Origin of the sequence: Bosea sp. 124, from assembly GCF_003046175.1 — a bacterium.
Lineage (GTDB): Bacteria > Pseudomonadota > Alphaproteobacteria > Rhizobiales > Beijerinckiaceae > Allobosea.
The window spans coordinates 220,387-277,073 of record NZ_PZZM01000001.1; the positions used below are offsets into that span (position 1 = coordinate 220,387).

At 67.3% G+C, this 56,687-nt stretch carries 51 protein-coding genes (2 of these 51 only partly in view); 32 read left to right on the forward strand and 19 right to left on the reverse strand.

The window, feature by feature from the left end; all coding sequences use genetic code 11:
• A protein-coding gene (gene scpA / locus C8D03_RS01110; RefSeq protein ID WP_108044615.1) for a methylmalonyl-CoA mutase crosses the window boundary here: on the forward strand, window positions 1–241 show its end. 1,925 nt of this gene lie to the left of the window's left edge; the window shows 241 of its 2,166 coding nt (coding positions 1,926–2,166); its start codon lies off the left edge, out of view; its stop codon occupies window positions 239–241.
• A 60-nt stretch (window positions 242–301) separates the two neighbouring features.
• On the opposite strand, the gene C8D03_RS01115 is transcribed toward scpA, so the two are convergent.
• The 5 genes from C8D03_RS01115 to C8D03_RS01135 all read right to left on the reverse strand — a co-directional run bounded on the left by C8D03_RS01115 (window position 302) and on the right by C8D03_RS01135 (window position 4,921).
• Window positions 302–568, reverse strand: a complete 267-nt coding sequence (locus tag C8D03_RS01115) for a hypothetical protein (protein WP_108044616.1) — start codon at window positions 566–568, stop codon at window positions 302–304.
• Between the two features lie 117 nt (window positions 569–685).
• On the reverse strand, window positions 686–1,474 hold the full coding sequence (locus tag C8D03_RS01120) for an ABC transporter permease (RefSeq protein ID WP_108044617.1): 789 nt from the start codon (window positions 1,472–1,474) through the stop codon (window positions 686–688).
• Window positions 1,471–2,376, reverse strand: a complete 906-nt coding sequence (locus C8D03_RS01125; RefSeq protein ID WP_108044618.1) for an ABC transporter permease — start codon at window positions 2,374–2,376, stop codon at window positions 1,471–1,473. The genes C8D03_RS01120 and C8D03_RS01125 overlap by 4 nt, the downstream gene beginning before the upstream one ends.
• Before the next feature lie 196 nt (window positions 2,377–2,572).
• Window positions 2,573–3,748 (reverse strand): ABC transporter ATP-binding protein, encoded by a 1,176-nt coding sequence (locus tag C8D03_RS01130; RefSeq protein WP_108044619.1) that lies wholly within the window; start codon window positions 3,746–3,748, stop codon window positions 2,573–2,575.
• A gap of 60 nt (window positions 3,749–3,808) precedes the next feature.
• The gene (locus C8D03_RS01135; RefSeq protein ID WP_108044620.1) at window positions 3,809–4,921 is read right to left on the reverse strand and encodes a polyamine ABC transporter substrate-binding protein; all 1,113 of its coding nucleotides are present in this window, start codon (window positions 4,919–4,921) and stop codon (window positions 3,809–3,811) included.
• 131 nt (window positions 4,922–5,052) lie between these two features.
• Between C8D03_RS01135 and C8D03_RS01140 the strand changes: the two genes are divergently transcribed.
• Window positions 5,053–5,814: a DUF3750 domain-containing protein gene (locus C8D03_RS01140; protein ID WP_108044621.1), complete on the forward strand. Its 762-nt coding sequence runs from the start codon at window positions 5,053–5,055 to the stop codon at window positions 5,812–5,814.
• 3 nt (window positions 5,815–5,817) lie between these two features.
• On the opposite strand, the gene C8D03_RS01145 is transcribed toward C8D03_RS01140, so the two are convergent.
• A complete protein-coding gene (locus C8D03_RS01145; protein WP_248308307.1) occupies window positions 5,818–6,609 on the reverse strand; it encodes a lytic transglycosylase domain-containing protein in 792 nt (263 codons plus the stop codon).
• Window positions 6,610–6,653: 44 nt separating this feature from the next.
• Window positions 6,654–7,937 (reverse strand): cystathionine gamma-synthase family protein, encoded by a 1,284-nt coding sequence (locus C8D03_RS01150; RefSeq protein ID WP_108044623.1) that lies wholly within the window; start codon window positions 7,935–7,937, stop codon window positions 6,654–6,656.
• A 141-nt stretch (window positions 7,938–8,078) separates the two neighbouring features.
• Between C8D03_RS01150 and C8D03_RS01155 the strand changes: the two genes are divergently transcribed.
• The gene (locus C8D03_RS01155) at window positions 8,079–8,552 is read left to right on the forward strand and encodes an Lrp/AsnC family transcriptional regulator (protein ID WP_108044624.1); all 474 of its coding nucleotides are present in this window, start codon (window positions 8,079–8,081) and stop codon (window positions 8,550–8,552) included.
• Window positions 8,553–8,571: 19 nt separating this feature from the next.
• On the opposite strand, the gene C8D03_RS01160 is transcribed toward C8D03_RS01155, so the two are convergent.
• Together C8D03_RS01160 and C8D03_RS01165 are read right to left on the reverse strand one after the other, a co-directional pair.
• A complete protein-coding gene (locus tag C8D03_RS01160) occupies window positions 8,572–9,549 on the reverse strand; it encodes an alpha/beta hydrolase (RefSeq protein WP_248308308.1) in 978 nt (325 codons plus the stop codon).
• A gap of 165 nt (window positions 9,550–9,714) precedes the next feature.
• Window positions 9,715–10,881, reverse strand: a complete 1,167-nt coding sequence (locus tag C8D03_RS01165) for an alpha/beta hydrolase (protein ID WP_108044625.1) — start codon at window positions 10,879–10,881, stop codon at window positions 9,715–9,717.
• A 119-nt stretch (window positions 10,882–11,000) separates the two neighbouring features.
• On the opposite strand from C8D03_RS01165, the gene meaB reads away from it, so the two are divergent.
• The 3 genes from meaB (at window position 11,001) to C8D03_RS01180 (ending at window position 14,123) form a co-directional block, all read left to right on the forward strand.
• On the forward strand, window positions 11,001–12,005 hold the full coding sequence (gene meaB, locus C8D03_RS01170; RefSeq protein ID WP_108044626.1) for a methylmalonyl Co-A mutase-associated GTPase MeaB: 1,005 nt from the start codon (window positions 11,001–11,003) through the stop codon (window positions 12,003–12,005).
• 19 nt (window positions 12,006–12,024) lie between these two features.
• Window positions 12,025–12,645, forward strand: coding sequence for a pyroglutamyl-peptidase I family protein (locus tag C8D03_RS01175; RefSeq protein WP_210203876.1), 621 nt, complete (start codon window positions 12,025–12,027; stop codon window positions 12,643–12,645).
• Between the two features lie 101 nt (window positions 12,646–12,746).
• The gene (locus C8D03_RS01180; protein ID WP_181300575.1) at window positions 12,747–14,123 is read left to right on the forward strand and encodes a TIGR03808 family TAT-translocated repetitive protein; all 1,377 of its coding nucleotides are present in this window, start codon (window positions 12,747–12,749) and stop codon (window positions 14,121–14,123) included.
• A gap of 16 nt (window positions 14,124–14,139) precedes the next feature.
• Here the strand turns inward: C8D03_RS01180 and C8D03_RS01185 are convergent, their stop codons facing one another.
• Window positions 14,140–15,138: an asparaginase gene (locus tag C8D03_RS01185; protein WP_108051043.1), complete on the reverse strand. Its 999-nt coding sequence runs from the start codon at window positions 15,136–15,138 to the stop codon at window positions 14,140–14,142.
• A 156-nt stretch (window positions 15,139–15,294) separates the two neighbouring features.
• On the opposite strand from C8D03_RS01185, the gene C8D03_RS01190 reads away from it, so the two are divergent.
• The 5 genes from C8D03_RS01190 (at window position 15,295) to C8D03_RS01210 (ending at window position 21,731) form a co-directional block, all read left to right on the forward strand.
• Entirely contained in the window at window positions 15,295–16,119 is an 825-nt protein-coding gene (locus C8D03_RS01190) for an alpha/beta hydrolase (RefSeq protein WP_108044629.1), read from the forward strand.
• Between the two features lie 115 nt (window positions 16,120–16,234).
• Window positions 16,235–16,471, forward strand: a complete 237-nt coding sequence (locus C8D03_RS01195) for an Lrp/AsnC ligand binding domain-containing protein (RefSeq protein ID WP_038361355.1) — start codon at window positions 16,235–16,237, stop codon at window positions 16,469–16,471.
• A gap of 268 nt (window positions 16,472–16,739) precedes the next feature.
• Entirely contained in the window at window positions 16,740–19,037 is a 2,298-nt protein-coding gene (locus C8D03_RS01200; protein ID WP_108044630.1) for an NADP-dependent malic enzyme, read from the forward strand.
• A gap of 129 nt (window positions 19,038–19,166) precedes the next feature.
• Complete coding sequence (locus tag C8D03_RS01205) at window positions 19,167–20,768, forward strand: peptide ABC transporter substrate-binding protein (protein ID WP_108044631.1); 1,602 nt, start codon at window positions 19,167–19,169, stop codon at window positions 20,766–20,768.
• 105 nt (window positions 20,769–20,873) lie between these two features.
• Window positions 20,874–21,731 carry a D-amino-acid transaminase gene (locus C8D03_RS01210; RefSeq protein WP_108044632.1) on the forward strand — a complete coding sequence of 286 codons (858 nt, stop codon included), beginning with the start codon at window positions 20,874–20,876 and terminating at the stop codon, window positions 21,729–21,731.
• A gap of 24 nt (window positions 21,732–21,755) precedes the next feature.
• On the opposite strand, the gene guaD is transcribed toward C8D03_RS01210, so the two are convergent.
• Entirely contained in the window at window positions 21,756–23,078 is a 1,323-nt protein-coding gene (gene guaD / locus C8D03_RS01215; RefSeq protein WP_108044633.1) for a guanine deaminase, read from the reverse strand.
• Window positions 23,079–23,197: 119 nt separating this feature from the next.
• Between guaD and xdhA the strand changes: the two genes are divergently transcribed.
• The 15 genes from xdhA to C8D03_RS01290 all read left to right on the forward strand — a co-directional run bounded on the left by xdhA (window position 23,198) and on the right by C8D03_RS01290 (window position 39,172).
• Window positions 23,198–24,685: a xanthine dehydrogenase small subunit gene (gene xdhA, locus C8D03_RS01220; RefSeq protein WP_108044634.1), complete on the forward strand. Its 1,488-nt coding sequence runs from the start codon at window positions 23,198–23,200 to the stop codon at window positions 24,683–24,685.
• On the forward strand, window positions 24,678–27,020 hold the full coding sequence (xdhB, locus tag C8D03_RS01225; protein ID WP_108044635.1) for a xanthine dehydrogenase molybdopterin binding subunit: 2,343 nt from the start codon (window positions 24,678–24,680) through the stop codon (window positions 27,018–27,020). Before xdhA ends, xdhB begins: the two co-directional genes overlap by 8 nt.
• Before the next feature lie 232 nt (window positions 27,021–27,252).
• Window positions 27,253–28,107 (forward strand): xanthine dehydrogenase accessory protein XdhC, encoded by an 855-nt coding sequence (xdhC, locus tag C8D03_RS01230; RefSeq protein WP_108044636.1) that lies wholly within the window; start codon window positions 27,253–27,255, stop codon window positions 28,105–28,107.
• Window positions 28,091–29,650, forward strand: coding sequence for an ABC transporter ATP-binding protein (locus C8D03_RS01235; protein WP_108044637.1), 1,560 nt, complete (start codon window positions 28,091–28,093; stop codon window positions 29,648–29,650). The genes xdhC and C8D03_RS01235 overlap by 17 nt, the downstream gene beginning before the upstream one ends.
• The gene (locus C8D03_RS01240) at window positions 29,643–30,710 is read left to right on the forward strand and encodes an ABC transporter permease (protein ID WP_108051045.1); all 1,068 of its coding nucleotides are present in this window, start codon (window positions 29,643–29,645) and stop codon (window positions 30,708–30,710) included. The genes C8D03_RS01235 and C8D03_RS01240 overlap by 8 nt, the downstream gene beginning before the upstream one ends.
• Window positions 30,707–31,630, forward strand: a complete 924-nt coding sequence (locus C8D03_RS01245; protein ID WP_108044638.1) for an ABC transporter permease — start codon at window positions 30,707–30,709, stop codon at window positions 31,628–31,630. The genes C8D03_RS01240 and C8D03_RS01245 overlap by 4 nt, the downstream gene beginning before the upstream one ends.
• Before the next feature lie 33 nt (window positions 31,631–31,663).
• Window positions 31,664–32,746 (forward strand): BMP family ABC transporter substrate-binding protein, encoded by a 1,083-nt coding sequence (locus C8D03_RS01250; protein ID WP_108044639.1) that lies wholly within the window; start codon window positions 31,664–31,666, stop codon window positions 32,744–32,746.
• A gap of 283 nt (window positions 32,747–33,029) precedes the next feature.
• A complete protein-coding gene (locus C8D03_RS01255) occupies window positions 33,030–34,199 on the forward strand; it encodes an ABC transporter substrate-binding protein (RefSeq protein WP_108044640.1) in 1,170 nt (389 codons plus the stop codon).
• A gap of 95 nt (window positions 34,200–34,294) precedes the next feature.
• Window positions 34,295–35,221, forward strand: coding sequence for a branched-chain amino acid ABC transporter permease (locus C8D03_RS01260; protein WP_108044641.1), 927 nt, complete (start codon window positions 34,295–34,297; stop codon window positions 35,219–35,221).
• Window positions 35,218–36,207, forward strand: a complete 990-nt coding sequence (locus tag C8D03_RS01265; protein WP_108044642.1) for a branched-chain amino acid ABC transporter permease — start codon at window positions 35,218–35,220, stop codon at window positions 36,205–36,207. The genes C8D03_RS01260 and C8D03_RS01265 overlap by 4 nt, the downstream gene beginning before the upstream one ends.
• 22 nt (window positions 36,208–36,229) lie before the next feature.
• Complete coding sequence (locus C8D03_RS01270; protein ID WP_108044643.1) at window positions 36,230–36,979, forward strand: ABC transporter ATP-binding protein; 750 nt, start codon at window positions 36,230–36,232, stop codon at window positions 36,977–36,979.
• 2 nt (window positions 36,980–36,981) lie between these two features.
• Window positions 36,982–37,680 carry an ABC transporter ATP-binding protein gene (locus tag C8D03_RS01275; protein WP_108044644.1) on the forward strand — a complete coding sequence of 233 codons (699 nt, stop codon included), beginning with the start codon at window positions 36,982–36,984 and terminating at the stop codon, window positions 37,678–37,680.
• 63 nt (window positions 37,681–37,743) lie between these two features.
• Entirely contained in the window at window positions 37,744–38,202 is a 459-nt protein-coding gene (locus C8D03_RS01280) for a cupin domain-containing protein (protein ID WP_108044645.1), read from the forward strand.
• A gap of 118 nt (window positions 38,203–38,320) precedes the next feature.
• A complete protein-coding gene (locus tag C8D03_RS01285; RefSeq protein ID WP_108044646.1) occupies window positions 38,321–38,656 on the forward strand; it encodes a PilZ domain-containing protein in 336 nt (111 codons plus the stop codon).
• Between the two features lie 150 nt (window positions 38,657–38,806).
• The gene (locus tag C8D03_RS01290) at window positions 38,807–39,172 is read left to right on the forward strand and encodes a PilZ domain-containing protein (protein ID WP_181300578.1); all 366 of its coding nucleotides are present in this window, start codon (window positions 38,807–38,809) and stop codon (window positions 39,170–39,172) included.
• 31 nt (window positions 39,173–39,203) lie between these two features.
• Here the strand turns inward: C8D03_RS01290 and C8D03_RS01295 are convergent, their stop codons facing one another.
• Window positions 39,204–40,448, reverse strand: coding sequence for a flavin-dependent oxidoreductase (locus C8D03_RS01295; protein WP_108044648.1), 1,245 nt, complete (start codon window positions 40,446–40,448; stop codon window positions 39,204–39,206).
• 288 nt (window positions 40,449–40,736) lie between these two features.
• Between C8D03_RS01295 and C8D03_RS01300 the strand changes: the two genes are divergently transcribed.
• The 3 genes from C8D03_RS01300 (at window position 40,737) to C8D03_RS01310 (ending at window position 42,921) form a co-directional block, all read left to right on the forward strand.
• A complete protein-coding gene (locus C8D03_RS01300; RefSeq protein WP_108044649.1) occupies window positions 40,737–41,009 on the forward strand; it encodes an HU family DNA-binding protein in 273 nt (90 codons plus the stop codon).
• Window positions 41,010–41,110: 101 nt separating this feature from the next.
• Window positions 41,111–42,286, forward strand: coding sequence for a vWA domain-containing protein (locus C8D03_RS01305; RefSeq protein ID WP_108044650.1), 1,176 nt, complete (start codon window positions 41,111–41,113; stop codon window positions 42,284–42,286).
• Window positions 42,287–42,318: 32 nt separating this feature from the next.
• Complete coding sequence (locus C8D03_RS01310; protein WP_146170030.1) at window positions 42,319–42,921, forward strand: hypothetical protein; 603 nt, start codon at window positions 42,319–42,321, stop codon at window positions 42,919–42,921.
• 70 nt (window positions 42,922–42,991) lie between these two features.
• On the opposite strand, the gene C8D03_RS01315 is transcribed toward C8D03_RS01310, so the two are convergent.
• The gene (locus C8D03_RS01315; RefSeq protein WP_248308309.1) at window positions 42,992–43,510 is read right to left on the reverse strand and encodes a universal stress protein; all 519 of its coding nucleotides are present in this window, start codon (window positions 43,508–43,510) and stop codon (window positions 42,992–42,994) included.
• 116 nt (window positions 43,511–43,626) lie between these two features.
• Between C8D03_RS01315 and C8D03_RS01320 the strand changes: the two genes are divergently transcribed.
• Window positions 43,627–44,865, forward strand: a complete 1,239-nt coding sequence (locus C8D03_RS01320; protein WP_108044652.1) for an MFS transporter — start codon at window positions 43,627–43,629, stop codon at window positions 44,863–44,865.
• 8 nt (window positions 44,866–44,873) lie between these two features.
• On the opposite strand, the gene C8D03_RS01325 is transcribed toward C8D03_RS01320, so the two are convergent.
• Window positions 44,874–45,194, reverse strand: a complete 321-nt coding sequence (locus tag C8D03_RS01325) for a 2Fe-2S iron-sulfur cluster-binding protein (RefSeq protein WP_108051049.1) — start codon at window positions 45,192–45,194, stop codon at window positions 44,874–44,876.
• Window positions 45,195–45,303: 109 nt separating this feature from the next.
• Entirely contained in the window at window positions 45,304–45,642 is a 339-nt protein-coding gene (locus C8D03_RS01330; RefSeq protein ID WP_108044653.1) for an Hpt domain-containing protein, read from the reverse strand.
• A 265-nt stretch (window positions 45,643–45,907) separates the two neighbouring features.
• On the opposite strand from C8D03_RS01330, the gene C8D03_RS01335 reads away from it, so the two are divergent.
• Complete coding sequence (locus C8D03_RS01335) at window positions 45,908–51,739, forward strand: apolipoprotein A-IV repeat region-like domain-containing protein (protein WP_108044654.1); 5,832 nt, start codon at window positions 45,908–45,910, stop codon at window positions 51,737–51,739.
• 200 nt (window positions 51,740–51,939) lie between these two features.
• Here C8D03_RS01335 and C8D03_RS01340 read toward each other — a convergent pair whose 3' ends face one another.
• The 4 genes from C8D03_RS01340 to C8D03_RS01355 all read right to left on the reverse strand — a co-directional run bounded on the left by C8D03_RS01340 (window position 51,940) and on the right by C8D03_RS01355 (window position 55,697).
• Window positions 51,940–52,545, reverse strand: a complete 606-nt coding sequence (locus tag C8D03_RS01340; RefSeq protein WP_108044655.1) for an ABC-type transport auxiliary lipoprotein family protein — start codon at window positions 52,543–52,545, stop codon at window positions 51,940–51,942.
• Between the two features lie 4 nt (window positions 52,546–52,549).
• Entirely contained in the window at window positions 52,550–53,692 is a 1,143-nt protein-coding gene (locus tag C8D03_RS01345) for an MlaD family protein (protein ID WP_108044656.1), read from the reverse strand.
• Between the two features lie 3 nt (window positions 53,693–53,695).
• Complete coding sequence (locus tag C8D03_RS01350) at window positions 53,696–54,463, reverse strand: ABC transporter ATP-binding protein (protein ID WP_248308636.1); 768 nt, start codon at window positions 54,461–54,463, stop codon at window positions 53,696–53,698.
• A gap of 88 nt (window positions 54,464–54,551) precedes the next feature.
• On the reverse strand, window positions 54,552–55,697 hold the full coding sequence (locus C8D03_RS01355; RefSeq protein ID WP_108044658.1) for an MlaE family ABC transporter permease: 1,146 nt from the start codon (window positions 55,695–55,697) through the stop codon (window positions 54,552–54,554).
• Window positions 55,698–56,013: 316 nt separating this feature from the next.
• Between C8D03_RS01355 and C8D03_RS01360 the strand changes: the two genes are divergently transcribed.
• A protein-coding gene (locus C8D03_RS01360) for a hypothetical protein (protein WP_146170032.1) crosses the window boundary here: on the forward strand, window positions 56,014–56,687 show its 5' portion. It continues 268 nt past the right edge of the window; only the first 674 of its 942 coding nucleotides appear in the window; it begins with the start codon at window positions 56,014–56,016; its stop codon lies off the right edge, out of view.

Sequence of the window (56,687 nt, forward strand, 5' to 3'; positions counted from 1 at the left end):
GCTGGCAGCAGGACATCTGACGCTGGTGCCGGAACTGAAGGCCGCGCTCGCCAAGGCCGGCCGGCCCGACATCATGATCGTCGTCGGCGGCGTCATCCCGCCGCAGGATTTCGATGCGCTGATCGAAGCCGGAGCCTCCGCGATCTTCCCGCCCGGCACGGTCATCGCGGATGCCGCCGAGAAGCTGCTGGAAGACCTCAACGGCCGGCTGGGCTATGTCCAGCGCAGCGCCGCCGAATAACAGACAGGCGCGGCCGGCGGGCCGCGCCTGTCCCATGGTCACGGACGTCGCTGCGCGACACTAGCGCCAGCCATGACCATAGCCGTAACCGTAGCGCGGCGGGGGCGGCCGGAAGCCGTAACCGTCATTGTAATGCTGCCAGCGGCGGCGCCCCCAGTAGCCATGAACGGCCGGCGGCGGCGGGCGCCAGCCATAGGCCGGTGCCTCGCTCTCGTAGCGCGGGCCAAAGGCTTCGGCAGGGCCGACAGTGACGACGCTGGCAGCGGCCAGGGCCGCGGCGCCGATGGCAAGGCTGGCTAGGCTGGTCGCGGCGAACTTGCGGAACATGGTCCTCGTCCTGTGTGGTGGCCAGGGAACATCCCCTCGCCTGACACGGACATTGGCTTCTCGCGCCTGAACGGCGCTTGAGGCTGGCATTCACCCGCCGTTTAGCTGCGCCGCCGCTTAGCCGCCCGCCGCCTGCCGGCGCTTGAGCAGCAGCGAGGCGGCGATCAACACCAGCGCGACGATACCGATCAGAAGCGTGCAGGCGGCATTGATCTCGGGCGAGACCCCGAGCCGGATCGCCGAATAGAGCCGCATCGGCAGGGTGGTCGCACCGGGCCCGGTGGTGAAGCTCGCGATCACGAGGTCGTCGAGCGAAAGCGTGAAGGCCAGCATCCAGGCGGCGGCGATGGCCGGCCAGATCAGTGGCAGGGTGACGGTGGTGAAGGTGACCAGCGGCGTCGCGCCGAGATCGCGAGCCGCTTCCTCCAGCGAACGGTCGAATGCAGCGAGACGCGCCTGCACGACAATGCAGGCGAAGCCGAGGCTGAAGGTCGCGTGGGCGATCGTCACCGTCCAGAAGCCGCGTTCGATATCGGCCGCGACGAAGAGCAGCAGCAGGGACAGCCCGGTGATGACCTCCGGCATGACCAGCGGCGCCAGCACCATGCCCGAGAAGAGCATGCGACCGCGGAAGCGGCCATGCCGGGCCAGAGCCAGCGCCGCGAGCGTGCCGAGGCCGGTCGCCAGCGTCGCCGAGACGAAGGCCAGCCTGAGGCTCAGCCAGGCTGCATCGAGCAAGGGCTGGTTCGACAGCAATGTGCCGTACCAGCGCGTCGAGAACCCGCCCCAGACCGTGACCAGCCGCGAGGCGTTGAAGGAGTAGGCGATCAGCGCCAGGATCGGCACATACAGGAAGGCGAAGCCGGCCACGAGTGCGAGGATGAGACCGGGGCCGAGGCGTCTCATCGCGCCCCTCCGCCCTCGCCTGCCCGCGCCAGCCGGGCGCGCTGGAGCAAGGCGAGCGGCAGGACCAGCGCGACCAGCAGGACGATCGCGACCGCCGAGGCCAGCGGCCAGTCGCGCGACGAGAAGGTGCTCCAGAGCAGATTGCCGATCATCACGGTGTCGGGCCCGCCGAGCAGGTCGGGGATCACGAATTCGCCGACCGACGGGATGAAGACGAGCGCCGCGCCCGCCAGGATGCCGGGCAACGACAGCGGCAGCGTCACCGTGGCGAAGGCCTTCACCGGGCTCGCACCGAGATCGGCCGCAGCCTCGAGCAGGCTGCGATCGAGCTTCTCCAGGGTTGCGAAGAGCGGCAGCACCATGAAGGGCAAGTAGGAATAGACCATGCCGACCAGCACGGCGGCCTCGGTGTTCAGGAGCCGCAAGGGTTCGGTCGTCAGGCCAAGCGCACCGAGCACCATGTCGAGCAGCCCGTCCGGCCGCAGGATGCCGATCCAAGCGTAGATCCGGATCAGGAAGGAGGTCCAGAACGGCAGGATGACCAGCACCAGCAGGACGGGGCGCCAGCCCGGGGGCGCGGCCGCCATGGCATAGGCCAGCGGGTAGCCGATCGTAAGCGCGATCAGCGTCGTCAGCGTCGCGATGCGCAAGGAGTAGAGATAGCTCTGCCAGTACAGCGAATCCTCGGCGAGCAGACGGAAATTCTCGAGGTCGAGCCCGGCCAGAAAATCACCCAGCTTCGCCAGTCCCTCGAAATGCGGCGCGTAGGGTGGCAGCGCCGTATCGGCATCTGACAGCGCGATGCGCAACACCATTGCGAAGGGCGCGAGGAAGAACAACAGCAGCCAGAGATAGGGCACGGCCACGACGAGGCGGGCGAACGCGCGAGACTTTCCCATCATGAACGGCAGCCGGACAGGCACGGCGCCGATGCAGGGCGCATCCCCTCCCCCCGCTTGCGGTGGGGAGGGATAGGGTGGGGGGCAGTGCCGCTCGGCGAAACGATTAAGGACAAAGTTCCGGCTTTCCGGCCCCCCATCCCTATCCCTTCCCCGCCGCAAGCGGGGGGAAGGGAACATGTCGAGCCCCATTGCTCCCTCATGGCGGCAGGACCAGCCCGCCCTCGACATCCCAGGACAGCCAGACCTTGTCCTCCCAGGCGAAGGGTCGCGCCGTCCGGCGCGTGCGGTTGGCGAGCGCGACCTTCATCAGCCGGCCGCCTTCGCCACCGACCATGACCTGCACCATGGTGACGTCACCGAGATAGCCGATGTCCCAGATCTCGCCCGCCACCTTGTTGAACGTTCCTGCCGGCTCGTCATGGCCTAGGTCGACCTTCTCCGGCCGCAGACCGACGAGAATGGACGCGCCCGGCGCAAAGGCCGGGGCCTCCTCATCGAGTTCAACATCGCCGGCAAGCTCCGTCGCGACCCTGACGAGATCGCCCTCGATGGCCGTGACGCGCCCCTCCAGAATATTGATGTCGCCGACGAACTCGGCGACGTAGCGATTGGCCGGCGCCTCGTAGATCAGGTCCGGCGGGCCGGTCTGGACGAGCCTGCCGTGGTCCATCACCGCCATCCGGTCGGCCATCGTCATGGCCTCGTCCTGATCGTGCGTGACGACCATGAAGGTCGTGCCGAGTTCGCTTTGCAGATCCATCAGCTCGAACTGCGTCGCCTCGCGCAGCTTGCGGTCGAGCGCCGCCATCGGCTCGTCCAGCAGCAGCAGCTTCGGGCGCTTGGCGAGGGCGCGGGCGAGTGCAACCCGCTGGCGCTGGCCGCCCGAGAGCTGGTCCGGCCGGCGTGCGCCCAGCCCCTCCAGCCTGACCAGCGCCAGCATCTCCGCGACGCGCCGCGCGATCTCGGCACGCGGCAGTCTCTCGCGCTTCAGCCCATAGGCGACATTGTCCGCGACGTTGAGATGAGGGAACAGCGCATAGGACTGGAACATCATGTTGACCGGCCGCAGATGCGGCGGCACGGCCGTGATGTCGACGCCGTCGATCAGGATTTCCCCGGCATCGGGCGTCTCGAACCCCGCCAGCATGCGCATCAGCGTGGTCTTGCCGCAGCCGGAGGGGCCGAGCAGCGCGAAGAACTCGCGCGGGTAGAGCGCGAGCGACAATTCGTCGACCGCAGTCACCGGGCCGAAGCGCTTGCTGACATTGCGGAATTGGACGAGCGGCGTCGCGGCCGGGTCGTTCCACGGCTGGAAGGACCGGCGCACACTGCCGGGTGATGCCTTGCGCCTGGCAGGCGTGCCGCCGCTCACCGGCCCGTCCCGCTCACATCAGTCCAGTTCACGTCAGTCCAGCCCATTTGCCGGCCCCGCTCACTTGCCGGTCTTCACCCGGGTCCAGATCCGGTTGACCAGACGCTGCGACTTCTGGTCGTAGGGCGTGATCGTGTAGAGACGGGCCATCACCGCCTCCGGTGGATAGATGCCCGGATTGTCGCGCACCGCGGCCGAGAGCAGCGGCTTGGAGGCCAGGTTGCCGTTGGCATACTGGATGAAATCCGAATTCTTGGCCGCCATCACCGGCCGGTTGACGAAATCGATGAAGGCCAGCGCCGCCTCCGGGTTGCCGGCATCCTTGGGGATGACGAAGGAATCGAACCACATCAGCGCGCCCTCCTTCGGAATCGCATAGGCGATCTCGACCTTGTTCTTGGCCTCTTCCGCACGTTTCTTCGCCTGCAGCACGTCGCCGGAATAGCCGACCGCGAGGCAGATATCCCCATTCGCCAGCGCGTTGATGTATTCCGAGGAATGGAATTTCTGGATATGCGGGCGGATCTTGCGCAGCAATTCGCCGGCCTTGTTCAGGTCGGCTTCCGCCTTCGAGTCCGGGTTGAGGCCGAGATAGCGCAAGGCGGCCGGGAACATCTCCTCGACCGCATCGAGCACATGGACGCCGCAGTTGGAGAGCTTCTTGAGCTGGTCGGGCTCGAACAGGATCTTCCAGCTGTCGATGACCGCGTCGGGGCCGAGCCGCTCCCTGATCTTGGCGACGTTGTAGCCGATGCCGGTAGTGCCCCACATGTAGTTCACGGCATATTTGTTGCCGGGATCGTATTTGGCGAGGCGCCCCTGGATTTCGGGCCAGGCATTCTTGAGGTTCGGCACTTTGGCGGCGTCGATCGGCGCGTAGAGGCCGAGCGGGATATGCCGCGGCAGGAAGGAGGCGGTGACGACGATCAGGTCGTAGCCCGTCTTGCCGGCCAGAAGCTTGGTCTCGACGGTCTCCATCTGGTCGAAGGTGTCGTAGACGACGGTGATCCCGGTTTCCTTCTTGAAGGCGTCCAGCACCTCCGGATCGACATAGTCCGACCAGTTGTAGATGCGCAGTTCCTTGTTCTGCGCGCCGGCAGAACCGGCCGCCAGAAGCGAAAGCCCCAGCGCCGCACCCGATACGATCCCCTTCAGCCAGCCACGCGCCGTCATGATCCGTCCGATTCCCCCTCTGGCAGACGGCGCCGAAGCTAGCAGCTTGGCCACGCGCCTCAAGCCGTTGTGATCCGGCGGCGCCGGCAAACCATCTTGCGATGCAACATGGCTGCCACATATCATCATCCATGCGCGCCGCCCGGCTTGTCCCTCTGCTTGTCCTGCTGTTGTTCCTCCTACCCTTGGTCACGCATGCGGCCTGGTGGTCGATGCGGGGTGGCGCGGATGACTGGCGGCGGGCCGACTGGTCGAGCGCGAAGCTTCTCCCCGCGGCCTCCATCGAACCCGAGGCGACGGTGCATGTCTTCGCCGCCCGGGTCGGCCGCTGGCGCGGCGTCTTTGCGCATCATTCCTGGGTGGTGGTGAAGGAGCGCGGCGCCAGCGCCTATACGCGTTTCGACGTGGTCGGCTGGGGCACGCCGGTGCGCGTCAACCATCGCGAGGCGGACGGGCGCTGGTATGGCAACCTTCCCGAACTCGTCACCGAGGTCCGGGGCGAGGCGGCGGAGCGGCTCATCCCGCGCATCCGAGAAGCCGTGAAAGCTTACGCCTATGCCACGCCCGGCACCTATCAGGCCTGGCCAGGGCCGAATTCGAACAGCTTTGTCCAGCACGTCATGGCCGAAGTGCCCGAGCTCGCGCAGGCTCTGCCGCCAACCGCGATCGGCAAGGATTTCCGCAATGATGGCCTCTTCGCCGGGTTCACCCCAAGCCGCACCGGCGTGCAGGCCTCGCTTTACGGATTGGCCGGTGTGACGATCGGCTGGGTCGAGGGCATCGAGGTCAACCTGCTCGGCCTCGTCGCGGGCTTCGACCTGCGCAGCCCGGCGCTGAAGCTGCCCGGCTGGGGGCGGATCAGCCCGCTTGGCTCGTCCAGCCCGTCTTCCTAGACGCTAGTTGCGCAGCACGACGCAGTTGCCCCCGGCATGCCTCAACCGGCCGCAGAAGGCGCTCGCCTCGCGCGCGGTCTGCATCGGCAGGCGGACGCGGTAGAACGGCGCGCGGCCCCTTCCTGCGATGCGAGAGCCGAGGATCAGCGTCGGCCGGTCGGCGAGCAGCGAGGCGAAACGCACGGCGAGCGCCTGGTAGGACCGGATCGCCCGCGCCTTGGAGACGTTACCGGCGAGCTGGACGCCGAACGGCGCGTAGACACCCTCGATCAGAGCGGGCGGCGCCGCGCGGCGGATCGACGCCACGGTCGGCAGGCAATCGGTCCTGTCGGTCGTCGGGTCGGGCGGCGTCTCGCCGGCGCCCGGGCGCCACTCCTCAATGCCGCGGCCGGTGATGAAGCGCACATAGGCTTGCGTCTCCAGCGGCAACCCGCCGCCCTGGCCGAGCCAGCGTGCAAGCCGCGTCGGCCCGGCATTATAGGCTGCGGCGGCAAGGCCGAGATTCCCGAACTGGGCCTTCAGCGCAGCCAGATAGGCGGCGGAGGCCGGGATCGCGGCTTCGGGATCGAACGGATCGGCAAGGCCGCGCTCATTGGCCGTGCCCGGCATGAACTGCGCCACGCCCTGCGCGCCCGCGCGGCTGGTGACGTTCGGCCGGAAGCTGCTTTCGCGCCAGATCAGCCGGGTGAAGAACGCGACCGGCAGCTTGCTCTCGCCTGCCGCCCGTTCGATGAGGCGGCAGATTGTTTCGGCAATGCTCTCCTGCGGCTCAGCCGCGAGGGCTCGGGGGGCCACGAACGATGTGGCCAGAGCGAGTGAGATCAGGAGAGCCGCCAGCCTCACACTGCGTCCAGCGCCTGCGCCAGATCCGAGATCAGGTCCTCGATGTTCTCGATCCCGACAGAGATGCGGATCAGCGCATCGGTGAGACCAATCTCCTCGCGCAGTTCGCGCGCTACGCCCGAATGCGTCATCGCGGCCGGATGCGAGACCAGCGTTTCCGTGCCGCCGAGCGAGACAGCGAGTTTCATGATCTGGAGGTTGTCAAGCAGCGCGAAGGCCTCCTTCTCGCCACCGACGACATCGAAAGCGAAGGTCGAGCCAGCCGCCGTGCATTGCCGGTCGAAGACGGCCTTGCGGGCATCGCCCTGCGCCAGCGCGCCAAGGTAATGCACCTTGGCCACTTTGGGATGGCGCGAGAGGTATTCGGCGACGAGCTTGGCGTTCTCGTTGGCGCGGCTCATGCGGATGTCGAGCGTCTCGAGCGAGCGCATCAGCATCCAGCAGGAGTTCGGGTCGAGCTGCGTACCGAGCGAACCGCGCCAGCCCTTGACCTGCCGTACCAGCTTGTCCGAGCCGCTGATCGAGCCGCCGACAAGGTCGGAGTGGCCGCCGACATATTTGGTCAGCGAGAGCAGCGAGAGATCGGCGCCGTGCTTCAGCGGCTTCTGGTATTTCGGCCCGAGCATGGTGTTGTCGACCACGACCGGCGGGCGATAGCCCTGCGATTTCTCCAGTTCGTCCGCGAGCGTCGCGCAGCCGGCGAGGTCGACCAGCCCGTTGGTCGGGTTCGCCGGCGTCTCGACCAGGATCATGCCGACGCGGCCCTTGGCGGCGGCGGCCTTCGCCGTCTCTCGCATCTGGACCACGTCGAGCCCGTCGGTGAAGCCGAAGGGCGTGACGCCGAAAGCACCCATCTGGTTCTTCAGCAGGGTTTCGGTGCCGCCATAGAGCGGGCGCGAGTGGATGACGGTGTCGCCCGGCCGCAAGAACGCGAAGCAGGTCGTGGCGATCGCGGCCATGCCGCTGGCGAAGACGGCACAGCGCTCCGCCTCGTCCCAGATCGCCAGGCGATCCTCCAGGATTTCCATGTTGGGGTGGTTGAAGCGGGAATAGACCAGGCCCGGCTTCTCGCCCGGCTTGGGCTGGCGGCGGCCGGAGGTGAAGTCGAAGAAGTCCTTGCCCTGCTGGGCATTCTGGAAAACGAAGGTCGAGGTCAGGAAGATCGGCGGCTTGAGCGAGCCCTCCGACATCGCGGGCGAATAGCCGAAGCCCATCATCAGGGTCTCGGGATGGAGCTTGCGGTTGGCGATCCGGTCCTTGTGATAGCTGTCGTCGCTCATGATGGCCTCGCTGGTTGAACTCTAGCCGAAACGCTCGCGGGTTCGCTCTGGATTTGAGGATAATCCTGCTATGGGACGATTGCTTGGATGCATTCAACTCCCTATGGATTCATTTCAGCAGCTTACTGCCAATGAAAAGCCATGCAGGAGCAGACCATGCTCGACAGCGTCGATCGTCGCATGCTCGCCGTCCTTCAGGAGGATGGCCGCATCACCAACCAGGACCTGTCGCAGAAGGTCGGCCTCTCGCCGACGCCCTGCCTGCGCCGGTTGAAGCGGCTCGAGGATACCGGCGTGATCCAGGGCTATTCGGCCACCGTCGACCCCAAGGCCTATGGCCTGCCGTTCAGCGTCTTCGTCTCGGTCAGGCTGTCGCAGCAGACGCAGGAGAACATCGCCGAATTCGAGAAGGCGGTCGAGGGCTGGGGCGAGGTGACCGAATGCTATCTGATGACCGGCTCGCAGGATTACCTGCTGCGCGTGCTGACCGACGGCATCGAAGGCTATGAGCGCTTCCTGAAGCAGAAGATGACGCGGCTCAAATGCATCCAGTCGGTCGAATCCAACTTCGCCCTCGCCACGGTCAAGAAGCGCATCGGCCTGCCGCCGATCTGAGCGGCCTGTCCCGTCGGGATCAGGCGCCCTTGCCGCGATCCATCGCGCGGCGCACCACCTGCGTGACCTCGCTGTCCGACAGGAACAGGTCATGCCGCAGCATGCTCCAGCCCCGGCCGGAGGTGTCGGCGACGCGAACGCCCAGCGCCTCGAGACGGGCGCGATCCGCCGCGCCGGCCCGGGCGACGCCACCGGCGATGCGGGCGGAAATTGCCAGCGCCCTGTCGCCCGGATCGATGATCAGCGTCATGCGGCGGGCGAGCGGGCCGAGCTTTCCGACCGTCTGCTCGAAGGCGTCGATGTCGATGTCGGGAGAGGCGAGGACGACCGAGCCGATGCGGGCATAGACATCGGCCGAATCGCGCAGCTCGCGCAGACCTTCCAGCGTCAGGAAGGTGCCCATCGAATGCGCGACGATGTGAATGCGGCCGACGGTCGGGTTCGCGACCAGCGCCTGCAGCGCCTTGACGAAGCCGTCGCGCGACCAGAGCGCGCTCTCGCGATCATAGGCGTAGTCGAAGAGCTTGCCGCCCGAGGGCCAGGAGAAGATCGCGGTACGGCCTTGGAATTCAAGCGAATGGGATAGCTGGCCGGCGCTGCGCGCGGCGGATTCGAAGGTCTCGTTGTAGCCATGCACGTAAAGCAGCACGTCGCGCCCGGTCGCGGCCTGGGCGAAGGCGCGGCCGGGCTCGGCCGAGGTCTGGCCGTCGATGCCAAGCACGGCCCAGTCGCCGCTGACGGCCGAGGAGACGCGGCCGGAGATGCCGTTGCCGGGCGGGGAGAGCCGTGCCTCGGCGAAAATCAGTGAGCCGCGATCGGAGCCGAAGAAGGGCTGGCGCGAGCCCAGGGGCTTGCGTGTGGTGACGACGAGGAGTTCCGGCTCCTTGCCCAGCGCCGAGGCATCGGCCCGCGTCGGCTCCGAGAACGGCGAGACAGCGGCTTCGGTCTGGGCGCAGGCCGAGAGCACCAGCGAGAGCAGCGCAGCGAGAGCCGCCATGCGACAGAAAGGAGCGTGCCGCGAAACAGGCATCGTGTCAGGCATCCGGTGGGTTGTGAGCGGCCGAGTTGGCCAGCACCATCTTAACGACAGGCTAACGCGGCCATAATGCGGCAAGACGACGGACGCGCCGACATTTGCCGTGGATTGCCTGCCTGATTTCGCTCAGCGGCCGCCGGAAATGATCGTTATCGGGGCCGCCACCACAAGACCGACCGTCGAGCCGACCGTGCCGACGACACCGCCGGCAATGTCGCCGAGCCGGTCGCCGAACTGCGGCCCGGCGGTGGCGATACCCTTGTCGGCCTGCAGGCGCTGGCCGATCATCTGCACGACCTTGGGCGACGAGGCGAACTTGCTATGGTTCAAGCTATCGCCCGATGCCACTTCCGAAAGATCGATGATCCGTGCGCCGAGCTTGTCCAGTTCGGCGATGATGTCCTTGTCCTTGGCAGAAACCGCACCGAGCCGGGTCTTGTCGCCGGCGAAGCGCCGCGAGAAGTCCAGCGCGCGGTCGTCGGCCGAGACGAAGACCGTCACCGGCCGCTTGATCTCGCGCATTTGCGTCCTGAACACGTCGAGATCAACATCCGGCGCCGCCAGCATAATGTCACGCAGCTTGCCTCCGAAGGTGCCGTCGCCGCGGATAGAGGCCTGCCGCACCGCTTCCAGCGTCAGCAATGTCCCCATCGAATGGGCGAGGATGTCCATGCGCGTCGTGCCGAGGTCGCGCGCGATCGCCCTCAGATTCAGCTCCAGGAAGTCGCGCGAATAATAGGCGCTCTCGCGATCATAGGGGTAGGCCAGCAATTGCCCGCGCGACGGCCAGGTGAACAGCACCGGCACGCCCTTGAAGCCGGAATCATGGACGATCTGCGCGAATCGAAAGGCGGCATCGGCAAAATTGGTATTGAAGCCGTGGACGAAGACCAGCACGTCGCGCTGCGCGGCCGGCCGGCTCATGATCTCGCGGCGGACATCGGCGACGATCGGGGCGAGATCGAGCCGCTGGACGCCGGTGACGGTGAAATGCTTGGCCGGGTCGCTCGGGCCGGAATCAGGCAGTTCCAATTCGCCCGGCTTGTGGGTGCGCGGCACGGTGAAGTCGAGCCGTGCGAAGGCGAGCTTCGGGCCACGCTCACCGCTGAAATAGACCGGCTCGGCCGAAGCCTCGCGCGTCGTAGCCACGAAAATCTCGACCTTGCCGGCGATTTCCGTCGAGGGCGTCTTGTTGACCTCGAGCACGCGCGCCGTGCCGCAGGCGCCGAGCGCCAGCGGCGCAAGCAAGGCCCATACAAGAACTCGAAGCCGCAACGCTGTGAACGCGATCATTCTCAACTGCTCTCACCGAACCGACGCATGATCAAGATGCAGGCATGACACAGCGATGACGCAATCGGCTGCGCGGCCGAGCCTTGTCGCACGCCGTCCAGCCTTGCTAGGTGGGCGTCATGGTCGATATCACCGCTCCTGCCGCCAATCGTGCCGATGTCGCCGGTCTTGCCGCAGCCCTGCTCGCGGGCGACCGGGCGGCGCTGGCGCGCGCCATCACGCTGGCGGAATCGCGACGTGCCGACCATCGCGAGCAGGCGCGCGCCTTGATCCAGCAGCTCCTGCCGAAGACCGGCGGGGCGATCCGTGTCGGCATCACCGGCGTTCCCGGAGTCGGCAAATCGACGACCATCGACGCGCTCGGCAGCTTTCTGACGGCCAAGGGCCACAAGGTCGCGGTACTCGCCGTCGATCCGTCCTCGACCCGTAGCGGCGGCTCGATCCTCGGCGACAAGACCCGGATGGCGCGCCTCGCAATCGATCCTCTCGCCTATATCCGGCCCTCACCCTCCTCGGGAACGCTCGGCGGCGTCGCGGCCCGGACGCGCGAGACCATGTTGCTCTGCGAGGCCGCCGGCTTCGACGTCATCCTGGTCGAGACGGTCGGCGTCGGCCAGTCGGAGACGGCGGTCGCGGATCTGACCGATTTCTTCCTGGTGCTGATGCTGCCCAATGCCGGTGACGAGTTACAGGGCATCAAGAAGGGCATCATCGAACTGGCCGACATGATCGCGGTCAACAAGGCCGACGGCACCGGAGCCACGGCGGCGCGGGCGGCAGCGGCCCAGTATCAGGCCGCGCTGCACATCCTTGCGCCAACCTCGGCACTCTGGTCGACGCCGGCCGTGACCATCTCCGGCCTGAATGGAGAAGGGCTTGAGGCGCTCTGGGCCAAGGTCGAGGAGCATCGCGCCCGCCATGAGGCAAAAGGGCTGATCGTCGAGAAGCGCCGTCGCCAGGACGTGAAATGGATGTGGGCCATGGTCGAGGACCGGCTTCAGGCCAGACTCCGCCACGACCCCGCGCTCAAGGCGCGCACGCCGGCCCTCGAAGCTGCAGTCGCCGCCGGCACGCTCGCGCCGACCCTTGCGGCCGAGGAAATCGCCCAGGCACTGGGGCTTTGAGATGAAGGACGCGCGGCCGATGGACATCCTCGTGACGGGTTTCGGCCCCTTCCCCCGCGTCCGTGTCAATCCGACCACCGGGCTGGCGCGGGCGGTCGCCGCCCGGCTGAAGCGCTCCGGCCTCGCCGCGCAGGCCCTCGTCGTCGAGACCAGCTACGGCACCGGCCTGCCGGCGCTGCGGGCGCATCTCGCGCAGCAGCGTCCCAAGGCCATCCTGATGCTGGGGCTGGCCGCCCGCTCCCGCTTCGTGCGTGTCGAGCTGTTCGGACGCGGCCATGCCAGCCCGCTCCATGCCGACGCGACCGGCGGCACGCCGAAGGCTGGCGCCGCGCGCCCGACCACGCTCCCCGCCCGCACGACCGCCAGTGCACAAGGCGCGCTCGCCGCGCTGCGACGCCGCGGTATCCGCAGCCGGCTGTCGCCCTCGGCCGGGCGCTATCTCTGCGACGCCTGCTATGCGGCGGCCCTCGCCGAGACACGCGGAACGGCGACGCCGGTGCTGTTCGTGCACGTGCCCTGGCTGCGGCCGGCGCCCGGGCTGCGGCCGAAAGCGCGAGTCGCAGCCTTCAGGCCGAGCGCGGCAACGCTCGCGGGCAGCCTCGCCGCCATCGGCGCGGCCCTGGCGCGCCAGGGCCGCTAGACCGTCATTCGAGCGGCCGAGCGGCCTCCCCGGCCCGTCCCGGAACGGTACAGCCCGGCACGGCACGGCGCTTGAACGCTTCGGCCATGACGGAGATTTCGATGGCTCTTTCCCGGCGTGCGCTGCTGGCCACGGCCTTTTTCGGCACAGCGTCGCTCGCTGCCGCTCCGGCAATCGGCCAGGCGCCCCGGCGCGCAACGCCCGGGCCGCTCGGGCCATTCGGGCTCGATGCGGCGCAGTTTGGCCTGAGGCCGGGGTCCGCTGACGACCAATCGCAACAGTTCCAGGCCGCGCTCGGCGAAGCCGCACGCCGCGACGCCCCACTGGTGATCGCACCGGGGCGCTACCGCATCTCACGTGTCGCGCTGCCCAATGGCGCGCGCCTGATCGGCGTGCCGGGCGCCACCCATCTCATCGCGGCGCAGGCCGGTCCGCTCCTCGTCGCCCGCGGGCTGGAACGGGTCGCGCTCTCCGGCATGACATTGGACGGGCTCGACATCCGCGTCGCAGGCCGCGACGGCCTGCTGAACGCAGACGACGTGGCCGATCTCGGCATCCGCGATTGTGCCTTCGTCCATGCCGGCTCGGTCGGACTCGTCTTGAGCCGGACGGGCGGCAGCGTCGAGGCCAGCCAATTCCGGGCGATGCGCGAATCGGCGCTGTTCTCGCTGGATTCGCGCGGACTCCAGATCGAGCGCAACCAGGTCGAGGATTGCGGCAATAACGGCATCCAGCTCTGGCGCAGCCAGCCGGGCGACGAGCGCTCGATGGTCCGGGGCAACCGCGTCGAGCGCATTCGCGCCGATGCCGGCGGCGACGGCCCCAACGGCAACGGCATCAGCCTCTACAAGGCCGGCGGCGTCATCATCGAGGGCAATTCCCTGCGCGACTGCGCCCTGACCTTCATCCGCAACAACTCCGGCTCGGGCGTGCAGATCCTCGGCAATCAGGGCCGGCGCTGCGGCGAATGCGGGATCTATGCGGAATTCGCCTTCGAGGGCGCCATCATCGCGAACAATCTCGTCGAGGATTGCGCGCAGGGCGCCAACATCACCAATCTCGACCATGGCGGCAGGCTGTCGGTCTTCGCCAACAACATCATCCGCAACGCCCGCAAGGGCCTCTATCCCGGGGTGAAGGAGCCGATCGGCGGCATCGGCGTGCATGTCGAGGCTGAAGCCACCGTCACCGGCAACGTCATCGAGAATGCCAGCGAGACCGGCATCTCCCTCGGCTGGTCCTGGGGCATGCGCAACCTCGTCGCGACCGGCAACATGGTGCGCAAGACCGGCATCGGCATCGCCGTCTCGGTGGTTCCAAAGCAGCGCAACGCGCTGATCGCCGGCAACGTCATCGCCGAGGCGACGCGTGGCGCGGTTGTCGGCACGGAATACGGCAAGGTCGTCACCGGCGATCTGACCAAAGGCCCCGATGCAAGGGCGGCCGGCGTCAGGGTCGAGAACAACGCGGTGGGGTGAGCGATGAGGCGGGAGCTCAGCTCGCCGCCGACCTGACCCGCCCGACCTCGATGCCGTTCCAGTTCGTCATGATGCTCTCGCGCAAGGGGGAGAAGGCGACCAGCTCCGCCTCGTCCATCGGCAGGAAGCGCGCGATCAGGGCGGCCATGACCACCTCCGCTGCCCGGCCGGCGCCGTCGTCGCATTTCAGCGCGATGCCGTAGCCGAGCTCCGGCAGGGCACCGCAATAGACGCCTTCGGCGCCGGTCTTGATGAAGATGCGTGCGCGCAGCAGGTCCATGGCGCGGGTGTCGAAGCGGCCAGTGCCTGCGACCATGAAGGGATGGGCAGCGGCGGCCTTGCGGATGCGGGCAGCGGCCCTGGCACGCTCGGGACTGAGCCCATGGCCAGTGCCGAAGCGGGCGAAGCCGAGCGCCAGCGCCTTCAGCGGCACGGCATAGGTCGGGATCGAGCAACCATCCGTGCCCATCGCGTCCGCCGAATGGGCCGCGCCGGTTACATCCTCCAACGCACCGCGCACGGCCTGCTGCACGGCGTGACCGGCCTTGACATAACCGGCGGGATCTTCGTCGAGGCCGCAGGCCAGGCAGACGAAGCCGGCATGCTTGCCGGAACAGTTGTTGTTGAGCGCGCTCGGCTCGCCGCCGGCCTGGGCGATGGCGCGGGCGGCGGCCTCGTTCATCGGCCAATGCGTGCCGCATTCGAGGCAGCCGGCATCGCGCCCGGCCTTGCGCAGCATGGCGAGCGAGGTCTCGGCATGGAGCGGCTCGCCCGAATGCGACGAAACGGCGAGCGCGATCTCCGGCTCGGTCAGCCCGTAACGGTCCGCGGCGCCGCTCTCGAACAGCGGCAGCGCCTGGATCGCCTTGACGGCAGAGCGCGGAAAGACCGGGCGATCGATGTCGCCGGCCGAGAACACCACGGCGCCGTCGGCGTCGATCACCAGCGCAGCGCCGCGATGACGCGACTCGACCGTGCTGCCGCGCGTCACCTCGGCGAGGATCGGGTTTTCCATCGTCGTCTCCATCGGATGCGCCATGCGCCAACCGCGAAGCTTTGTGCCGGCCGGTGCTCGACCTGTCAAAAGCCATGGCGCAGACTGGGGCCAACTGCCATGAAAGCCGCCTCCCTCAGGAGCGCCGTGCCAGTGCGAGGCAAGCCGGAGCCAGGAATGTCGCCCGACTACGAAACCGAATACAACAATCGCGCCCGTGTTCCCGAGCATCCCGCGCTGATCGCGGGCTGGGCGCGCGACTCCGCCGCCTATCGATCGGAAGCCGTGTGCGAACTCGGCATTTCCTATGGCGAGGGCGAGCGCCAGCGCTACGACCTGTTCAAGCCCGAAACCGTGCGCGGCAACGCGATCGCGATGTTCGTCCATGGCGGCTACTGGCAGGCGCTCGACCGGAGCTTCTTCTCGCATATGGCACGGGGGCTGAACCGGCTCGGCGTGCCCGTCGCGGTGGTGGGCTATGATCTCTGCCCGCAGGTCGAGCTCGGCCATATCGTCTGGGAGCTGCAGCAGGCGGCCGCGGCGCTGTGGCGGCGCTTTTCGCTGCCGGTGGTCGCGACGGGGCATTCGGCCGGCGGCCATCTCTCGGCCTGCCTGCTCGCGACCAACTGGGCCAATGTCGATCCCGACCTGCCCGAGCAGCTCGTGCCGGCGGCCTATGGCATCTCGGGGCTCTACAATCTGAAGCCGCTCACCGAGACCAGCATCAACACGGCGCTGGGGCTGAGCTTCGAGGCGGCGGAGCGGGAGAGCCCGCTGTTCTGGCCTGCCCCCTCCGGGCTCGTCATGGACGCGGTGGTCGGCGCGGCCGAGAGCGAGGAGTATTTCAAGCAGAGCCGGCGCATCGTCGATGTCTGGGGGCTGGAGGGCGTGCGCACGCGCTATGAGGAGATTCCCGGCGCGAACCATTTCGCCGTGATCGCCGGCCTCCCCGACCCGGAGGACGCCATGACCCGCCGGATCGCCGCGCTTGCAGGCGCCTGATCCGACCGCGCTTGATCTGACCCTGCCGGAGGCTCTATCCAGAGCGCGAGAGCATCGGCCACGAAACGTGGCGCCCGGTTTTCGGGGCGATGCTCAGATGAACCCGGAGCCTCCGATGCAGACCTTCTTCGTCGAGATCAAATGCAAGCTCGGCAAGACCTATGAGGTCGCCAGCGAACTCGCCGACCGCGAGATCGCCTCGGAGATTTATTCGACGGCGGGTAACTACGATATCCTGGCGAAATTCCATGTCGCGGCCGATGTCGATATCGGCCATTTCGTCGCGCAGAAGGTGCAGTCGATCCCCGAGATCGCCGACACCCACACGATCATCACCTTCAAGGCGTTCTGAGCGACGCAACGCCGCGCAGGCGACGCGCCTGATCGGCTCGGCAGATTTCGCGAGTCGCCAGAATCCCTTACGGGCATTGGCTGACAGGCCGATTCAAGCTGTTAACACGCTGATTCAACGAAGCCGCTTCAGGTGGCTGCGTCTGCCGCCGCTCAAACCTGCCCGTCCCTGCCTGCGATTAATGCGTGATCCGCGCTTGACGGCGTCCCCCCATTCGCGCGACCTCGGCTGCTCCTGGCATTGAGCCGACGCCGCTGGAGCCGCCGCGATGAAGAGCAACCTGTCCCCCGATCTCCGCTCGGGCGCGCTCGTCTATCACCGTGTTCCCCGCCCTGGTAAGATCGAGATTCAGGCGACCAAGCCGCTCGGCAACCAGCGCGACCTCGCGCTCGCCTATTCGCCTGGCGTCGCCGCTGCCTGCGAGGCCATCGTCGACGACCCCGCCCAGGCAGCCGAGCTGACCTCGCGGCAAAACCTGGTCGCCGTGATCACCAACGGCACGGCGGTGCTGGGCCTGGGCGACATCGGCCCGCTCGCCTCCAAGCCGGTGATGGAGGGCAAGGCCGTCCTGTTCAAGAAATTCGCCGGAATCGACTGCTTCGACATCGAGGTCGAGCAGAAGAACATCGAGAAATTCGTCGAGGTGGTCGCGGCGCTGGAGCCGACCTTCGGCGGGATCAATCTCGAGGACATCAAGGGTCCGGAATGTTTCGAGATCGAGGAGCAGCTCAAGGCCCGGATGCAAATCCCGGTCTTCCATGACGACCAGCACGGCACCGCGATCATCGTCTCGGCGGCGATCCTCAACGGGCTCGATCTCGCGGGCAAGCATATCGGCGAGGTCAAGATCGTCGTCTCGGGCGCGGGCGCGGCGGCGCTGGCCTGCCTCAACCTGCTGGTCGAGCTCGGCGCGCAGCGCAAGAACATCTGGGTCACCGACCTCGAAGGCGTCGTCCACAAGGGCCGCAACACCCTGATGGACCGCTGGAAGGAGATCTATGCCCAGGAGACCGATGCGCGCACGCTCGCCGAGGTGATCGAAGGCGCCGACATCTTCCTCGGTCTCTCGGCCGCGGGCGTGCTGAAGCCCGAGATGGCCAAGCGCATGGGCCCCAAGCCCTTGATCCTGGCGCTCGCCAATCCCAACCCCGAAATCACACCGGAGGACGCGCTGGCCGCGCGGCCCGACGCGATGATCTGCACCGGCCGGTCGGATTATCCGAACCAGGTCAACAACGTCCTGTGCTTCCCCTACATCTTCCGTGGCGCGCTCGACGTGCAGGCGACGACGATCAACGAAGCGATGAAGCTTGCGGCCGTGCGCGCCATCGCGGCGCTGGCCCGCGAGGCGACCTCCGACATCGCGGCACGCGCCTATGGCGGCGAGGCCTCGACCTTCGGGGCGACCTCGCTGATCCCGAACCCGTTCGATCCGCGCCTGATCATCCGCATCGCGCCCGCCGTCGCACAGGCCGCGATGGCGACCGGCGTGGCGCGCAAGCCACTGGCCGACATCGAGGCATATCGCGAGGAATTGTCGCGCTTCGTCTTCCGCTCCGGCTTCATCATGAAGCCGCTCTTCGCCCAGGCGAAGGCCGATCCCAAGCGCATCATCTACGCGGAAGGCGAGGATGAGCGCGTGCTGCGGGCGGCGCAGGTCGCACTGGAGGAAGGGCTCGCGATCCCGATCCTGATCGGCCGCCCGAGCGTGATCGAGACCCGCGTCAAGCGCTTCGGCCTGTCGCTGCGGCCCGGCGTCGATTTCGAGGTGATCAACCCCGAGGACGATCCGCGCTATCGCGACTATGTCGCGACCTATCTCGACATCGCCGGCCGGCGCGGCGTCACGCCCGAGGCGGCGCGCTCGCTGGTGCGCACCAACAACACGGTGATCGCCGCGCTCGCCGTCGCGCGGGGCGAGGCCGACGCGATGATCACCGGGCTCGAAGGCCGCTTCATGTCGCGGCTGCGGCACATCAAGGACATCATCGGGCTGGCGCCCGGCGTCTCCGACATCTCGGCGATGACCCTGATCATCACCAACAAGGGCGCCTTCTTCCTCGCCGACACCCATATCAAGAACGACCCGAGCGCCGAGGAAATCGCCGACATGACGGTGCTGGCGGCAAGCCATGTCACCCGCTTCGGCATCGAGCCCAAGATCGCCCTGCTCTCGCATTCCGATTTCGGCGCGGCCGACACGCCGTCCGCGCTCAAGATGCGCAAGGCGGCAACGCTGATCCGCGAGCGGGCGCCCGAACTCGAATGCGACGGCGAGATGGAGGCTGATACCGCGCTGAGCGCGATCGTTCGCGAGCGCGTGCTGCCCTCCTCGCGACTCAAGGGCGTCGCCAACGTGCTGATCTTCCCGAACCTCGACGCCGCCAACATCGCTTATCAGTTCGCGAAGGTGCTGGCGGACGCACTGCCTGTCGGGCCGATCCTGATCGGCGCGGCCAAGCCCGTGCATATCCTCACCGGCTCGGTGACGGCGCGCGGCGTCGTCAATATGACCGCGGTCGCGGTGGTAGAGGCGCAGGAGCGCGCGGCGGCTGCGGCAGGCTGACGGCCTGCCTCCTCCCAAGGATGCTACGCCAAGTCCGCTTTTCGGGCTTGGCACGTCCTTGCCGGCGGGTTCTACTTCCCGATGACGGCGCCTGCGTCGCGGCAGGATCGCCATCAAGGGGAGGCTTCCATGCTCGACCTCACGCGCCGCGCAGCAGCCCTGATGCTGGCAGCCGCGCTGCTGCTGTCCTGTGCCGCAGGAGCCCTGGCCCAGGGCGTGTTCCATCGCGGCAATGACGGCGATCCGGAGACGCTCGACCCCCACAGAACCTCGACGGTGGCGGAAGCGCATCTGCTGCGCGACCTCTTTGAGGGGCTGGTGATCCACAGCATGAAGGGGGAGGTCGTTCCCGGCGTCGCCGAGAGCTGGGCGACGAGCGAGGATGGCAGGACATGGCGCTTCGCCCTGCGCGCCAACGCCCGCTGGTCGAATGGCGATCCGGTGACGGCGGCGGATTTCGTGTTCTCGCTCAGGCGCATGCTCGATCCGCAGACCGGCGCGAAATATGCCGCCCTGCTCTACCCGATCCTGAACGCCGAGAAGATCAACAAGGGCACTGAGGGCGCCAGGCTCGAGGATCTCGGCGTCAGGGCGATCGACGCGCACAGCCTCGAGATCACGCTGGAGCGGCCGACGCCGTATTTCCTCGAACTGCTGACGCACCAGACCGGGCTGCCAGTGCATCGCGCCACGGTCGAGGCATTCGGGAAGGACTTCGTCAAACCGGAGCACTGGGTCTCGAACGGCGCCTATGTGCTGAAGGAATTCGTGCCGAACTCGCATATCCGCCTCGACCGGAACAAGGCCTTCCACGACGCCGCGAATGTCAGGATCGACACGGTGATCTACTACCCGACCTCGGACCTCGCCGTGGCGGCGCGGCGTTTCCAGGCCGGGGAACTGCACCTGACCACCGACATCCCGGCCGACCAGATCAAGAGCCTGCGCGCGAAGCTCGGCGCGCAGGTCAGGGTCTCGCCCTATCTCGGCACCTATTTCCTCGTGCTCAACACGGCGAAGCGACCGTTCGACGACGCCCGGGTGCGCCGGGCGCTCTCGCTCGCGATCGACCGCGAGTTCATCGCCGAGACGATCTGGGCCGGCACGATGCTGCCGGCCTATGGCGTGATCCCGCCTCAGATCGGCAATTACGGCGAGCGCGCCGAGCTCGACTTCAAGATGGCTTCGCCGCTCGATCGGGAGGACGAGGCCAAGAAGCTGCTGGCTGCAGCCGGCTTCGGGCCCGGCCTGCCGCTGCGGCTGGAGCTGCGCTACAACCGCAGCGACAACAACCGCCGCACCGTCGTCACCATCGCAGAGCAATGGAAGGCGATCGGCGTGGAGACGTCCCTGTTCGAGACGGACAACCCGAGCCATTTCGCCCATCTGCGCGAAGGCGGAGATTTCGACGTCGCTCGTTATGGCTGGATCGGGGACTATTCCGATCCGCAGGATTTCCTCTTCCTGTTCCAGAGCGACAATGCCGGCTTCAATTTCGGCAAATATGCCGATCCGCAGTTCGACATGCTGATGAAGCTCGCCGCTGCGGAAACGGACCTCGTCAAGCGCGCGGCCATCCTGCGCGAAGCCGACAGCATCATCGCGCGCGACCAGCCCTGGATTCCGGTGCTGCATTATTCGACCAAGAATCTGGTCTCGCCAAAGCTTGCCGGCTTCGAGCCGAATCTGCGCGGGGCGATCCCGACGCGGTTCCTCAGCCTCAAACCATAGAAAACGCCGGGGCGCTCCGCGTCGTCGGCGGGCATTCGCCCTCGCGCCTGCGAGATGTCTCGGCTAGGAAGGGTACGCCCTCAACCTGCTGACGAGACCCGATCGATGAGCCGCATTGTCTATGTGAATGGCGCCTACCTGCCGGAAGAGGACGCCAAGATCTCGATCTTCGACCGCGGCTTCATCTTCGGCGACGGCATCTACGAGGTCTCGGCGGTGATCGGCGGCAAGCTCGTCGATTGCGAGGCGCATCTGGCCCGGCTGGAGCGCTCCTGCGGCGAGATCCGGCTTGCCCTGCCCTGGTCGAAGGCCGAGCTGGTCGCGATCCATGAGGAGCTGATCAAGCGAAACAGCCTCGACGAGGGCGGGATCTATCTCCAGGTCTCGCGTGGTGCGTCGGATCGCGAATTCGCCTTCCCGAAGGATGTCGCCCCGACGCTGGTGATGTTCACCCAGGCCCGCAATTTCGTGAATGTGCCGACGGCCAAGACCGGCATCAAGGTCGTCTCGACGCCCGATCTGCGCTGGGCGCGCCGTGACATCAAGAGCGTCAACCTGCTGGCCCCGGTCCTCGCCAAGCAGTTCGCGGCCGAAAGCGGCGCGCAGGAAGCCTGGCTCGTCGAGGACGGCGTCGTCACAGAGGGCGCATCCTCGACGGCCTGGATCGTCAAGGGCAAGACGCTGATCTCGCGGCCCTTGTCGAACAAGGTGCTGCCCGGCATCACCCGCAAGGCGGTGCTCGCCTTCATCGCCGAAACCGGCTTCGCCTTCGAGGAGCGCGAATTCACCTTGCAGGAGGCGCTGGACGCCGAGGAGGCCTTCATCACCTCCGCCACCAGCCTCGTCATGCCGGTGACCACGATCGACGGCCACACCATCCACAACGGCGCGCCGGGGCCGACGGCGCTGCGCCTGCGCGAAATCTATATCGATTTTGCGCGCAAGGGCGGCGTTCTGGGCTGATGACACCACGAGGAACCCCTCTCCTTACAGGAGAGAGTTCTGCGTCGGCGTCACCCGCTCCCCCATCACATAGGTCGCGACGACGTTGCGCTCGTCGCCCAGCGTGACCAGCACGAAGAGCTCTTCCGCCAGATCGCGCGCCGTCTCGAGCCGGTGCGCCATCGCGCGCTGGGCCGTGGGATCGAGCACGACAATATCGGCTTCGCGGCCGGGCTCCAGCGAGCCGATCAGGTGGTCGAGCTTCAGCGCCCTGGCATTGCCGCGCGTGATCGCATGCAGAGCGGCGAAGGCCGAGAGCGATTGCCCCTGCAACTGCAGCACCTTGTAGGCTTCCGACATCGTCCTCAGCATCGAATAGGAGGTGCCGCCACCGATATCGGTCGCGACCGCGACCGGCACCCCCTCGGCACGGGCTCGCGCCCAGTCGAACAGCCCGGAGCCGAGGAAGAGGTTCGAGGTCGGGCAGAAGACCGCGACCGTGTCACTCTCCGCAAAGCGCCGCCATTCCCGGTCGGTCATGTGGATGCAGTGGCCAAGCAGGCTGCGGGGGCCAAGCAACCCATAACGCTGGTAGATGCCGGCATAGTCGCCGGCCTCCGGGTAAAGCTCGTTGGCGAAGGCGATCTCGGCCCGGTTCTCGTTGATATGGGTCTGGACGTGACAGTCGGGATACTCGGCCGCGAGCCGCCCGGCAGCCTCCATCTGCTGCGGCGTCGAGGTCACGGCGAAGCGCGGGCTGATCGCGTAGAGCTGCCGTCCCTTGCCGTGCCAGCGCTCGATCAGCGCCTTTGAGTCAGCATAGCCGCTCGCCGCCGTGTCGGTCAGCGCGTCCGGCGCATTGCGGTCCATCATCACCTTGCCGGCGACCATGCGGGTGTTGCGGCGCTCCGATTCGCGAAACAGCGCCTCCGCCGACTGCGGATGCACGGAACAGTAGATCACCGCCGTCGTCGTGCCATGGCTGAGCAGTTCGTCGAGCAGGAAGGTCGCGAGCTTTTCCGGATGGCCCTGCTGCGCCAGCTTCTGCTCCTCGACGAAGGTGTAGCGGTTGAGCCAGTCCATCAGTTGCGCACCATAGGAGGCGATGACCTGGGTCTGCGGCATGTGCAGATGCGCGTCGATGAAGCCCGGCATGATCAGATGCGGGCGATGATCGACGACCTCGGCGTTCGCGGGCAGCGACGACAGCAATGCGCCCGCCTCGCCTGCCGCGCGGACGATGCCGCCCTCGATCACGATCAGCCCGTCCGCGACATAGCGATGGGCGGCCTCGCCTGCGTCATGCGGGTCGTCGACGAACCAGAGCAGGCGGCCGCGCAGAGCGCGAATGGCAGTCGTTTCGCTCACGGGGCTTTGGACTCCGGCTCAATTTCACATCACATCTGCACCAAATCAAAGCTTCCGGCCAAGCGGCGATCATGCCTAATCTGCGGGCATGATGTGTCTTCCCGGACGAGACGGCCCGGATGCGTAACACACTGCGCTTCCTCCTCGGCGACGAGCGGGTCGAGATCGCTTCCTGCGATCCCACCCTGACGGTGCTCGATTGGCTGCGGCTCGACAGGCGCATGACGGGCAGCAAGGAAGGCTGCGCCGAGGGCGATTGCGGCGCCTGCACCGTCGTCGTCGGCCGGCTCGATCGCGGCCGCCTGCGCTACGAGGCGATCAATGCCTGCATCCGCTTCCTGCCGACGCTGGATGGCTGCCAGCTGCTGACGGTCGAGCATCTGAAGGGCGGGGACGGCGCGCTGCATCCGGTGCAGCAGGCGATGGTCGACTGCCACGGCTCGCAATGCGGCTTCTGCACGCCCGGCTTCGTGATGTCGCTATTCGCGCTCTGGCTGAACGAGGACACGCCATCCGTGGCCCGAATCGAGGACGCGCTGGCGGGCAATCTCTGCCGCTGCACCGGCTATGAGCCCATCATCGCGGCAGCGCAGCAAATGTACCGCATCGGCAATCGGGATGGCTTGGCGAAAGGCCGCAAGGCGGTCGCGGTGGGGCTGCGGGACCTCGCCGACGAGGAGACCTTGACCCTCCACGCTCCGGGCGGCGTCTTCAGCGCGCCCGCGACGGTCGAGGCGCTCGTCGATCTGGTGAAGCTCCATCCGAAAGCAACGCTGGTGGCGGGCGCGACCGATGTCGGGCTCTGGGTGACGAAGGGCATGCAAAGGCTCGATCCGGTGCTCTATCTCGGCCGGATCGAGGCGCTGCGCGTCGTCGAAGACCTGGGTGACCATCTGCGCATCGGCGCGATGGCGACGCATGCGGAGGTGCGCCCGGCGCTGGCCGCGCTCTCGCCCCAACTCGACGAGCTGATGCGCCGCTTCGGCGGCGAGCAGGTCCGCAATGCCGGCACGATCGGCGGCAACATCGCCAATGGCTCGCCGATCGGCGACCTGCCGCCCGCCTTGATCGCGATGGGGGCGATGCTGGTGCTGCGCCGCGGCGCCGAGCGCCGGACGATCCCGCTGGAAGCCTTCTTTCTCGACTATCGCAAGCAGGATCGGCGCGAAGGCGAGTTCGTCGAGGCCGTGATCGTGCCGAAGCCGGCGCCGGACGCGCTGCTCCATGTCTCGAAGATCTCGAAGCGCTTCGACGAGGACATCTCGGCCGTCTGCGGCGCCTTCCTGCTCAAGATCGGCAGCGACGGCCGGATCGCGGAGGCGCGCCTCGCCTATGGCGGCATGGCCGGCATTCCCAAGCGCGGCGCAGCCGCCGAGTCGGCGCTGATCGGCCAGAGCTGGGGCGACACCGCCGTTGCTGCCGCCATCGCCGCCCTCCCCGGCGATTTTTCACCGCTCAGCGACATGCGCGCCTCGGCCAGCTACCGTCTCAGCGTCGCCGGCAATCTGCTGCGGCGCTTCCTGATCGAAACGACCCAGCCACGGGTCGAGACCCGCATCGCCGGGCTGCTGGCCGGCGCCCTGACAGAGGCCACCGCCCATGGCTGATGCACGCAAACGGCTGGAGATCGAGCCTGCGGCGGGACAGGTCGGCTCGGCGCGCATCCATGATTCCGCCGCCCGGCACGTTGCAGGCGAGGCGGTCTATATCGACGATATCGCCGCCCCTGTCGGGCTTCTGCACGCCTATCTCGGCTTGAGCAGCATCGCCCATGGCAAGCTGATCTCACTCGATCTCGATGCGGTGCGCGCGGCGCCAGGCGTCATAGCCGTGCTTACGGCTGCCGACATTCCGGGCGCCAACGACATCTCCTCGACGCATCGCCACGACGAGCCGGTCTTCGCGACGAACCTGGTCTTGCATCACGGCCAGCCGCTGTTCGCGGTGGTCGCCGAAACGCGCGAGGCGGCACGGCATGCGGCTACGCTCGCCAAGGCGGTCTATGACGAGGCCAAGCCGCTGCTTGACGTGGCCGCAGCGCGCGCCGCTGGCGGCACGCTCGTCACCGATCCGCTCAAGCTGGAGCGCGGCGATGTCGGCGCGGCCATGGCGGCCAGCCCGCGCCGGCTCAAAGGCAAGATGGAGATCGGGGGCCAAGACCATTTCTACCTCGAAAGCCAGATCGCACTCGCCATCCCCGGCGAGGACGAGGACATGCAGGTCTTCTCCTCGACGCAGCATCCGAGCGAAGTCCAGCACATGGTCGCCGCCGTGCTGGGCGTCGGCTCGCATGCGGTCACCGTCGAGGTCCGGCGCATGGGCGGCGGTTTCGGCGGCAAGGAGACGCAGTCCAATCTGTTCGCCTGCGTCGCGGCGCTGGCCGCCCGCAAGCTGAAGCGGCCGGTGAAGCTCAGGCCGGACCGCGACGACGACATGGTCATCACCGGCAAGCGCCATGATTTCGTCTGCGATTACGAGATCGGCTTCGACGACGAGGGCCGCATTCATGCGGTCGACGCCGTCTATGCGGCACGCTGCGGCTGGAATGCCGATCTGTCGGGCCCGGTGACCGACCGGGCACTGTTCCACATGGACAACTGCTATTTCTACCCGGCCGTGCGTGCCCGATCCGAACCCCTGCTCACCAACACCGTGTCCAACACGGCATTCCGGGGCTTTGGCGGGCCACAGGGCATGGTCGGGGCCGAGCGGTTTATCGAGGAGGTCGCTTTTGCAACCGGGCTCGACCCGCTCGAAGTGCGCAAGCGCAACCTCTATGGCGGGCCTGGACGCGATGTCACGCCCTATCACCAGACCGTCGAGGACAATATCGCCGGCCACCTAATCGACCGGCTGGAGCAGGCTTGCGACTACCGCGCCCGTCAGGCGGCGATCCGGCAGGCGAATACAGCAAGCCCCATCGTCAAGCGCGGCATCGCGCTGACCCCGGTCAAGTTCGGCATCTCCTTCACCGCGACCTGGTACAATCAGGCCGGCGCGCTGGTACATGTCTATACCGACGGCACGATCATGCTGAACCATGGCGGCACCGAGATGGGCCAGGGGCTCTACGTCAAGGTGGCGCAGGTGGTGGCGCAGGCCTTCGGCATCGGGCTCGACCAGATCAAGATCACCGCCACCACGACGGCCAAGGTCCCCAACACCTCGGCGACGGCTGCCTCCTCGGGCTCCGATCTCAACGGCATGGCCGCGCTCGACGCCTGCGAGACGATCAAGGCACGTCTCGTCGCCTTTGCGGCGGCGAAATGGAACGTGCTGCCGGCCGACATCGCCTTCCTGCCCGGCCGCGTGCGGATCGGTGCGCACGAGATCGGCTTTCCCGAGCTGATCGCAGCGGCCTATATGGGCCGCGTTCAGCTCTCGGCCACCGGCTTCTATGCGACGCCGAAAATCCACTGGGACCGCAAGGCGGGCCGCGGCCACCCGTTCTACTATTTCGCTTATGGCGCGGCCGCCGCCGAGGTCGCCATCGACACGCTGACCGGCGAATACAGGGTCGAGCGCGTCGACATCCTGCATGATTGCGGAACGTCGCTGAACCCGGCGATCGACAAGGGCCAGATCGAAGGCGGCTTCATTCAGGGCATGGGCTGGCTCACCACCGAGGAACTGGTCTGGGACGAGAAGGGGCGGCTGCGAACGCACGCCCCCTCGACCTACAAGATTCCCGTCGCCTCCGACCGGCCGCGTATCTTCAATGTCGCGCTGCTGGAGGATGCGCCCAACCGGGAGCCGACGATCCACCGCTCCAAGGCGGTCGGCGAACCACCGCTGATGCTGGCGATCTGCGTGCTGCACGCTCTGTCGGATGCGGTGGCGAGCGTCGGCGGGCACAGGATCTGCCCCAGGCTCGACGCGCCGGCGACGCCCGAGCGGGTGCTGGCGGCGGTGGAGCGCGTCAGGGCGGAGGCAGGGCGATGAACACCCGATGCCTTACCTCACCTACTGCGCGAACCCACCGCGGGGAACCCTCTCCCGCAGGGAGAGGGCAGGGTGAGGGGTCGACCGTTGGACGTCTGAGCCACAACCTCACAACCGTTTCGCCGCAAGGTTTTCGCCTCGCTGGTCCAGGGGCCGACACCTCACCCCTGCCCCTCTCCTTACAGGAGAGGGGTTCCCCCCGCGCTTTCGTTACGGTTGGGAGGGGGAAACGATGACGCTGTCGCCCTTCCTTGCCCGCCACCTCCGCGACGGCGCCATCCTCGTCACCCTCACCCGTGCGCAAGGCTCGACCCCGCGCGAAGCCGGCGCGGCGATGGCCGTGACCGCGACGGAGGCCGCCGGCACCATCGGCGGCGGGCAGCTCGAGTTCCATTGCATCGACATCGCCCAGCTAATGCTCCGCGAGAGCACATTGGAGCGCGAGCTGGACATCCCGCTCGGCCCGCAGATGGGCCAGTGCTGCGGCGGGCGGGTGCAGATTTCGCTCCGCCGCGCCACCGCGGCCGATCTCGCCATGGTCGCGGCCCGCGAGAAGGCCGAAGCTTCCGCCCGGCCGGCCATCGTCATGCTCGGTGCCGGCCATACCGGGCGGGCGCTCGCCCGGACGCTGGCCCCCCTGCCCTTCGCGACGATCCTGATCGACGATCGCGATGGCGTGATGGACGGACTTCCGGCCGAGATCACCTGCATCCGCATGGCAGACCCCGTCACCGCCGTCGATGCAGCCAGAGCCGGTTCCGCCTTCGTGATCCTGACCCACAGTCACGCCCTGGACTACCGGCTCGCCGAGGCGGTTCTGGCGCGCGGCGACGCAGCCTATGTCGGCATGATCGGCTCGGCGACGAAGCGCGCCCGCTTCGAATCCGGCTTTCTGCGCGCCGGCGGCAGGCGGGACGCGCTCGCGCGCCTCATCTGTCCGATCGGCGGCAGCGATGTGGACGACAAGCGTCCGGAGGTGATCGCGGCCTTGACGGTGGCCGAGCTGGTGCGGAGTTTGCTTAGCGGATCAAAGGCTTCCGGGGGAGCCGAAGCGGAGGAAAGAGCCGGCCATGAAGCAACCGCCTGACCAGACGGTTCGCCCACGGCTTGCCCTGTCGCACATCTCCAAGAGCTTTCCGGGCGTGAAGGCGAACGAGGACATCAGCCTCAGCGTTCGGCCCGGCGAAATCCATGCCCTCCTCGGCGAGAACGGAGCCGGCAAGTCGACGCTGGTCAAGATCATCTACGGCGTGCAGCAGGCCGACGAGGGCACGATCGCCTGGGACGGCGAGATCGCCGCGATCCCGTCGCCCAAGGCGGCGCGCAGGCTCGGCATCGGCATGGTGTTCCAGCATTTCTCGCTGTTCGACGCGATGACGGTGATCGAGAACATCGCACTCGGGCTTGACGAGGCGGTCGACCGCGACGCGCTGAAACGCCGCGTCGCGGCGATTCTGGAAAGCTATTCGCTGCCGCTCGACCCCGAGCGCGAGGTCCACACACTGTCCGTCGGCGAGCGCCAGCGCATCGAGATCGTGCGCTGCCTGCTGCAGAAGCCGAAGCTCCTGATCATGGACGAGCCGACCTCCGTGCTGACGCCGCAGGAGGTCGACAAGCTGTTCGGAACGCTGCGCCAGATCGCGTCCGAAGGCTGCGCGATCCTCTACATCTCGCACAAGCTGCACGAGATCAAAGCGCTCTGCGATGCGGCCACCATCCTGCGCGGCGGGAAGGTCGTCGCGACCTGCGATCCGAGAGTCGAGAGCACCAAGCGCATGGCCGAGCTGATGATCGGCGCCGAACTGCGCCAGATCGAGCATGGCCCCGGCGGCGGAGCCGGCGCCGTGCGGCTCTCCGTCTCCGGATTGACGCTCCCTGGCGAATCGCCTTTCGGCACCGACCTCGAAGCGGTGAGTTTCGAGGCCCGCGCCGGCGAGATTCTCGGCATTGCCGGCGTCGCCGGCAATGGCCAGTCCGAACTGCTGACGGCGCTATCGGGCGAGAGGCCTGCCAGCCGGCCCGACGCAATCCGGCTCGACGGCAAGCCGATCGGAACGATGACGGCCGGCCCGCGCCGGGCGCTGGGGCTCGCCTGCGTGCCCGAGGAGCGCAACGGCCATGCCGCCGTGCCGGATTTCTCGCTGGCCGACAATGCCGTGCTGACAGCGCGCCACCGTCTGCCCTTGACGCCGCTGGGCATCATCAGCACGGGCGATGTGAAGCGCTTCGCCGATTCCGTGATCAAGCGCTTCGATGTCCGCACCACCGGCACCGCCGCGCTGGCCCGCTCGCTGTCGGGCGGAAACCTGCAGAAATTCATCATGGGCCGCGAGATCGGCCAGCAGCCCGGCGTGCTCGTGGTCTGCCAACCGACCTGGGGGGTGGATGCAGGTGCCGCCGCCGCGATCCGGCAGGAACTCGTCGATCTCGCCGCGAAGGGCTCGGCCGTGGTGGTGATCTCGCAGGACCTCGACGAACTGCTGGAGCTGGCCGACCGGCTCTGCGTCATCAACGAGGGCCGGCTTTCGGCGCCGCGCGAGGTGGCGAGCCTCGGTATCGACGAGATCGGGCTGATGATGGGCGGCGTCCATGGCGAAAGCGGTCATGGCGAGGCATCCGCCCATGCTTGAATGGCGCCGCCGCCGCGAACCGAGCGCCGTGATGCTCTGGCTGAGCCCGCTGATCGCGGTCGCGCTGACCATGCTGATCGGCATGATCGTCTTTACCGCAATGGGCTATGACGGCTTCCACGCCGTCCGGGACATCTTCCTGACGCCCTTCCTGGAGCCGCAGCGCTGGCCCGATCTCGGCGTGAAGGCCGCGCCGCTGGTCATGATCGCGCTCGGCCTCGCGATCGGCTTTCGGGCCAATGTCTGGAACATCGGCGCGGAGGGGCAATACATCATGGGCGCGATCGCCGGCACGGGCGTGGCGCTGGCGACCCATGACATGACCGGCTGGTGGATCCTGCCCGCCATGGCGCTGGCGGGCGTGCTCGGCGGCATGGCCTGGGCTGCGGTTCCGGCCTTCCTGCGCGTCAGACTGCAGGTCAGCGAGATCCTGACCAGCCTGATGCTGACCTATGTCGCGGTGCAGGCGCTCTACTACCTCGTACGCGGCCCATGGAAGGATCCGGACGGCTTCAATTTCCCGCAGACACGCATGTTCGGCGCCGACCAGACGCTGCCGGCGATGATGGAAGGCTCGCTCGTCCATCTCGGCATTCCCGTCGCGCTGCTGATCGCGGTCGTCGCCTGGCTCTTGATGGAAAAGACCACGGCCGGTTATGCCGTGAAGGTCGTTGGGCTTGCGCCAGCCGCCGCGCGCCATGGCGGCTTCAGCGCCGACAGGGTGACCTGGGCGACGCTGCTCGCGAGTGGCGGGCTGGCGGGTCTCGCCGGCTTGTTCGAAGCCGCCGGCCCCTTCGGCCAGCTCACCCCGCAATTCCCGACCGGCTACGGCTTCACCGCGATCATCGTCGCCTTTCTCGGGCGGCTGAACCCGCTCGGCATCGTCTTCGGCGGTGTGGTGCTGGCCGCCACCTATGTCGGCGGCGAGATCGCGCAGACGACGGTCAGGCTGCCGCAGGCGGCGACCGGCATGTTCCAGGCATTGCTGCTGTTCGTGCTGCTCGCGACGGATGTGCTGGTGAAATATCGGATCGGCTGGAAATCGAGGGTCGCGCCATGACCTCCGCCATCCTCGTCTCGATCTTCATGACGCTCGTCGCGGCCTCGACCCCGATCCTGCTGGCCGCCTTGGGGGAACTCGTCACCGAGAAGGCCGGCGTGCTCAATCTCGGCGTCGAGGGCATGATGCTGTGCGGCGCTGTCGCGGGTTTCGCGGTCGCTTTCAGCACGGGCAGTACCACGCTCGGCCTCGTCGCGGCCGTCGTCGCCGGCATCGCGACCGCGATGGTCTTCGCCGTCCTGACGCTCTCACTGACCGCCAACCAGGTCGCGACGGGCCTGGCCCTGACGATCTTCGGCATCGGCGCCTCCTCGCTGATCGGGGCCGGCTTCGTGGGGCGCACCATCACGCGGCTCGGGCCGGTGTTTCCGGCGGCGCTGTCGGACCACCCGCTGCTGCGTGCCGTCTTCGGCCACGACATCGTGGTCTATCTCTCGCTCGCGCTGGTGCTGGGCGTCAGCCTGTTCCTGCGCAAGACCAGGCCCGGGCTGATCCTGCGCGCGGTCGGCGAGCACGACGCCTCGGCCCATGCCATCGGCTATCCGGTGATCGCCATCCGCTATGCCGCGATCGGCTTCGGTGGTGCGCTGGCCGGGCTCGGCGGGGCCTATTTCTCGCTGGCGCTGACGCCGATGTGGGCCGACAGGCTGACCGCCGGCCGCGGCTGGATTGCGCTCGCGCTCGTCGTCTTCGCCGCCTGGCGGCCGGGCCGGCTGCTGCTCGGCGCCTATCTGTTCGGCGCGGTGATGACGCTCGAGCTTCAGGCCAAGGCGGCGGGCGTGACCTGGCTCGCGCCTGAACTATTGGCCATGGCGCCCTATCTTGCGACCGTCGCGGTTCTGACCATGATGTCGCTGGGCCGCAGAACCGGCCGGCTCGATGCGCCGGCCTGCCTCGGCAAGCCTTTCTCGGCGTCCTGACGCCGCCAACGATATAACGGGGAGACCAGCATCATGACCTCCATCATCACACGCCGCCGCTTCAATTTCGGCGCCGGCGCCAGCGCCGCGACCCTGCCGCTGATCGGCGGCGTCGCCCGCGCCCAGGCCCCGCTCGGCGTCGGCTTCATCTATGTCGGCCCGGTCGGCGACCATGGCTGGACCTGGACGCACGATCAGGGCCGGCTGGCGTTGGAGAAGGAGTTCGGCGGCAAGATCAAGACGAGCTTCATCGAGAACGTCGCCGAAGGCCCCGACGCAGCCCGCGCCATCCGCCAGCTCGCCCAGGCCGGCAACCAGATCATCTTCACGACCTCGTTCGGCTTCATGAACCCGACCATCCAGGTCGCGAAGCAGTTCCCGAAGCTGCATTTCGAACACGCCACCGGCTATCAGCGCGCCGAAAACGTCGCGACCTATAATGCTCGTTTTTATGAAGGGCGTGCCGTGATCGGCACCATCGCCGGGCATATGTCGAAATCGGGCCAGGCTGGCTACATCGCCTCCTTCCCGATCCCCGAGGTGGTGATGGGCATCAACGCCTTCACGCTGGCCGCCCGCAAGGTGAACCCGAACTTCAAGACCAAGGTGATCTGGGCCTCGACCTGGTACGACCCCGCCAAGGAAGCCGACGCCGCCAAGGCGCTGATCGACCAGGGCGCCGACATGATCACCCAGCACACGGATTCTGCCGCCGCCCTCCAGGCGGCCGAGCAGCGCGGCGTCTTCGCCTTCGGCCAGGCCTCCGACATGAAGGCCTTCGCGCCCAAGGCGCATCTGACCGCGATCGTCGACGACTGGTCGGGCTACTACATCAAGCGCGTCAAGGAGGTCATGGACGGCTCCTGGAAGACCGGCGACGTCTGGGGCGGCATCAAGGACGGCATGGTCAAGATCGCGCCCTTCAACGACGCCGTGACGCCGGCCGCCCGCGCCGCCGCCGAGGCGGTGCAGAAGGGCATCGTCGCAGGCACGCTGCACCCCTTCACCGGCGAATTGAAGGATCAGAAAGGCGTTGTCCGCGTCAAGGCCGGCGAGACCGCCTCCGACGAAATCTTGTCCAAGATGGACTGGTATATCGACGGCGTGCAGGCGTGACACTTGTCTTTCCGGGGCTTCGCGTAGCGAAGAATCCGGAACCCACGACCGGGCGAGCCTCATCGGCAGCGCTGACAGGGGCATCACCCAGTCGTGGGTTCCGGGCTCGGCCCTGCTGGCCGCCCCGGAATGACAGCTGTACGGCACTCTGAAAATTCTCCGGCAAGAACCCCTTGCAGATATTTTAAGCTTGAAACAATATGCCCTCATCGCGTGGTCAAGGAGGTCGAGGGGACCCCTGCCGCGCTGTCGCTTTCTCGCTCGTCCCGGGAGGACATCCGACATGACACTCAAGCTCACGCTTTCGCTCGGCGCCGGCCTGCTCGCCCTCGGCATCGCATCCGCACAGGCGCAGGAGCCGATCAAGATCGGCGTCGTCAGCGTCCTGACCGGCCCGGCCGCGGCGCTCGGCCAGCAGGTTCGCGACGGCTTCCAGCTCGCGGTCGACAAGATGGGCGGCAAGCTCGGCGGCGTGCCAGTGCAGATCACCGTGATCGACGATGAGCTCAAGCCGGATGTCGCAGTCGGTAAGGTCAAGAGCTATGTCGAAGGCTCCAAGGCCGATTTCGTGGTCGGCCCGGTGTTCTCCAACATCCTCGGCGCCATCGCCAAGCCGGTGCTCGATTCCGGCGCCTTCCTGATTTCGCCCAATGCCGGCCCCTCGACCATGGCCGGCAAAGCCTGCAACCAGAACTTCTTCGTGACCTCCTACCAGAACGACCAGGTCCACGAGGTGCTGGGCAAATACGCGCAGGACCAAGGCTACAAGCGCGCCTACATCATCGCGCCGAACTACCAGGCCGGTAAGGACTCGCTCGCCGGCTTCAAGAACTATTTCAAGGGCGAGATCGTCGACGAGGTCTATGCCCCGCTGACCTCGATGGACTTCGCCTCCGACCTCGCCAAGATCGCCTCGGCCAAGCCGGACGTGGTCTTCGCCTTCCTGCCGGGCGGGCTCGGCGTCAACTTCGTCAAGCAGTGGTCGCAGGCCGGCCTGCAGGGCAAGATTCCGTTCCTCTCCGCCTTCACGGTCGATGAATCGACCCTGCCGGCGCAGCAGGATGCGGCAGTCGGCCTGTTCGGCGGCATGACCTGGGCCCCGAACATGGACAACCCGCAGACGAAGGAATTCGTCGCGGCCTATGAGGCGGCCTACAAGATCGTGCCGGGCTCCTATGCCCAGCAGGCGTATGACGCAGCGATGCTGATCGACTCGGCCGTCAAGGCGGCCGGCGGCACGGGCGACAAGGACAAGCTGCGCGCCGCGCTCAAGAAGGCCGACTTCACCTCGCTGCGCGGCAAGTTCAAGTTCAACACCAACGGCTTCCCGATCCAGGACTTCTATCTGGTCAAGGTCGCCAAGCGCGCCGACGGCAAGTTCCAGACCGAGATCGCCCAGAAGATATTCACCGATTACGCCGATCCGCATGCCAAGGATTGCGCGCTGAAGTGAACTTCTTCGTCATTCTCGGGCGAAGCGCAGCGCAGACCCGAGAATCTCTTTCCTGAGATGCTCGGGTCAAGCCCGAGCATGACGGGCGATGTGACATGACCACCGGCCTCCTGATCGTCCAAATCCTGAACGGGCTCCAGCTCGGCATCCTGCTGTTCCTGGTGGCGGCGGGGCTGACACTCGTCTTCGGCGTGATGGACTTCATCAATCTGGCGCATGGCGTGCAGTACATGCTCGGCGCCTATCTGGCCGTGACCTTCGTCACCCTGACGGGGAGCTTCGTGCTCGGGCTCGTGCTGGCGCTGGCGGCAGCGCTCGTCATCGGGCTCGCGCTCGAATTCCTCGTCTTCCGGCATCTCTATGAACGCGACCATCTCGACCAGGTGCTGGCGACCTTCGGGCTCATCCTGCTGCTGAACCAGGGAGTGAAGATGGTCTGGGGCGCAGCGCCGCTTTCCGTGCCGGTGCCAGCGTTCCTCGCCGGCAATGTCGCTCTTCTGGACGGGATTCTCTACCCGACCTACCGCTTCGCGCTGATCGGCGCCGGCCTCGCGGTCGGCGCCCTGCTCTGGTTCGTCGTCGAGAAGACGCGCACCGGGATGCTGCTGCGAGCCGGGGCCTCGAACGCGCCGATGGTCTCGGCGCTCGGCGTCGACATCAACAAGCTGTTCATGGTCGTCTTTGCTTTCGGAACGATGCTGGCCGCGTTTGCCGGCGCGATGGCGGCGCCGATCCTCTCGGTCGAACCCGGCATGGGCGACAACATCCTGATCCTCGCCTTCGTCGTCATCGTCGTCGGCGGCATCGGCTCGATCCGGGGCGCTTTCGTCGGCGCACTCATCGTCGGCCTCGTCGACACGCTCGGTCGCTCCTTCATGAACGACCTGCTGCGGCTGTTCATGAGCGCGCCCTCGGCGCGAGCGGCAGGGGCAGCGCTGTCGTCGATGCTGATCTATCTCGTCATGGCGATCGTGCTGTTCGTGCGTCCCGAGGGCCTGCTGCCCGCCAAGGGGCGCGCATGAGCCCAGCCAGCCCAGCGGCGACGACGCCCGCCCCTGCCCCCGCGCGACGGCGCCCCGTCGTCGCCATCGTGCTGTTTGCCCTGCTGGCGCTGCTGCCGGTCGCGGTTTCGCTCGGCCTGCCGGCGCATTGGCTGACACTGGTGACACGGGCGATGATCTTCGCCATCGCGGCGCTCTCGCTCGACCTGATCCTCGGCGTTGGCGGGCTGGTCTCCTTCGGCCATGCCGCCTTCGTCGGGATCGGCGCCTATGCCACCGGCATCATGATTACCGAGGGGCGCAGCGAGGCGCTGCTGATCCTGCCGGTCGTGCTGGTCATGTGCGCGCTGTTCGGTGCCGTCACCGGGGCGGTGTCGCTGCGCACCCGCGGCGTCACCTTCATCATGATCACGCTCGCCTTCGGCCAGATGGTGTATTTCCTGGCGCAGGCACTCTCCGCCTATGGCGGCGATGACGGGCTGACGCTGTATGAACACAGCACGATCCTGGGCTTCGACCCGTTCAAGAACCGCATCGGCTTCTTCTATGTCGTGCTTGGCGTGCTCCTCGCCTGCTACGCCCTCATCGGCATCATCGTCGCCTCGCGCTTCGGGCGGGTCCTGCGCGCCGCTCGCGAGAACGCGACCCGCGTCGCCGTGACGGGCTTCCAGGTCGGGCGTATCCGCCTTGTCGCCTATGTGATCAGCGGTATGATCGCGGGCCTGTCGGGCTTCCTGCTCGCCAACCACACGGAGTTCGTCAGTCCGGCCTACATGTCCTGGCCGCGCTCGGGCGAGCTGATCTTCATGGTCGTGCTGGGCGGCGTCGGCTCGCTTCATGGCGCGATCATCGGCGCCCTCGCCTTTCTCTTCGCCGAGGATGTGCTGTCGGGCTGGACCGAGCACTGGAAGGTGATCTTCGGCCCGATGATCGTGCTGTTCGTGCTGTTCACGCGCGGCGGGCTGGTCGGGCTGATGCGCAAGCTCGGGGCCGGTCGCCATGACTGAACCGAGTATGACTGAGCCCAGCATGACCGAGCCGGTGCTCCTTCTCACCGGACTGCAGAAGGCGTTCGGCGCGCTGAAGGTGACCGATGGCGTCAGCCTGTCGGTTGCTCCGGGCGAACTCCACGCCCTGATCGGCCCCAACGGCGCCGGCAAGACGACGCTGGTGCACCAGATCTCGGGCATGCTGCGGCCGGACACTGGCAGCATCCGTTTCCGGGGGCAGGACATCACGAGCCTGACGCCGGAAAGGCGGGCGCGGGCCGGCCTCGCCCGGACGTTCCAGATCACCTCGACGATCCCCTCACTCTCCGTGCTGGAGAACGTCGCGCTGGGCGTACAGGCGCGCGCGGCCCATCCGCTCGCGCTGTTTTGCAATGCCGCGCGCGACGAGAGCCTGAACGGGCCGGCCTGGGTCGCCATCGAGGCTGTCGGCCTGAGTGAGCGGGCGCATGTGCTGGCGGGGCGACTCTCGCATGGCGAGAAGCGGGCGCTCGAGATCGCGATGGCGCTGACGCTGGAGCCGGCGGCGATCCTGCTCGACGAGCCCCTCGCAGGCGTCGGACGCGAGGAGGGCGAGCGCCTGATCGCACTGCTGCGGAGCCTCAAGGGGCGCTATGCCATGCTGCTGGTCGAGCACGACATGGAAGCCGTCTTCGCACTCGCCGATACGGTCAGCGTTCTGGTCTATGGCCGCGTCATCGCCTCGGGGGACCCTGCGACCGTGCGCGCGGCCCCCGCGGTGCGCGAAGCCTATCTCGGCGAGGAGGGCTAGGGATGCTGATCGTCGAAGGGCTCGATGCCGGTTATGGCGAGGCGCAGATCCTGTTCGGGGTCGATCTCTCGATCGGCGAAGGCGAGGTGGTGACGCTGCTCGGCCGCAACGGCATGGGCAAGACCACGACGATCCGCGCCATCATGGGGCTGATCCCGCCCAAGGCCGGCCGGGTCAGCGTCGCGGGCAAGGATTTGACCGGCGCGCCCGCCTTCCGGATCGCACAGGCCGGCATCGGGCTCGTGCCGGAAGGCCGCATGATCTTCCCGACGCTCTCCGTCGAGGAGAACCTGATCGCGACGGCGGCGAGCCGCTTCGGCAAGGCACGCTGGGACATCGACCGGATCTACGCCTTCTTTCCCCGCCTGAAGGAGCGCCGCGCCAATCGCGGCAACCAGCTCTCCGGCGGCGAGCAGCAGATGCTGGCGATCGGCCGGGCGCTGATGACCAATCCGCGCCTGATCATCCTCGACGAGGCGACCGAGGGGCTGGCGCCGATCATCCGGCAGGAGATCTGGTCCTGCCTGTCGGCGCTGAAGGCCGAGGGCGAGTCGATCCTGGTGATCGACAAGAACGTCGATGCGTTGGCCAGGATCGCCGACCGACATATCGTGCTGGAAAAGGGTCGGGTGGTCTGGCGCGGCACCAGCGACGACCTGCGCAGCGACCATGCGGTCAAGGACCGCTTCCTGCATTTTTGAGCGGTCAAGGACCGCTTCCTGCACTCCTGAGAAGCTGCATTTCCGACCAACGAGGATAGCGCGATGAAGCCACTGACCGCCGGCGTGACCCGGGCCAATGACGGGCTCGACTCGATCTCCTGGAACATCCTCGGCCAGACCTATGTGCCGAAGTCGCTGAGCGAGGACTCGTTCTCCTGGCACGCCACCTTCCCGCCCGGCACCTTCGTGCCACCGCATATCCACACCACGCAGGACGAGTTCATCTACATGCTCGAAGGCCGGCTCGACCTCGTGCTCGACGGCGCCGAGAGCCACGCTTCGCCCGGCGACCTGATCCGGCTGCCGCGCAATGTGCCACACGGCCTGTTCAACAAGGGCGAGACCCCGGTGAAGTGCCTGTTCTGGGTGTCGCCGACTGGCCGCCTCTATGACCTGTTCTGGGGCATCCATTCGATGGCCGACCAGAACCCCGCCGATGTCGTCGCGCTGTCGGCCAAGCACGAGGTCGATTTCCTACCGCCCCCGCCCGACGGCGCGTGAGTGCGCCGGGTTAAGGTTAAACCGACGTCGAGGCTGTACCGGGGCCGCATTTCCGGCAGTTTATGTCCCTGAGAGCGAAGCGGCGGGCCGTGAAGGCCCGTCCCCCAGGGAGCACATCATGATCGCCAATCGCCGCATCGAGAAGCGCAGCCGCGTCTTCCACGGCGCCAGCGTCGTGTTCAACGGGCGCCAGTCGGTTCTGGCCTGCACGATCCGTAACTGGTCGGAGGCGGGCGCGCTGGTGCGCATGGTCGACTGGATCGCCCTGCCCGAAACCTTCGAACTCGACATCGCCAACACCGACGGCAGCGTTCGCGTGCGCCAGTGCTGGCGGCGTGGGGACGATGTCGGCGTCGTCTTCCTGGCACAGGACGCTGAGGCGCCTTGCGAGATCGTCTCACTCGACCAGGTCCGCGCCAAGCGCGCAAATTTGAGCCCGGCACGGCCGGCCTGAGGTCGACGCGACCTCTTCTTTCCGGCATTCCGGCGACAACTCGTTAAACATTGAACGATCCGATTGCTGCGCCCGATGCCGATCTCGGGCATGGTGTCGGCATGGCGGCATGGGCTGCCTTGGCTGAAATCGGCCGGAGTCGGGACAATCATGACGGAGCGGCGCCAAACCGCGAGGCTGCGCTCTCTTCTGGGTGCCAGAGCCTGCTACAATGAACATCGGGTGACGCTCGACTGCGTCGTGCGCAACATCTCCGAAGGCGGCGCGATGCTGGTCGTTTCGGATGCCGTGGCCCTGCCGGGCATGTTCCAACTCGAAATCGCCCAGCGCCAGCGCTCGTACAACGCCCATATCCGCTGGCGCAGCGGCACGCGCATCGGGGTCTCCTTCGAAACGCAGGCCGCGGCCGAGCCTGCCGGGATGGCACAGGCTGATATGGAGAGCCGCCTGCGCGTCGCCGAGCGCGACAACGCCCGCCTCAGGAGCCGCGTTGACCAGCTCACCGAGGCCGGCTGAACACGTCGTCCTGTCGATCTGGAAGCCCGAATCAGGCGCGCCTGGCGAGTTGCTCGGCCGAAAAGCCCGCCTTGCCGGCATAGGACTTCACGATCGCCTCGCGCCGGGCATAACTCAGCACGCGCTCGACATCGTCGAAGCCGTTGGGAGCGAGCTGCTCGACCGCGTCGATGACCCGCTCCGGCCCACCATTCCGGTTGAGCGCGACGATCTCGGCCGTCGCCGGCAGACGTTGCGCCTCATAGGCTGCGAGCGCATGGCGCGGATGCTCGGACCGCACCAGCAGGTCGGCGAGGCAGCGCGCATCCAGGATCGCCTGCGAGGCGCCGTTCGAGCCGACCGGATACATCGGATGAGCGGCGTCGCCGAGCAGCGTCACCCGGCCATGGGTCCAGCGCGGCAGCGGGTCGCGGTCGCACATCGGATAATCCCAGAAGCCCGGGCTCGCCTGAATCAGGCCGAGGATGTCGACGCCCGGAACAGTGAAGCGGCGCGCGAAGGGCAGCACGTCCTCCAGCCGGCCCGGCTTCGACCAGGCCTCCTTCGGCGGCGGCTTGGCTGGATCGCCGGTGCGGATGTTGACGACCCAGTTGGTCAGCCGCGTCTGCGGCGTACTGCCCTTCGCGATCGGGTAGAGCACGAGCTTTCCGGCCATGCCGCCGGCGATGATCATGCTCTCGCCATCGAGAAAGGCCGGCCAGTCGCAGGCGCCGCGCCACATCTGCACGCCGTTCCAGCGCGGCGGGCCCTGATCTGGAAAGTAATGCGCGCGCACCATGGAATGGATGCCGTCGGCCGCGATCAGGAGATCGGCGCGGGCCGTCTCGCCGGCCTCGCCGCGGCGGGAATCGGTGAAATGGGCCGTGACGCCCCCCTCATCCTGCACGAAGCCCTGAAGCCGGCGCCCGGCGTGCAACGCTTCTTCGCCCAGCCGCGCGACGACGGCATCCCGGATCACGCCCTGCAGGCGGCCGCGGTGGATCGAGAATTGCGGCATCGGTGAGCCGGCATGCAGGCCGCGCGGCTCGCGCCAGACGGTCTGGCCGAAGCGGTTCATATAGATCAGCTCGTGCGTCCGGATCGCGACCCCATCCAGCGCCGGCAGCAGGCCCAGCTCCGCCAGTTCCCGGATCGCATGGGGCAGCGTGTTGATGCCGACCCCGACCTCGCGGATCTCTCCCGACTGCTCGTAGACGGTCGCGGCGATGCCGCGCGCATGCAGCATGAGCGCAAGCGTCAGCCCGCCGATGCCGCCCCCGACGATGATGACTTTCATGGCGATCCCCAGCTCGTCCTTATTATTTCAAGCTTGAAATAATTGGGCTCGCCCTGTCAATCGCGCGCTGGAATTGCGCGCGTTAGCCCATTATACCGCCGGCTTTTCGGGAACGAAGCCGATTTCTGTGCGTATCTTTGGCCACGGGCATCGCCTTTCGACGATGGTCGTGGCAACTGCCTCAGTCGCGCCCTGCGGTATGCGGTAGCGGCGCTTCGTGAGACGAAACTGCCACGAATGGCCGGCCCTGCGGGCGGCGCCCCACAACACTCTCCGAAGGAGGACCTCATGACCAAGAACGAACTGATTGCCGCCATCGCGGACGAGACCGGCAAGTCGAAGACCGATGTCTCCGCCGTTCTGGCTTCGCTCGGCGCGATTGTCGCCAAGACCCTGAAGTCCGGCGACGACATCACGCTCGGCGGCGTCGGCAAGCTCTCGGCTGCCAAGCGCGAAGCCCGCGAGGCCCGCAACCCCTCGACCGGCGCAACGATCAAGGTCCCGGCCAAGACCGTGGTCAAGTTCAAGGTGACCAAGGATCTCGCCGACGCCGTGGCGTGACCCCGGCTCCCGCCGTCATTCCGGCCCGCGATCCGCAGGCCGAAATGACGGCGGAGACGCGGCTCGCTTGACCGCGGCGCGTCGAGCGGCACAGTAGCGCGATGTTCCTGCGCCTCTTCACCGATCTGCGCGCCGCCAAGGTGCCCGTGACGCTGCGGGAATATCTGGCGTTGCTCGAAGGCGTCGAGGCCGATCTCGCGGAGCATCGCGTCGACGAGTTCTATTATCTGGCGCGCACCTGCCTGGTGAAGGACGAGCGCCATCTCGACCGCTTCGACACCGTGTTCGCCAAGGTCTTCAAAGGCATGGACACGCTGCAGCAGGCGATCGAGCAGGCCGGCATTCCCGAGGAATGGCTGCGCAAGCTCGCCGAAAAATACCTGACCGACGACGAAAAGGCGCAACTTCAGGCGCTGGGCTGGGACAAGCTCTGGGAGACGCTGAAACAGCGCCTCGACGAGCAGAAGGGCCGGCATCAGGGCGGCTCGAAATGGATCGGCACAGCCGGGACGTCGCCCTATGGCGCCTATGGCTACAACCCCGAGGGCGTGCGCATCGGCCAGGACGGCAACCGCAATTTCCGTGCGGTGAAGGTCTGGGACAAGCGCGACTTCAGGGATTTCGACGACACCCGCGAGCTCGGCGTCCGCAATCTGCGCGTGGCCCTGCGACGCTTGCGCAAATTTGCGCGCACCGGGCTGGCCGAGGAGCTGGATCTCGACAGCACGATCAGCGAGACGGCACGGCACGGCTATCTCGACGTCAAGCTCCGCCCCGAGCGGCGCAACGCGGTCAAGGTGCTGCTGTTCCTCGATGTCGGGGGCTCGATGGACTGGCATGTCGAACTGGCCGAGGAGCTATTCTCGGCGGCGCGGGCCGAGTTCAAGCATTTCGAGCACTTCTACTTTCACAACTGCCCTTATGAGCGGGTCTGGCGCGAGAACCGGCGTCGCCACGACCAGGTCATCCCGACCTGGGACGTGCTGCGGACCTATCCGGCCGACTACCGCGTCGTCTTCGTCGGCGACGCCTCGATGAGCCCCTACGAGATCGCCATGCCGGGCGGCTCGGTCGAGCACTGGAACGAGGAGGCCGGTGCCGTCTGGATGGAGCGACTGACCACGAAGTTCCAGAAATCGGTCTGGCTCAACCCGGTGCAGCAGCAGCTCTGGAGCTACACCCAATCGATCCGCGAGATCGGGGGCCTGATGAACGGGCGGATGTTCCCGCTGACGCTCGACGGGCTGGACAGCGCGATGAAGGTGCTGGCGCGCTGACAAGCGCCGCCGGAGCCGCTATGGCTCCGGCCATGAATCCCATTTCCGACGACGATACCCCTCCCCCGTCCTGGCGCCAGCGTCCGAGGCCCGTCGGCTTCGAGATCGCCTACACGCTCGATGGCGAGACGCTCGAGATCGATACGACACGCAAGGTCGACCGGGTCCGGCTGGCGGCGGTCGAGCAGGTCCGTTTCGTCTATGCGCCGAGCAACATCAGTTCGAAGGGCTTCAAGACGCAGCTTCGCCTGAGCGACGGCAAGAGCATCAGCTTCGGCAACCTGTCCTGGCGCTCGCTGACCGACATGGACCGCGACGATGCAGGCTATCACGCCTTCGTCGTGGCGCTTGCGGCTGCGATCGCGCAGGCCAATCCGCGCGCCCGCTTCGTTGCCGGAAAGCCGTTCGCCTTCTGGCTCGCGCTTGCCGCCGTCAGCGCGCTGTCGCTGCTGATGCTGGCCTTCTTCACGGTCCGCGCCTTCGTGCAGGGCGCGAACTCGACCGCCCTGCTCGGCCTGCTGCTGGCCGGCGCATCCTACTGGCAGGTCAAGCCGATGGTCGTGCTCAACCGCCCGCGTGAACTGGCGAGCGGCGAGGTCCCGGACGATCTGGTGCCGGGACGCCCCGCCGCCTGAGCCAGCTCGGGGCGCTTCATCGTATCGCGTTTTCTTCAGGCGAACCGGCATCCTCTTCGCTCGAAACCGCTCAGCGTACGACGAGCACCGAGCATTTGGCGCGCCGCACGATCGCCGAGGCATTCGAGCCGATGACATAAGCCAGCATGCCGGGCTCATGCGAGCCGATGACGATCAGGTCGGCGCCGCTGGCATCGGCCTCCGCCAGAACCTCACCATGGACCGAGCCGATCAGCACCTTGGCCGAGACCTGCTGTTCCGGCAGGTCGATCTTGGCGGCGATCTCGGCCAGCCTGGCTTCGGCATCCTCCTGCTGTTCGGCATCGAAATCGGCCGGTACGAATTCCATGTAAGTGATCGGCACGAGCGAGCGGACATATGCCAACCTCACCGTCCCACCCGATGCCTTGGCGAAGGAGACGGCTGCGGCGATGGCGGCAGTCGCCATCTCGGCCTCGGCAATGTCGACGGGAACCAGAATCGACTTGTACATCGTGCTCTCCTCGTTGCGTTGCGGCGATACCTTATGGTTCGCCGGCCCTGCGGCGATGATCCAGCGCAAATCATGGACCGGCACAGGTTCGATCATAGCCCGGTTTCGAGGCCTGCGCGCAACGCGCGAGGCGGCGCTATCCAGTCCGGCCGCGCTGCTCTAGAAAGATCGTCGCGCTCCCTGCCGGGCCGCGCCTTGTCCTGGGCCTCCCGATGACCGACATCGCCCCCGCTCCGCGCGGCTTCGCCACGCTGCTGCGGTCGCCGACGATCTTCCTGATGACGCTGGCCTTCATTAACTGGCTCGGCTTCGCGAGCTGGAGCGCCCTGCTCAACAATTTCGCCAAGGAGGCCGCCGGCTTCACCGGCGCCGATATCGGCATCCTGCAATCGGTGCGGGAGATTCCGGGCTTCCTGGCCTTCACCGCGATCGTGCTGTTCTGGATCATGCGCGAGCAGGTGCTCGCCTATCTCAGCCTGGTCACGCTCGGCATCGGCGTGGCCATCACCGGCTTTTATCCGACGCTCGGCGGCCTGTTGCTGACGACGACGGTGATGTCGCTGGGTTTCCACTATTACGAGACGGCACAGCAGTCGTTGCAGCTCCAGCTCCTGCCGAAATCGGAGGCGCCGCGCCTGCTCGGCCGGATCGCCGGCGCTTCAGCCACGGCGCAGCTGCTGGCGTTCGGGACGATCGCCGTGATCTGGCGCGTGTTGCAGCCCGGCTATGTCGTCGTCTTCCTGGCGTCCGGCAGTCTCGTGGTGGTCCTCGCAATCCTGGCCTGGGCGCTGTTCCCGCGCTTTCAGGGCGCCGTGCCACAGAACAAGGGCTTCGTGCTGCGCCGGCGCTACTGGCTGTATTACGCGCTGACCTTCATGTCGGGCGCACGGCGGCAGATATTCATGGCCTTCGGCGGCTTCCTGCTGGTCGAGCGCTTCGGCTATGACGTCTCGGCGACGGCCATGCTGCTGCTCGCGACCTATGGCATCAATACCTTCATGGGCCCGATGCTGGGCCACCTCGTCGGCCGGTTCGGCGAGCGCGCGACGATCCAGCTCGAAAACGTCTCGCTGATCGTGGTCTTCATCGGCTACGCACTGGCAAGCCACGGCCATTTCGCCGGCTGGGGCGTCTTCGTCGCCGGGGCGCTCTTCATCGTGGACGGCGTGTTCTTCACGCTGACGCTGGCGCAGCGGACCTATTTCCAGAAGATCGCCGATCCGGCCGATATCGCGCCGACCTCGGCGGTCGCCTTCACCATCAACCACATCGCGGCGGTCGTCCTGCCGGTGACGTTCGGGCTGATCTGGCTGCGCGATCCCGCGATCGTCTTCTATATCGGCGCGGCCGTGGCGACGGTGTCGCTGACGCTGGCCTTCCTCGTGCCGCGCCATCCGGCGCCGGGGCACGAGACGGTGATGGCGCCGGCGACGCCAGCGGCAGCCGAGTAGAGCGACCTTCAGCCCTGACGGGCCGGCGTCCGAACGACGAGCCCGTCGAGCTCGTCGCGCAGCTTGATCTGGCAGGAGAGCCGCGAGGTCGGGCGGACGTCGAAGGCGAAGTCGAGCATGTCCTCCTCCATCGACTCCGGGCTGCCGGTCTTCGCGGTCCAGGCCTCGTCGACATAGACATGGCAGGTGGCGCAGGCGCAGGCGCCGCCGCACTCCGCCTCGATGCCCGGCACGCCGTTGCGGATGGCGACCTCCATGACGGTCGCTCCGGATTCGCCCTCGACGGTCCGGCTTTCTCCCCGAGCGTCGATAAAGGTGATCTGCGGCATCATGAACTCCAAGGGCGGCGACGGCGTCCCGCCTTAGATCATTTCCAAGCGCCGAGGAAAGGACTTTTGGCCGCAGCGCCCGGCATGAAGGCCGGCCATGCCGATGGTCTCACGCCGCGCAGTCATGCCGGGCGATGACCGCCCTCGCCTCGGCCGCGGCCAAGGCGAGCGTGTCCATGGCGGCTTCGGTGCCGCGGAGATTCGTCTCGGCAAGCTGGCGCTCGATGGCATCGGCAGCATCGGCCACCTGCCAGGCACCGATGGCACGCGCCGCGCCCTTCAGCGTATGGGCCGCGTCCATGCGGCTGCGCGCATCCTCGGCCTGATGGATGGTGCGAAGATGACGGACACATTGCTGGGCGAAGAGGGTGAGAAGTTCGCGCTCGAGATCCTGGTCGCCGCCGGTCTGGCGGGCGAGATGGTCGAGATCGATGGCAGTCTGGGACATGACAGGCTCAAAATGGCGGGTCGACAGGCGCCGTGAAAGTGGCTCTGCCGGCCTCAAGCAAACGCCTTCATGGTAAACGAGGCGTTAACGACGTTTGTGAATCGGCGCCTTAAACGGGTTCCCAAGGCTTAGAGCGTCCACTACCCTTCCAATTGGTAAACGATGGGCGCAGTGTTTCTCCCCTTGCCAGGACCAGAGGCGGTCCGAGCGAGCCCGGCGATCACGATCAGGCTCCTGTCCCAGTAGCGTGGCGAGGCGGCACACCATGAATCGGCAGAAGAAGCTCCAGGACCCGACCGAAGCCGCCATGTCTGCGATCGAGGAGGCACTCCGGCTCGACCAGCCGAAGCCCGACATCGACGCCGATCCGGGATCAGAGCCGAAGCTGCCTGCCACCACCGAACATGACCTCAAGCTCGAACTGCCTCGCGTCGAGCCGGCCGCGCCGCAATCCGCCACCCCGGTCCAGCCGGCCGCGCCGCGCGCCGCGATCGCGCCCGATACGAGCCGCGTCGCCAATGACGACCGGCGCGATTCCAGCTCGTTGGTCCAGGCCTTCTCCGTCCGCCCCTCCACCAAGCCCTCCTGGTTCGCAGCGCTCGCCTCGCTCGCCTGGCTCGGCGGTGCGGCCTTCGTTCTGCTCAACCGCTTCGGTTCGCTCGACAGCGGCCTGCCCGAGCGCCTCGCTGCCTTCGGCGTCGGCGAATGGACCTTGCTGGCGCTCTGTGTCGGCGCGCCCGTCGTCTTCTTCTTCGTATTGGCGGCGCTCTATCGCCGGACGCAGGAGATGCGCCTCGTGTCGCGGGCGATGACCGAGGTCGCCCTGCGGCTGGCCGAGCCCGAGATCGTCGGCGCCGATTCCGTGCTGTCGCTGAGCCAGACCATCCGCCGCGAAGTCGCCGCCATGGGCGACGGCATCGAGCGCGCCGTCGCGCGTGCAGGCGAGCTGGAGACGATCGTGCGCGGCGAGATCGCCACGCTGGAGCGTGCCTATGCCGACAACGAAATCCGGCTGCGCTCCCTGATCGACGAACTGGTGACGCAGCGCGAGGCCGTGGTCGGCAATGCCGAGCGCGTGAAGTTCGCGATCAGCGGCGCGCATGAGAACCTCTCCAAGGATCTGGACAATGCCAGCCGCACGATCGCGGAGGCCGTTGCCCAGGCCGGCGACCGCGTCACCGGCTCGCTCGGCGAGAAGGGCGACCAGATCACCCAGGCGCTCGGGCGCGCCGGCGAGCGCATGATCGACGAGATCAGCGGCCGCGGCGGCGAACTGGTCGAGCGCCTGCAGGTCACCTCCGGCGAGGTCAGCGAGCGGCTGTCCGGGGCCAGCGACAGCCTGTCGACCCTGCTCGACGGCCGCGCCCGCGACATCGCATCCTCGCTCGAACGCACCGGCGCCGTCCTGACCGAAGGTCTCGCCACCGGGGCGCGCGACGTGACGCGCGCGATCACCGAGACCGGCTCGCAGGTGGTCGATACGCTGGCGGCCCGCGTCGACACCGTGAACGAGACGCTGCGGGCGACCGGCGAGGCGCTGGCGCAGGACATTTCCGCGCGCGGCAGCGAGGCCGCCGAACGCTTCGAGACCAGCAGCCGCAGCATGGTCGCGCTGATCGAGAACCAGAGCGAGGCCCTGAGGGCGCGCCTGGCGGAGACCGGCGAAACCCTGCGCGCCTCGCTTGCCGACGAGGGCGACAGCGTCACAACGCGCCTCGCCGAGGTCGGCCGCGGCGTCAACGGCCTGCTCGCCCGTCAAAACGAGTTGATCGCCTCGCGGCTGATCGAAGTCGGCGAGAGCGTCAACACTCTGATCGGAACCCAGAGCGAGGCGCTCGTCACCCGACTGAACGACACCGCCCGGACGGTCGACGATGTCCTGCGCGAGCGCAGCGATGCGATCATCCTGCGCGTCGACGAAGCCGGCCAGTCGCTGGGCGAGACCGTCGGACGGCATGGCGAGGTGCTGGCGACGCGCGTCGCTTCGGTCACCGAGGGCCTCCAGACCGTGATCGACGACCATGGCGGCAAGCTGGTGGCGCGCCTGTCGGAAACCGGCGAAACCGTCCAGACCCTGCTCGGCCAGCAGGCCGAGAGCCTGGTCTCGCGGGTTTCTGATACGGGCTCCGAGGTCGCGAAGCTCCTCGCGGAACAGAGCCATTCTCTGGTCTCGAGGGTTTCAGGCACAGGCTCGGATGTGGCAAAGCTGCTCGCGGACCAGAGCGAGTCTCTGGTCTCGCGACTTTCGGGCACGGGCACGGATGTCGTCCAGATGCTCGCCGATCAGAGCGAGACGCTGGTCAACCGGGTTTCCGGCACGGGCGCCGACGTCGCGAGATTGCTGGGTGAGCAGGGCGACACGCTCGTCTCGCGCGTCTCCGGCACCGGCGCGAATGTCGCCAGCTTGCTGGCTGGACAGAGCGAAGCTCTCGTCTCGCGCGTGTCGGGAGCCAGCGTGGAGGTCGGCAAACTGCTCGACAGCCAGAGCGAGACCCTCGTGCTGCGTCTCAACGAGGCCGGCGAGCAGGCCCACGGCCTGATCGGGGCCCAGAGCGATGCGCTGGCATCGAGCCTGTCCGAGACCGGCGCGCGGGTCGGTGCGCTGCTCGACGAGCAGGCCGCCGCCCTGACCGTGAAGCTCTCGCAGGCAGGCCTAGAGGTGAAGGATCTGCTCGGCAGCGAAAGCCAGGCTCTGGTCAGCCGCGTCGCCGATGTCGGCCGTTCGGTCCATAGCGTACTTGCGGAACGCAGCGGTGCCCTGATCACCCGGCTGGCCGAGACGGGCGAGAGCCTGGACCAGCGGCTCGACGAGCGGGGCGCGGCCCTGGCGGCCCGGCTCACGGATGCCAGCGAAGCCGCGCAGGCAGCCCTTGAGCTGCAGCAGAGCGGCTTCCTGACGCGATTGAGCGAAACCGGCGAGCAGGTCGGCACCTTGCTCGGCGATCAGCGCGAGACGCTGCTGCGCGATCTCGTAAGCGCCGGCCGCGAGGTCCATACGCTGCTCGGCGAGCAGAGCGAGGAGCTGGCTCGCCGCATGAACGACGCCACCCGCTCCCTGACCGAGACCATCAATGTCGACGGCCGCGATGTCGCGGACCGGGTCACCGAGGCGACGCAGGGCCTGCGCGAGACCTTCACCGTCCATGCCGAGGAGGCGCGCACCCTGCTCGCCGGCACCGGCAAGGAGATCGTGCTGGCGCTGACGCAGCAGGGCGGACGCGTCAACGAGGCGCTGTCGGCGAATGCCGAGTCGATGCTGCGCTCGGTGGACAGCCGCGCCCAGGCGCTGACAGAGGCCATTTCTGGCCGTCACGACGCGTTGAACCGGCTCTTCGACGAGCAAGGCCGCGAAATCGGAGCGACGCTGGGCGAACGCCTCAGCGCCTTCGCGGAGCTGTTCGACAACCAGGGCCGCCATGTCGAGAACGCTCTTGGCTCACGCCTCGCAGCCTTCGAGGACGTCATCGTTCACAAGGGCGGCGATCTGGCGAGCAAGCTGTCCGACGACACCCGGGCCCTGACCGTCGCGGTGACGACCGGAATCGCGAGCGTCGAGAAGCTGATCGGCGAGGATGGCATGGCGCTGGCCGAGCGGGTCGGAACCCGTGCGGCCGAAGCCGCCGAGATCCTGGCCAACCGCACGCGTGAAGCCACCGACGCGATGGAGAGCCAGATCAAGGTCTTCGAGGAGCGCTCGGGCGCCAAGAGTGCCGAGATCGCCAGCTCGCTCGACGGGCTGATCGCTCGGATCGACGGCAGCCTCGGCTCGCGCGCCACCGCGCTGAACGAGGCGCTGGTCGAGCGCACGGTCGATATCGCCCGCGTGCTGGCGGAGGGCGGCCGCGAGGTCACCCGCGCGCTGGCGGCCAAGGCCGACGAGATCGGCGAGGTCGTGACCTCGAAGAGCGAATCGCTCACCCGCACGCTCAGCGACAAGGCCGATACGATCAACGCCACGCTCGGCGGTCGCGCGCTCCAGATCGCCGACACGCTCGACCGCAGCGTCGCCCGCTTCGAGGAGCGCGTGGTCAACCGGCTCGACACGGTCTCCGGCACGCTCGACACGCGTGGCCAGGAGATCGCCGACACGCTGCAGACCAAGTCGGATGCGATCACGGCCTCCCTCAGCGAACGCACCGAGGAGCTGCGCGTGCTGTTCGACGACAAGGGCGGCGGCATGGTCGCCGCTCTCGGCCAGCGCGGCGAGGCCATTGCGACGGCGCTCGGCGACCGCGCCGAAGCCCTGCGCCTGCTGTTCGAGGACAAGGGTGGCGGCATGGTCGCCGCTCTCGGCCAGCGCGGCGAGGCCATCGCCAACGAGGTCGCCATGGTCGGTGAGACCGTGGTGCGGGCGATCGAGAGCCGCGGCTCGTCGATCATCGAGGGGCTGCGCGAGCGTGGTAGCGCGATCACGACCGCCCTCGACACCTCGTCGAGCGGGCTGCGCGAGACGCTGGAACACGGCACGCGGCAGTCGGTCGAGGCGCTGGTCAGCACCAATGAGCAGCTTCGCGGCGAACTCGGCGGCATGCTCGGCCGGCTGGGCGAGGCGAACAAGCTCATGCAGCAGATCGTCAACGGCGCGAACAAGAACCTCGCCGCCGTCGAGGGCGGCCTCTCGGCCCGCCTCGGCGATCTGCAGAGCGTGATCGCCACCGTCATGGACGAAACCGGCAAGGCGACGCAGCAGATCGGGGACCAAGTCACAGCCCTGAAGACGTTCTCCGAGGGAGCGTTGCGCGAGACAACTGCGCTCGTCGGCCAGCTCGACGACAAGGGCGCTTCGCTGAGCGAGGTCACCCAGGCCAGCACCGCCGCGCTGCATTCGGTCGCGACGCGTCTGGAGCAGGTCGAGGCGCGTGTCAGCAAGGCTCTCGCCGCGCGCAAGGATTCGCTCGAGGAACTGCACGGTCTGATCGCCAACCGGACCGACGACGTCGAATCGATCACCCGCTCCTTCGCGGCAATGATGGACGAGTCGCTGAGCACTGCGGAGGGGCGGGCGCGCCAGATCGGCGGCGTGCTGAGCGAGTCCGCCGAGTCCACCACCAGCGCGATCGCGCAGCAGTTCGAAATGATCCGGACGACGACCGGCAAGGAGCGTGAGCGTACCGCACTTGCCCTCCGGCAGGCCTACGAACAGGTCTCGAACGAGGTCGGCGGCGAGCTGGCGAAGGTGACCGACCGCTTCCAGGGCGCGGCGCAGGACATGCGCAACGTCGCCGCCGAAATCCAGCGCGAGCTGGAGGAGACGCGGGCCGAACTGAAGCGCGGCGTGCTCGACCTGCCGCGCGAGACGCAGGAATCGACCTCGGCCATGCGCCGGGTCGTCGCCGAGCAGATCAAGGCGCTGAACGAGCTGACCGAGATCGTCACCCGCTCGGGCCGTCGCAGCGACGTCGCGCTGCCGGTCGATGCCGGCCAGAGCCGTCGCACGGCGTCTGCCGCCCTGCCCCCGCAGGCCCCGGCCTATTCGACCGTGACGCAGGCCCGCCTGCCGGCGGCCGAGCCGCTGCTGCGGCCCTCGCTCGACGCGATGCCGGAGCCGGAGTCCGTCACCGTGACGCCCCGTGCCGAGGCACGCCCTGCCCCGGCGCCTCGCCCGACGCCCGGCCCTGCGCCCGCGCAGGAGGCTCCGCGCCGCCAACCGACGCCGGAGCCCCAGCAGCCTGCAAAGAGCGGCTGGCTCTCGGACCTGCTCAATCGCGCCTCGCGCGAGGACAAGGCTCCGGAGGCACCCAAGCCGACGGCGCATTCGATTGAACGGCTGGATTCGCTCTCGGTCGATATCGCCCGGATGATCGACCACGATGCCGCGGTCGAGCTTTGGGACCGCTACAAGCGCGGCGAGCGCAACGTCTTCACGCGCCGCCTCTACACCCTGCAGGGTCAGCAGACCTTCGACGAGATCCGCCGCAAGTACCGGCGCGATGCTGAGTTCAAGGAGACCGTCGACCGTTATATCGACGAGTTCGAGCGCCTGCTGGCGGAAGCCGCGAAGGACGACCGCGACTCCATGGTCGCCAAGACCTACCTGACCTCGGAGACCGGCAAGGTCTACACCATGCTTGCCCATGCGAGCGGGCGCTTCGAATAGGGCTCCAGCCGCATCGCCAGAATCGAAAAGGCCGCCTCCCGGGGCGGCCTTTTTGTTGATCCTGCGTCCGGGCGGCGAAGCCCCAGGGTCCAGCAGACGCGATCCATAATGGGGCCGGATCAGTGCGGCTTCGCCGCCGTCCAGGCTGAAGGCTTAGCAGGTCGAAGGCCTGGACCCGGGCCGAAACGCGGAGAAGCGCCTCAGCGCGCCCAGCGCACGATCTCGATCAGAACCTGCGACAGCGCCCGGTCGAGCGCCTGCGTGGCGCCCGTGCCATCGACGGCGCCGGCGGGGATGCGGGCGGAGAACATGCGCGCGCGCCGGATGTCGCCCGTCCGGTCGCCGACGAGCTTGGCGGTGATCTCGACCACAGCCATGCCGCTAGCGGCATCGATGTTGAAACTGCGGATGTCAGTGAGCAGTTGCACCTCTGGCGTGACGCGATCCCCTGGTCGCGCCACCGCGCCGAGCCTGCTGCCGTTCTCGAAGGTCTGGATCAGGCGGACCTGCACCAGCTTGGGCACACGGTCGGCCCATTGCGCTCCGCCCAGGAAGGACAGCGCACCGCTGGAATCCCGGACGATGACGCGGTCGGAATCGAGAGCCTGGACCGTCGTCGGCTCCTGCACCATCAGCGTCGCGCGCGAGCCGCCGATGCGGCCGAAGTCGCGGGGTGCCGAAAGATCGTAGGTGGTCGGCGCGCTGCCGCCGCCACAGCCCGCCAGCAGCACGCCGGCAGCGAGCGCCAGGGCGATGACGGGTTTGCGGAAAAGGGGATGCGGCGCGGGCTGGGCCTTGATCGTCATCGGTCTAGCGGGATCCACCATATTGAGGAAGCGAGGGCTTGCCGCCGAAGATGAACTGCTGCGGGTTACGTTCCAAACTCCGCAAGGTGCGGTTCAGATCCGTCAGCGTGCGCCGGCCGTCGCTGGCCAGCGTCTCGATGTCGCGCAGGCCCGGCCCGGTGAAGCGGCTGATCCCGGTGGTGATCTCGGCCGTGCGCTTGTCGAGGTTGTCGGCCAGCACGCGGATCGACTTCGCGGCATCGCTGACCTCGGTGAAGGCGCTGCGGCCATCCTGGCCGGCTGCGGTGTTCAGGAAGGCCTGCGCGCTCTTCAGCACGCCCTCGACCTGATCGGCCGCCCGGTTGAGCTTGTCGGTGATCGAGGCCACGTCCTTGACGGCCTTGCCGACATCGTCGCTGGAACCGCCGAGCGCAGCGGTGAACCTGTCGACGTTCTCGACGATCGAGCTGACCTTCTTCTGATCGACCGAACGGACGATCTCGGTCAGTTCCTGGCTGAGCACGCCGAGCTTCTCCGAGAGCGGTGCGATGGTCTCGGCGATCGTGCCAAAGCTCTGCATCAGCTTGTCGATGCCGTCGGAGTTGTTGCCGAGCGCGGCGGAGAACTTCTCGACGTTCCGGACCGTGTTGCCGATCGGGCCCGCATTGTCCTTCACCAGCCCCTCGATGCCGCCGAGCACGTCGTCGGCGCGCTTGGCGATGGTCCGCACCGTCTCGAGGATGTCCTGGAACTCGGAGCGTTCGGCGATGATCGTCGGCAACGCCTGGCCCGGCTGGGTGGTCAGGACCGCCGAATTGGGATCGCCGCCGAGAAGCTGCACGGCGACGACGCCGGCGAGCCCCTGCGCCTCGATGCGCGCGCGGGTATCGACGCGCAGCGGTGTCGTTCGGTCGACCTGGATCACGGCATAGATGCGGCGCGGATCATCGGGCTGGAGTTCGATTCGCGTCACCTCGCCGACGCGCAGGCCGTTGAACAGAACGCTCGAGCCCCGCCCGAGGCCCGTCACCGTGCCGCTGAAGATGACGCGCACATCCGCCTTCCTGCCGCCCGCGCCACTGTTGAACCAGTAGACGAACCCGAAGAGCGCAGCCAGGACAGCCAGCGTGAACAGTCCGACCAGCGCATAATTTGCCCGCGATTCCATGGTCTAGACTGTTTTTTCCCGTTGCTCGGGCAGCAGGCGGGCCTGGGCCCGCTCGCCGCCGAAATAGGCCTTGAGCCATGGATGGTCGGATGCCAGCATCGTGGCCAGCGGGCCGACTGCGATGACCCGCTTATCCGCCAACGCGCCGATTCGGTCGCAGGCGGAATACAGGCTGTCGAGGTCGTGGGTTACCATGAAGACGGTCAGCCCCAAAGTCTGCTTCAGCGTGACAATCAATTCGTCGAACTCCGCAGCGCCGATCGGGTCGAGCCCCGAGGTCGGCTCGTCGAGGAAGACGATTTCCGGGTCCAGGGCGAGCGCGCGGGCCAAAGCCGCGCGCTTGATCATGCCTCCAGAGAGTTCGGACGGTGATTTGTCGGCAGCGTCCGGACTCAACCCGACGAGATCGAGCTTCACCATCGCCATCTCGTCCAGAAGCGCTGGCGACAATTCCAGGTACTCGCGCATCGGCACCTGGATATTCTGCTTCACCGTCAGCGCCGAGAATAGCGCTCCCTGCTGAAACATGACGCCGAAACGTCGCTCCAGAGTCCGGCGCTGGACGAGGTTCAGCGTGTCGACATCCTCGCCGAAGACCTCGATCGTACCGCGCGCCTTCCGCACCAGACCCAGGATCGTGCGCGTCAGCACGGATTTGCCCTGCCCGGAGCCTCCGACGAAGCCGAGGATCTCGCCGCGCATCACATCGAGGTCGAGACCGTCCATGATGACCTTGTCGCCGAACGCGACCTTGAGGTCGCGCACACGGATGACGGCCTCGGGTTCCGCTGCCTCATGATGCGGCGCGGTGCGCGCAACGCCCTGTGTTCCCTGCTCGCTGATCACCGGAGTTCGATCCTCAAAACTCGATGGACGCGAAGAACATCGCGAAGAGACCATCGACGACGATGACCATGAAGATCGCCTTCACCACCGAGGCCGTGACCTGCCGCCCGAGCGACTCCGCCGAGCCCTTGACGGCGAGCCCCTCGATCGAGGCGATCAGCCCGATCACAAAGGCCATGAACGGCGCTTTTATGAGGCCAACCGCGAAGTGCTTCCAGGTGATGACCGATTGCAGCCGCGCCAGGAAGGTATCGATCCCGATGCCGCCATAGAGCCAGGACACCAGCGCCGCGCCGGTCAACCCCGCCATCGCCGAGATGAAGGTCAGGATCGGCAGCGAGATGATGAGCGCGAGGATGCGCGGAACGACGAGAACCTCGATCGGGTCGAGCCCCATCACCCGCAATGCGTCGATCTCCTCGCGCATCTTCATCGAGCCGATCTCGGCGGTGAAGGCCGAGCCCGAACGGCCCGCGATCATGATCGAGGTCAGCAGCACCGCCAGCTCGCGCAGGATCAGGATGCCGGTGAGGTTGACGACGAAGACAGCCGCGCCGAACTGCTGGAGCTGGAAGATGCCCTGCTGGGCGACGATGCAGCCGACGAGGAACGAGATCAGCATGATGATCGGCGCGCCGTTGAAGGCGATCAGCTCGATCTGGTTGACCAGCGAGGGTCCGCGAAACTTGCGCGGACCGAGCACGACGGCAGCGGAGCCGACGATGACCTCGCCCAGGAACATCGCGCCTCCGACCATGTCGCGGCCGAAGCGCACCACGGCAGCTCCGATGTTGACGAGAACATCGACGACCCTGAAGGCGTGGATCGGCGGTGACTTCTTGTGATCATGCGCGTCGATCTCGGCCAGCAGCACGCTGTGCTCCGGCCGCCGGCTGACGATCTCGACGGCCGCGCCGCCCGTTTCCTGCTCATGCTTGAGACGGTTCAGGACATAGGCGCCGAGCGTGTCCAGCCTGACCACGGCCGACAGGTCCAGCCGGGCGCGCGAGGCCTTCGCGATGCGCTCCGCGATCTCCGTGGCGAGGCTCTCGATGCGCGGAGCCCGGTCGGCGCTCCAGGACCCCGCGAGCGCCACGGCCAGCGTGCCGGCGTCGTCACGGAAGACCGCTTGCGGTTCGGCGGTATCAGGGCTCGCCATGGCTTTCCGTGAGGTCCTTCGTCCGCACACGAATGGTCGTGAATCAACCCGCGACGCCCGTCATTGAGCGCCAGCTTGCCCCTTCAGCCTGTATCGCCGCCCATTTCCGGGTTGGCAAGAGCATGACTTCGCGAGCGCGAGCGCGCCACAGCCCGCCCCCCGTTCGAGACGCCGGCACAGAGCGGTGCATAGGCTACAGGCAAGGGCCGATTCGAGACAGGAAACAATTCGTTAAGCCATCCGGTGCGAAGGTCCGCGATGGTGCATCATGACCGGCGACACCCGATTCGGCCGGTCCTTCAAGAGCAGGTCCGTCATGAGCGAAGCGCGTTCACTGACACCGCTGAGCGAAACGGATTACGAGGCGATCGAGGCGGCCGTCATGGAAACCGCTCGTGGCCGCTGGTTCATGACCGAATTCGCCAGGCGCAACCGTCAGGCCGACACGATCCAGCTTCTCGGCGCCATCAACCGGATCGAGCGGGTGGTCGGTATCGGCCTGCCGGAGCCGGTGCCGGAGCCCGATATCAGCGAGGCGGCGGCCCTGATCGCCGATCTGCGGATCGATCTGGAACGGATCAGCGGCAAGGCCGAGGAGCGCGCCTCCGGCCTGGCTGCGCGGATCGAGACGGCCGCAGGCATCATCGTCCAAGCCACAGAAAGCATGCAGGAAGCCGCCTGGAACCTGCGCGAGGCCGGCGCAAACGAGACACTGTGCGACATGCTCGACCAGCGCGCAGCCGAGATCTCGGCTGCGACCGTCATCGTGGAAGGCACGGTTCAGCAGATCGACAAGATCGCCGACACGATCGCGATGCTGGACAGCAGCCTTCGCGCGGTCGCCAGCCTGTCGCAGGGCACCGCCGAGGTCGAGCCCTTCATCGCCCCGCCGCCACCGGCGCGGACTCTCGACCAGCGCGACACGGCGCCGCTCGCCGGCTATGACGATATCGAGATCATCGAGATCGACGATCAGGCCCTGTCCCCCGC

Bases quoted from the DNA above. Each gene is read 5' to 3' on its own strand.
- C8D03_RS01120 (WP_108044617.1), bottom strand. From the start codon at position 1,474: ATGAGACGCCTCGGCCCCGGTCTCATCCTCGCACTCGTGGCCGGCTTC.
- meaB (WP_108044626.1), top strand. From the start codon at position 11,001: ATGGTCGATATCACCGCTCCTGCCGCCAATCGTGCCGATGTCGCCGGT.
- C8D03_RS01330 (WP_108044653.1), bottom strand. From the start codon at position 45,642: ATGTCCCAGACTGCCATCGATCTCGACCATCTCGCCCGCCAGACCGGC.
- C8D03_RS01300 (WP_108044649.1), top strand. From the start codon at position 40,737: ATGACCAAGAACGAACTGATTGCCGCCATCGCGGACGAGACCGGCAAG.
- C8D03_RS01115 (WP_108044616.1), bottom strand. From the start codon at position 568: ATGTTCCGCAAGTTCGCCGCGACCAGCCTAGCCAGCCTTGCCATCGGC.
- C8D03_RS01175 (WP_210203876.1), top strand. From the start codon at position 12,025: ATGGACATCCTCGTGACGGGTTTCGGCCCCTTCCCCCGCGTCCGTGTC.
- C8D03_RS01125 (WP_108044618.1), bottom strand. From the start codon at position 2,376: ATGATGGGAAAGTCTCGCGCGTTCGCCCGCCTCGTCGTGGCCGTGCCC.
- C8D03_RS01235 (WP_108044637.1), top strand. From the start codon at position 28,091: ATGAAGCAACCGCCTGACCAGACGGTTCGCCCACGGCTTGCCCTGTCG.
- C8D03_RS01345 (WP_108044656.1), bottom strand. From the start codon at position 53,692: ATGGAATCGCGGGCAAATTATGCGCTGGTCGGACTGTTCACGCTGGCT.
- C8D03_RS01245 (WP_108044638.1), top strand. From the start codon at position 30,707: ATGACCTCCGCCATCCTCGTCTCGATCTTCATGACGCTCGTCGCGGCC.
- C8D03_RS01280 (WP_108044645.1), top strand. From the start codon at position 37,744: ATGAAGCCACTGACCGCCGGCGTGACCCGGGCCAATGACGGGCTCGAC.
- xdhA (WP_108044634.1), top strand. From the start codon at position 23,198: ATGCGTAACACACTGCGCTTCCTCCTCGGCGACGAGCGGGTCGAGATC.
- C8D03_RS01250 (WP_108044639.1), top strand. From the start codon at position 31,664: ATGACCTCCATCATCACACGCCGCCGCTTCAATTTCGGCGCCGGCGCC.
- C8D03_RS01190 (WP_108044629.1), top strand. From the start codon at position 15,295: ATGTCGCCCGACTACGAAACCGAATACAACAATCGCGCCCGTGTTCCC.
- C8D03_RS01260 (WP_108044641.1), top strand. From the start codon at position 34,295: ATGACCACCGGCCTCCTGATCGTCCAAATCCTGAACGGGCTCCAGCTC.
- C8D03_RS01355 (WP_108044658.1), bottom strand. From the start codon at position 55,697: ATGGCGAGCCCTGATACCGCCGAACCGCAAGCGGTCTTCCGTGACGAC.
- C8D03_RS01265 (WP_108044642.1), top strand. From the start codon at position 35,218: ATGAGCCCAGCCAGCCCAGCGGCGACGACGCCCGCCCCTGCCCCCGCG.
- xdhC (WP_108044636.1), top strand. From the start codon at position 27,253: ATGACGCTGTCGCCCTTCCTTGCCCGCCACCTCCGCGACGGCGCCATC.
- C8D03_RS01335 (WP_108044654.1), top strand. From the start codon at position 45,908: ATGAATCGGCAGAAGAAGCTCCAGGACCCGACCGAAGCCGCCATGTCT.
- C8D03_RS01135 (WP_108044620.1), bottom strand. From the start codon at position 4,921: ATGACGGCGCGTGGCTGGCTGAAGGGGATCGTATCGGGTGCGGCGCTG.
- C8D03_RS01325 (WP_108051049.1), bottom strand. From the start codon at position 45,194: ATGCCGCAGATCACCTTTATCGACGCTCGGGGAGAAAGCCGGACCGTC.
- C8D03_RS01305 (WP_108044650.1), top strand. From the start codon at position 41,111: ATGTTCCTGCGCCTCTTCACCGATCTGCGCGCCGCCAAGGTGCCCGTG.
- C8D03_RS01290 (WP_181300578.1), top strand. From the start codon at position 38,807: ATGACGGAGCGGCGCCAAACCGCGAGGCTGCGCTCTCTTCTGGGTGCC.
- C8D03_RS01155 (WP_108044624.1), top strand. From the start codon at position 8,079: ATGCAGGAGCAGACCATGCTCGACAGCGTCGATCGTCGCATGCTCGCC.
- C8D03_RS01160 (WP_248308308.1), bottom strand. From the start codon at position 9,549: ATGGCGGCTCTCGCTGCGCTGCTCTCGCTGGTGCTCTCGGCCTGCGCC.
- C8D03_RS01185 (WP_108051043.1), bottom strand. From the start codon at position 15,138: ATGGAAAACCCGATCCTCGCCGAGGTGACGCGCGGCAGCACGGTCGAG.
- C8D03_RS01320 (WP_108044652.1), top strand. From the start codon at position 43,627: ATGACCGACATCGCCCCCGCTCCGCGCGGCTTCGCCACGCTGCTGCGG.
- C8D03_RS01210 (WP_108044632.1), top strand. From the start codon at position 20,874: ATGAGCCGCATTGTCTATGTGAATGGCGCCTACCTGCCGGAAGAGGAC.
- C8D03_RS01205 (WP_108044631.1), top strand. From the start codon at position 19,167: ATGCTCGACCTCACGCGCCGCGCAGCAGCCCTGATGCTGGCAGCCGCG.
- C8D03_RS01240 (WP_108051045.1), top strand. From the start codon at position 29,643: ATGCTTGAATGGCGCCGCCGCCGCGAACCGAGCGCCGTGATGCTCTGG.
- C8D03_RS01295 (WP_108044648.1), bottom strand. From the start codon at position 40,448: ATGAAAGTCATCATCGTCGGGGGCGGCATCGGCGGGCTGACGCTTGCG.
- C8D03_RS01195 (WP_038361355.1), top strand. From the start codon at position 16,235: ATGCAGACCTTCTTCGTCGAGATCAAATGCAAGCTCGGCAAGACCTAT.
- C8D03_RS01315 (WP_248308309.1), bottom strand. From the start codon at position 43,510: ATGATCGAACCTGTGCCGGTCCATGATTTGCGCTGGATCATCGCCGCA.
- C8D03_RS01285 (WP_108044646.1), top strand. From the start codon at position 38,321: ATGATCGCCAATCGCCGCATCGAGAAGCGCAGCCGCGTCTTCCACGGC.
- C8D03_RS01255 (WP_108044640.1), top strand. From the start codon at position 33,030: ATGACACTCAAGCTCACGCTTTCGCTCGGCGCCGGCCTGCTCGCCCTC.
- C8D03_RS01180 (WP_181300575.1), top strand. From the start codon at position 12,747: ATGGCTCTTTCCCGGCGTGCGCTGCTGGCCACGGCCTTTTTCGGCACA.
- C8D03_RS01275 (WP_108044644.1), top strand. From the start codon at position 36,982: ATGCTGATCGTCGAAGGGCTCGATGCCGGTTATGGCGAGGCGCAGATC.
- C8D03_RS01165 (WP_108044625.1), bottom strand. From the start codon at position 10,881: ATGATCGCGTTCACAGCGTTGCGGCTTCGAGTTCTTGTATGGGCCTTG.
- C8D03_RS01340 (WP_108044655.1), bottom strand. From the start codon at position 52,545: ATGACGATCAAGGCCCAGCCCGCGCCGCATCCCCTTTTCCGCAAACCC.
- C8D03_RS01150 (WP_108044623.1), bottom strand. From the start codon at position 7,937: ATGAGCGACGACAGCTATCACAAGGACCGGATCGCCAACCGCAAGCTC.
- C8D03_RS01140 (WP_108044621.1), top strand. From the start codon at position 5,053: ATGCGCGCCGCCCGGCTTGTCCCTCTGCTTGTCCTGCTGTTGTTCCTC.
- C8D03_RS01200 (WP_108044630.1), top strand. From the start codon at position 16,740: ATGAAGAGCAACCTGTCCCCCGATCTCCGCTCGGGCGCGCTCGTCTAT.
- C8D03_RS01270 (WP_108044643.1), top strand. From the start codon at position 36,230: ATGACCGAGCCGGTGCTCCTTCTCACCGGACTGCAGAAGGCGTTCGGC.
- C8D03_RS01310 (WP_146170030.1), top strand. From the start codon at position 42,319: ATGAATCCCATTTCCGACGACGATACCCCTCCCCCGTCCTGGCGCCAG.
- xdhB (WP_108044635.1), top strand. From the start codon at position 24,678: ATGGCTGATGCACGCAAACGGCTGGAGATCGAGCCTGCGGCGGGACAG.